Origin of the sequence: Synechococcus sp. CCY9201 (assembly GCF_034931105.1) — a bacterium.
Classification (GTDB): domain Bacteria; phylum Cyanobacteriota; class Cyanobacteriia; order PCC-6307; family Cyanobiaceae; genus CBW1002.
The window spans coordinates 1-43,995 of sequence record NZ_JAYGIC010000009.1 but is presented as its reverse complement, the minus strand read 5'-3'; the positions used below and the strand labels follow the sequence as shown (position 1 = coordinate 43,995).

The window sequence follows — 43,995 nt, the reverse complement described above, 5'->3', positions numbered from 1 at the left end:
ATCGGGGTGAGGTCCACCCAGAGGTGTTCCAGGGGGGGAGGGGGGGCAGGCATCGGCAGGCCGGCGGAACGATCAGGACTGGCGCCCCGCAGTCGGTGCAAAGCAGCGACCCAGGGCCCGCCAGGGTTTGGTGATGGCCCAGGAGCTGCTGCGCAGCAGGGCTTCCAGCCGTTGTTCGAGATTGTCAATCCTGGCCAGCAGGGCGCTGCGTTCACGGGCCCAGTGCTGTTGATTCGCTTCCCATTGCTGCTGCTGCCGGTCCAGCTGCTGGCGGCACACGCCGGCCTGGTGCCATTGCTCCTCGGTGAGACGACACAGCAACGCCGCCTCCTGCAGGGCCCAGTGGCTCTGGCGTGCCTGGAAGGCCTGATCGTGCTGGCAGAAGGGCGCAGCGAGCCGTCCTACCGCCCGGATGTCGTGCTGGTCGGGGGTCGTGCCGCGGGTGCTCTTCTCATCGTGGATGCCACTCACATCGCTGGCGTAGTAGGGCGTCTTGCCGAGCTGCTGCCAGAGATCGAGGCAGAGGGCGATGTCTTCGCCGCACACCCGGAAGCTCTCGCGCAGCCCCCCCACCGCCAGGAAATCGGATCGACGCAGCAACATCAGGGCGCCGGTGACCGCGGGGATCGGGCCTGATTCGAGCGCTTCCGGGCCCTCGGCGTCGATCAGGGGCCCCAGCTGGGGTCGCAGGCGGTTGTACGGCAGACCCTCCGGGGAGGAAAACAGCAGCCCGGCATGGCTGATCTGTCCGCCCGACTGGCGCAATCGACCGCCCAGCACCCCGACCTCCGGGTGCTGGCTGAGGAGATGGATGGCGCGATCGATACTGCCGGGATCAAGGATGAGATCATCGTTGAGTAGCAACAGCCACTCACCCTGCGCCTGCCGCGCCAGAGCGTTCATGTTGCTGGCGAAGTGATACGGCTGCCGCTGAGCGATCCGAAATCCCGGCAGAGCAGGCGAGGGGGGCTGGAGAGCGTTCTCAGCCTCAGCGCTGCCATTCCAGGAGCAGAGCACTTCATCACCCGGGTGCCAGAACGCCCGGGCGTCCTGGAGTGTGGCCAGCATGCGGTTGAGCAGCTCCGGTGTGCGGGAGATCACCAGGCAGGAAAGGCCACCGGCCCGGTGGAGGTCCGTGTCCACGGCGGCTGTGGACATCACGCCAGGGTCCATCCTTCCTCGGGCCCGGCGGCGAGACTCAGCTGCAACCAGGGATGACGCTGCTGCAGGTGGCGGCTCACCAGCCGCAGCCGCTGATGGGTGGCGGTGGCGAGCATCGATTCAGGGTGGCGGTGGTAGGTGGCCAGCCGCTGCGGAGCCAGCACGCCCTGGTAGCCGGCTTCCATCAACTTGCACCAGAAGTCGTAATCCTCCCATCCGCCCGGAATGTGGGCATAGCCCCCCACCGCGTCCCAGGCGCTGCGCCGCACCAGGGCCATGGCGTCCAACAGGTTGCGATCCAGGAAATGGCAGCGCTGCCAGCTGCGGCCGCTGATCAGGCTGGGCGCCGCCCCTGTGGAGTCGCTGCCCTGCAGCACGCCGTCCTGGAGCACCTCCACCAGGGGATGCACCACGGCGATGTCTGCCGGGCTCGCCTGAGCCAGGCGCAGGCAGGCGGCCACCGCCTCGGGGTGGAGCAGGTTGTCGGCATCCAGCACGAAGCACCAGGGAGCCTGGGCGAGCCTGAAGGCGGTGTTGCGTGCGGCCGCCAGACCGCCATTGCCGGTGTGCCGCACCAGCAGGGCACGCACGAAGCGTTGACCGTGCCGCTCCAACCAGGCCAGGCAGCGCTGCTCGCCACCGTCCTCGGAAGCATCGTCGACCACGATCAGCTCGAGGGGTCCATGGCTCTGGACGAGGACGCTTTCGAGGGCCGCGGTGATCCGGTCGGCGTAGTTGTGCAGGCTGATGCACACCGCCGCCGTGGGCGTCTGCACCATCCCGCCTGGCCCGGAGGCGTCGCCTTGCCAGGCCCACAGAAGCGTGTGGGCGGGCCTGGGGGTGTGCACCGGCGGTGGTGCTGGCGCCCCCTGGGCCCGCCAGCGCAGTTCCCCCTGCAGCTCCATCGCGCTGAGTGGCGCCACGAAGCCCTGGGGCGGCAGCCAGCCCGGTGCCGGGTCAGAGGGGGGCATCAGGGCCTGCCACCCCCGCAGCAGCCGCTCACTGCCTGGGGGCTCGAGCCGCACCAGCTGGATGCCGGCACGGTTGCAGGCATCCAGCCAGGCGGCCAGCAGCCTGGCCTGCTGCGGGGTCTCGATCGCCAGGTCGTCGAACTCCGGCCAGCCCCAGATCGGTGGCGCCAGGCTTCGTTCCCACTCTGCTCCCAGACTGCCGAAGGCGAGGATGGGCGCCAGTCCGGCCAGGGCCGCCGCGGGTGGCACTCCGAGCTGCCGCGCGGCTTCGGCCTCCGCCTCCTCCACCGCCAGCCAGCCGTTGGGGGCGACGCCGGGCTCGAGGGGTTGGGCATTGATCCCCAGGCGACGCAGCAGCGGCACCTGCTCGGCCCTGGCGAACACCCAGGGCAGCAGCGCCAGACCGAGCAGCTGCAGGCTGGCGGGGCCCGGCGGCAGGGGGCTCAGCACCAGGGCGATGACCGACTCAGCCGCTTCGGGCGGCGCCTGCTCATCGATCAACGAGAACCCCGGCGGCAGGGGTGCATGCTGCAACCAGGCATGGACCTGCCAATCGTGCAGGTGGGTGCCCAGTACCTGCAGGCGGCAGCGCTGTGGGAGCGGCGGTGGATCCGGAAGCAGGCCAGCGGGCAGGGTGAAGCTTCCGGGGGGGGCAGCGGCGATCGCGGCCAGATCGTCGGCGCTGAAGCCCTGCCGTTGCCAGTGACGGAGCCGCTCCACCGCCTGCTGGAGATCGTCACCCTCCAGGGCCAGAGCTGCTGCCCCCCACGGATGGAGCCCCTCCAGTCGGGCGGCGCGCCAGAGCGCCTGCCGCTGCAGTGTGCCGGCCAGCCAGCGCGGTTCGGCCACCGGGGAGGGCGGGATGCCGGCCGCCAGACCCACGGTGAGGAAATGGCGCAGCGGTGCTCCCCGAACGGTGAGGCCTCGGTTACGACAGGCCAGCCGATAGGCGTCCCCCTCGAAGGCGGGATGGGGGGAGCGCTGCTCCCGCCATCCCCGCCACCAGTAGTGGCAGAGGGGGTCGTGGTCCAGGCCCAGACCCGGCGCCTGGCGGCGATAGTGGGCCGGATCGAACCAGGGGCCCACCTCCGCCTGGGGCGCCAGGGAAGCGCGCCGATGGATCAGCTGGGAACGCAGGGAGCGGCCGGCCGGTGCGATCGGCGGAATCTGCTGGCGCCCCGGCGCCGCCAGCCAGCGAACCAGCCGCCTCTGCCGGCGTTCCCGATCGGGCGGCCCCGCAGCCAGCTCCTGCAGCGCACGGTGCAGCCGACGAAGGCGCGGGTGCAGGGCCTGGGGGAGCTCGGCGCGGGAACGGCGGCTGCGCCGATGACCTGGGCGGATGCAGTCCGCGGCAGCCTCGAGGGCCGCTGACATGGGGTCGGCTTCCAGGCAGAAGCGTCCCAGGGCCTGCAGCTGGCGGCGGCAGGCCGAAGGATCGAACCAGGCGCCATAGTCGACCACCAGCAGGGGAAGATCAGCGGCATCCAGCAGAAGCGCACGGTTGTGGCGCCACCAGAGGCGCTGGGCCCGCCAGGCGGTCATGCCGGCGGCCCGGCGATCGCGCTGGAGCAGCGACACCATCACCTCGGCGGGATCCCGCACGCTCAGCACCAGCTTCAGGGGCACCCCGCGCTGCGCGGCGACCTGGCGCCAGAGCGGCAGCAGCAGGCACGTGCGCGGATCCTTGATGGCCCAGGGCCCAAGCTGGCGCCGCTGCTCCTGCGCCAGAAGCCGGTCGAGGCTCTCGGCAGCGCTGCGTACGGCGGGAAAGTCGAGCCAGCCCTCGGGCCGATGCAGCACCCCCGCTTCCGACGGCCACCACTGGCCCATTGCGATCAGCAGCTGCTCCTGCAGAGCCGTGATGTCGGAACGTTCGTAGTAGCCCTCGGGGTTATGGGCATCGCCGGCGATCAGATCACCCGGCAGCGGCACCCCCAGTGCCGGCAGCAGCGAGCCCAGCAGCGAGGTGCCGCTGCGATGCATTCCCACCAGCAGGATCAGGGACGGGGACTCCGGCGGGCTCAATCCGGGGACGGTTGGACAGGGGGCTCACCGTAAAGGGAGCGTTCCCAGGCGCTCCAGCGGGGGTTCACCGCATGGATGCGGGCACGGTCTGCCGCGCTGAACCAGGGCTCAAAGGCTGGGTCCACCACAGGCTTGGCATTTTCCCGCGGTGGTGAGTGCAGCGCCGGCGTGCCCGGCGGCAGCAGGGGCAGCAGATGCTGATTGAAGTCGGCCGTGAAGTGCTCGAGCCGCAGGGCGCACATCTCGGACGTCAGGCCGAAGTACTGGAGCCACCAGTCTGCAGCCACCCAGGTGCCGCCAAGGCGGAGTGAATAGGAGAGCCCGCTGCGAACCGGCTCAAACGGGAGATCCGGCAGGTTCATGTGCCGCCGCTTGTGGTGCCAGTCGCTGATCAGCCAGGCGTCCAACCGCCGCGCCGTGATGAAGCGGCGCCGCTGCCCGGCCTTCCAGCGGCCAAGGCTTTCCCTGAGGGCAATGGAATCGTGCTTGGCGGGGGTGTCGTCGGCATCGACGGCGATCCCGGGGAGATTGAGCTCGCGGAACAGACGCGTCATGGTGGTGCCGCCGGTCTTGGGCAGATGAAGCCACAGGAACGTGTCGGCCACGATCATCGATACCCGCCTCTCGGTGGTGGATCAGCAGCGACATCCTGGCTGCCGCCGGCACGGCCCCCCATAGGATCCCGGCAACGTGGGGGAAACGAGCCGGTTGCGACTGCCCGATTTCGTTGGCCTCGGGGCGCAGAAGGGGGGCACCACCAGCCTGCACCGCCTGCTGGCCGATCATCCACAGGTGTGGTTGCCCGCCAGCAAAGAGCTGCACTACTTCACCCTGAACCACGCGCGGGGCCCGATTTGGTACGGGCAGCACTATGCGGCGGCTCGGAACGATCAGCGCTGCGGCGACATCACGCCGTATTACCTGTTCCATCCGGCTGCACCGCAGCGGTTGCATGATCTGATCCCCGGCGCCCGACTGGTGGTGCTGTTGCGGGACCCGGTGGAGAGGGCTCTTTCCGGGTTGTTCCATTCGATCCGCCTGGGGTTGGAGTCGCTGCCGCCCGAGCAGGCCCTGGCCGCTGAGTCTGGTCGCCTGGCCGGAGCGGATGAGCAATTGCGGGCGGGCCTGTCGCAGCACCATTCACACCAGGTGCACAGCTACCTGAGCCGCAGCTGCTACGGCCCCCAGCTGGAACGCTACGAGGTCTTGTTCGCTCCGGAGCAGCTCCTGCTGATCAAGGCGGAGGATCTCTTCGACCGGCCGGAGCTGGTGTGGCCACGGCTGCTGGGTTTCCTGGGCCTCGACCCATCCCCCTTGCCGGAGCGGCTGCCTCGGCACAATGCGGGCGGCGGCGAGGCCGGACAGGTGCCGCAGGAGCTGCGACGCCAGTTGCGGCGTCAGCTGGAGCCGACCTACGACCAGATGGCCCGGCGCTACGGCATAACCTGGCCATGACCGGCGCCATGGTGCAGCACCTTGATGCAGTTCCACCGATGACATCCAGCCTGCCGCCCAGCGGGGCTGAAGGGGTGGCCGAGCTGGGTCATCGCCGGTATGTCGGCGGGCTGTGGGAGGAGATCGGCCAGCTGCAGTTCGATTTCCTGCTGGCTCAGGGGCTGCAGCCGTCGCATGTGCTGCTCGATATCGCCTGTGGGGCGTTGCGGCTGGGCGTGAAGGTGATCCCCTACCTGGAGCCGGAGCACTACCTGGGCATGGAGAAGGAGGCTGCCCTGCTTCAGGCCGGACTGGAGCAGGAACTGACAGCGGCGGTGCGCCACCAGAAGCGGCCCCAGCTGCTGCAGGGTGCCGATTTCAGCTTTGAACGCTTCGGGCGACGGGTGGATCGGGCGATGGCCCAGTCGCTGTTCACCCATCTGCCGCCGGCCGCGATCGAGCAGTGCCTGCAACGCCTGCGGCCCTGCCTGCAGCCGGATGGGGTCTTCTACGCCACCTACTTCGAGGTGCTGCAGGAGCAGCGCAACCCCACCGAAGCCCACGACCACGGCTTCTTCGCTTACACGAAGCAGCAGATGGAGGGTTTTGGTGAGGCCCATGGCTACCGGGCCGAATACATCGGCGCCTGGAACCATCCCCGTGATCAGGTGATGGTGGCCTACCGCCCGGCGCCATGACAACGACGGGGCCGTCGCCCCTGCCCCAGAGCCCCACGCACCAGCTGGAGGCCTATCGCATCGCCATCTTCAAGGCCCACTGCAGCGTGGTGCTGGGCACCCACCTCGAGCCCTGGGCTCGCGCCCTGGCCAGCCAGCGGCAGCCGAGCGGTCCCCAGGATCCACACCTGCGGGCTGTGATCGTGGACGATCGCCCCACGCCGCTGTTGCGGATGACGGTGCTCAACACCTTGTTGATGGGGCGCCAACGCTGGGGAGTGACGCTCTACACGGCGCCCGCGTCTCTGGAGCGCAGTCGTGCGCTGTTCGCCGACCTGGCAGCGTGGGTGTCGGTGGTCGGGCTGCGGGTGGGAGAGGCCGACCACTTCGACTGGCTGGCCTACAACCGGCTGCTGAAGACGGCCGCGTTCTGGGCCCAGCTCCCCGCCCCGAAGCTGCTCCTGTTTCAGACCGACACGTTGCTGATCGAGCCACCTGATCCTGCCGTCTTTGCCTATGGCTATGTGGGATCCCCCTGGGCCAAGGGCCGCCATGTGAGCCAGGCTTTCCCCCGCTACGGCGCCGATCTGGAGCCTCTGCCGCCCGTCTGGCTGACCCGCCGCTTCTGCAACACGGTGCCTGAGGGGATGAGCAATGGCAACGGTGGCCTCTCGGTGCGGGATCGCCAGCTGATGGTGCGCATCTGCCAGGCCGAAGCAGCGGCATCGCCGCCGGAGGAGCCGGAGGACATCTTCTTCGCACGGCACCTGGCACGCCATGACCCCACTCCACCACCACCAACGGTGGTGGAGCGTTTCAGCTGTGAGACGGCCTATCACTCCAGTGCCGGCGCCCATGCCGCCTGGCGCTACCTGACGGCAGCGGAGGTGGCGGAGATGTATGAGCGCCACCTCAAACAGGTGCTGGCACTCACCTGCGCGCCGACATCCTGATCTGGCCGAAGAACATATTGAAAACCAGGCCTTAGTTGCACTCTCTATTGATAGTTTCGACAAACGCGGGCGAGGCTGACTCCAGCCGTGAAAGACACCGAAGTCATGGGAGAGCCAACCCCATGAAGCGTTCCATTCTTCACGACGGACCTGAAGGGAATACCTGTGGCATTGATTGGCGCCACGATCCGGCGCAGCAGTGGAAAGCCAGGGTATTGCGCCCATATTGGGCCTTGGTGCTGGCGATGATCTCCGCCGGCAGGACAACAACGCCATGGCTGAGTTTCTGCATGTGGTTGATCCAGCGGAAGCCATGCTGCTCCGCTGCCAGGCCATAGATCCCGGGGGCGATCGGATCGCGGTGCCAGCTGCCATCGGGCTCCAGGAAAGGGCGGCACTCGTAGTAGGCCAGGCAGGAGCGCAGGAAGGGGTGCCCGGCAACCGCGCCCAGCACCGCCGCCTGCAGGCCGATGCCGGGTGGCGGTCCCTGGTGGCGAACGCCTGCCCGCCGGTTGCCATCAGCATCCAGCCAGGCGGCGCCGTTCCCGGCGGCAAAAGCCAGGGGATTGAACTCCACCGCCGTGAACGCCTCGTAGCCCAGCAGGGGCTCCAGGGAACGCACGGCCAGCACATCCGCATCGAAATACACCCCCCCATGCTGACCAAGAAGCCAGAGCCGCAGCACATCGGAGGCAAAGGCCCACTGCTTCAGCGCGATCGCCTGCTGGGCGAAGAGGGGCAGGGCGCTCTGATCAAAATCGGCCAACGACCAGTGCCGGATCTGGAAGTCAGGCATCACCTGCTGCCACGACGCGATACAGCGGCGCATGAGCTCTGGCCTGGGCTCATCACTGAGCCAGAGGTAATGAAGGATTCGGGGAATCACCAGACCGGCCTGCTCAGGAGTCTGCCGATGGTATGGAGCTCCCGAGTGCCTGGTGGACCTGCGTGATCACACCGTCCCAGTCGCCGGGGCTGGGCTGACGGAACAGCCGGGCGCTGGGGTACCAGGGCGTATGCGTTCCCTCATTGCCCCACCACCAGAAGAACGATTGCGGAGCAGGCAACAGCATCCAGGTGGGCTTGCCGAGGGCGCAGGCCAGATGGGCCGTGGCGGTGCTGATCGTGATCACAAGATCGCAGCTGGCAATCCAGGCGGCCAGGGCTTCCAGATCGTGGAAGAAATCGGCGTCCGGACGGTGAATCCCCAGACGTTCAAGCCCCTCAGCCTCCCCTGGCTCCAGGGCCCCATGCTGGAGGCTGATCCACTGGGTGTCGGCCTGGCCGGCCAGTGGTTCAAGACTGGCCAGGGGGATGGACTTCGGTCCGGCATAGATCGATCCCACGCTGCGCCAGCAGAGCCCCACCCGGCTCGTGTGGGTGGGGTGGGGCAGGCAGGCGCGCACCTGGGCCAGGTCGCTCTCCGCCCCTGGCCGCAGGAATGGACTGCGGCGGCGCAGCCAGGAAGCCTGGTCGAAGCCGCTGTGCAGACCGAGGCTGCCAAGCGGCAGGGCGGCGGTGATGTCGAGGCCCGCCAGGGAGTCCCCCTGGCTGATCACAGGCACACCGGGGAAGCTCCGCTGAACCAGCCGTTGGAGGCGGGCTGAGACCTCCAGCACCAGAGGCTGCCCCTGGGCGATCAAATCGCGCACCAGGCTGAGGAAGAGGATTTCCTCGCCGATCCCCTGCTCCCGCCAGATCAGCAGGGAGCCTGCAAGGGGGTGCTGGTCCACCTGCCCCTGCCAGCGGGGCAGGTGCTGATGCCGCTGGTGGGAGATCATCTGGGGAGCCAGCCAGCGGGTCTCGTAGTCGCGCCAGGTCGATGGCGTCCAGTCGCCGGCGAACAGGTCGAGAACGGCCCGGTTGAAGCGCCAGATCTCACGCTCGGGGTCGTCCTCCGGCATCAGGTTCCGGCCCCGCTCCACGCTCTCCTTCGCGGCCACCAGATCGCCACGCGAACGCTGCAGCTCGCTGCGCAGCAGATGCGCCTTGGCCTGACTGGGATCACGCTGCATCACCGTGTCCAGCAGACCCTGGGCGGCGTCAAGATCGTCTTCGGCGAGGCGCACGCTGGTGAGCACCAGCAGGGAGGGGATGTGGCTGGGATCGACCGTCAGGGCCCGTTCCACCATGGCCAGGGCAGTGGTCCTGTTCTTGAGCTCCAACAGCAACAGGGCCAGGAGATGGAGGCTTTCCAGGTGGGCTGGATCGTGCTCCAGCCCCTGCTCCAACACCTCCCGGGCCTGGTCCAGGGCACCGCGATCACGCAGCAGATTGGCCAGATTGACGCGGACATTGCTGAAACCAGGCTGTTTGCGGATCGCCTCGCCGTAAAGCGCCATGGCCTCCTCGCGGCGTCCATCGGCCTTGAGCAGGGCACCCAGGTTGGAGAGCAGGGTGGGGTGGCGGTTCGTGGCCTGCAGGGCTGCCCTGTAGCCCGCTTCTGCGGCGGCGGTATCCCCACGGCGGTGGGCGGCGATCGCCGCATGCACCAACGCATCGACCGAGCGCGTGGGTCGCTGCCGGCCGGTGGCCCCGGGGGTGGGGCGGCCTCCGAATCCACCGGCTTTGGCCATGGCAGGAACTCCTGGGTAGCGAGGAAAGACAGGGCGGGGCCAAGCCCGATTCAGCCCACCGCGCGGCTGGCCACCAGCGACATGAGCGCCAGCTGGCGAGACAGGCACGGCTTGAGGCTGTAGTCGGCCAGAACGGTGGCACGGGCGGCGGCGCCGAGGCGCTCGGCCAGGGGACGATTGGCCAGCAGCTCGGCCACGCTGGCGGCGAGCTCGGCGGGAGAGAAGAAATCCACCAGCAGGCCGTTGTGTCCGTGGCGGATCACCTCCTGCACCGGTGCGGTCGCCGACCCCACCACGGCGGCAGCGCAGGACATCGCCTCGAGCAGGCTCCAGCTCAGCACGAAGGGATAGGTGAGATAGACATGGGCGGCACTCAGCTGCAGCAGTGGAATGAACTGCTTGTACGGCAGATGGCCGCTGAAATGCACCCGGCTCGGATCGAACTGGCCCTCGATCTCGGCGAGAAAGCGGTCTTTCCATTCCCCTTCCTGGCAGACGGCGCCATAGCTCACCCCCTCGGTACGGCCCACGATCACCAGCCGGGCCTCAGGCGCCAGCCGCTGCAGCTCCGGGATGGCCCGGATCATGGTGTGGCAGCCGCGATAGGGCTCAAGACACCGGTTCACAAAGGTCACGATCGGCTCGCCCTGACGCAGGGTGGTGCCGTCGGGAAGGGTCAGGGGCGGAGCATCGGCGCGGGGTCTCGCATGGTGGGTGTCGATGCCGTCGTGGATCACGCTCAACCTTGAGCGCCAGGCGGGTGGGAAGCTGCTGCGCTGGAAGGCGGTGGGTGTGACGCTCCAGTTGCTGATCTCGAGATTGAGCAACAGGTTGGCCGTTTTCATGCGGATGCGGGCGCAATCCTGCCAGCTGGGGATGCCCTGAAGTTCGGGATCAAAGTCATAGTCGAAACCATGGGCCTGGTAGAAGAATTCCTGATAGGTGAGGATCGGCGCTTCCGGCCAGAGATCCCGCAGAAAGAGCATTTCGCCCCAGCCGGGGTGACCGCAGATCAGATCCGGGCTGAAGCCCTGTTCGCGTAAACGATGGGCAGCGGTGGCGCAGGCCTCACCCCGGATGGTCTTGGTCTCCACATCCTGCACCCAGGGCTGCAGATCTGTAGCGCTGGCGCGCCGAATGCCATAGCGCACATGGGTGACACCGGCGGGGATCGGTTCGCTGGGCTCCTCGATCGCCAGGGCCACCAAGCGGTTCCCCCCCGCCTTGGCCAGTGCGCGCACGATGTGGCGGTACTGGCCGGGGAAGTTCTGATGAACGAAGAGGATGTTCAAGGGGCTGGAGGTGGCGGAACCTAAAATCGTGGTGCTCAGTGTGCCGCATGAACAGGATGGCCAGGCCTTGTGGCGTGCGTGTTGCCATCCCCCACTATTTCGACGATCGCGGGAGTCCGCACGGCTATGGATCGCGGGAAGGCATGCGGCTGGCCCGTTCCCTGGCCCTGGCCCGCTGCCTGGGCTCAGTGCTGGGGCTGGCAAGGGCCGAGCGGGAAGACGTGATCGACATCGCCGGTCGCGGGCTGCGTACCACGCCGGAGCCGCAGTATCCAGCCCAGCGCCTGGCTGGCGTTGCGATCGAATGCCATGTGTTCGTGACCGGCGATGCATGGCTTGAGGAGGTGCTGACCTGCTTCGCCGGCCGCCTTCGTGTGCACCACCTCGACCTGAAAGATCCGCGCGATCTGCCGGTGGCGGCGCGGCAGCACCTGCTGGAGCGCGATCCGGTGGCGGATCTGAGCCTGTATCTGGAGGACGATCTGGTGATCCAGGATCCTCTCTATATCGACAAGCTGCTCTGGTGTGCCCGGCTCACGGAGCAGCGGGTGGTGCTGATGCCGCACCGCTACGAGCTGCGGTCCAGGCTGGGCCTTGGCCGCCTGTTCGTCGATGGTCCGATCGATTGGGGGAGCCTGGAGGAGGCGCATCCGCTTCTTGCTGAGCGACGTCCCCAGGCAAACGTGGCCGAGGCCTGCTGGAGGGAGGGCGAGCGGGTGCACTTTGATCGTGCCAGCAACCCCCATTCCGGCAGCTTTGCCCTGAGCCGGCCTCAGCTGCTGCACCTGCGCAAGCAATCGGCTCTGCCCTGCAACGGCTTTGTGGGGCCTCTGGAAACGGTGGCTACCTATACGGTGCTGCAGCACTTTGAGGTGTGGAAACCAGCCTGGAGTTGCCGGCAGTTCCTGGCGATCGAACACGGCTATCCCAGCTTTCTGGGCTATGCGAGCCAGTTCCCCGACCTGGGAGAAATCGACTGAGCCAGCTGGCCACCAATCGGAGCGTAAGCGAATCACCAAGAGAAAACCCCTCCGAAGAGGGGCTGCTGCGGCTCCTGCTCAAGAATCTCCGCAACCGGCAGAGCCTCTGGACTCAGATGAAGTTGGCTTGGGAGAAGGTGGTCGTGAGATTCACATCAGTAAGAACGACTAGTTTGTCGGTAAATCCATCGGCACCCGGATCAAAGGGAGGGAGACCTTGAGTAACACCGATGAGAACATCGCTGCCGAATGGATTGAAAGTGAAGTTGCCCAGGTCGGCATTGCAAGAGCCGCGAATGGCATAATTCTGGCCTATAGATAGGTCGGTAGTGAGAACACCCCAGCCACCATCAAGCTCTTGAAGCGGAGTGGTTGCATCAAAGAGATTAGTGTTGTTGGCGATGACGTTCGTGCCAGCAGTTGCATCCCAGTCCGCAATGATATCAACAGCTGTATTGAGGAAATCGACGCCAATGGCGTAGATGGGTCCTCCACCTTGACCACCGGTGAGCACGTTCACGAATGAACCGTTGCCGATATCTTCGCCTCCGTAGCGGAACTGGTTGCTACCAGTGCCACCAGAGAGGATGTCACCATCTTCACCGCCAACGATGATGTCATTAAGGTCTCCTCCAAGGATGGTGTCACTACCAAGTCCACCGAAGAGGCTGTCGCACCATCGCCGCCAACGATATAATCACCGAAATTGTTTGATTCCATGTCAATATAATCTTTGCCTATTAGCATTAAAGACAAGAATCTGTTGTCACCAACGAAATAATCGTTGCCGGCTTCGCCAAAGAGCCGATCGCTACCAAAGCCACCGTAGATGACATCGTTGCCATTGCCACCGAAGATGAGAAGGCCCGTCTCGGAATCATCTGCAAAGATGGTGTCGTCTCCATCGCCACCTTCGACAACAGATCCGGCGAAGCTGCCGTCGACATTCAGATCAATGTAGTCGTTGCCAAGGTTGCCACCGATGACGGTGTTGGTGACATTACCGTCGCCATTGGAATCAACCGAGATGTAGTCATCTCCTTGCCCCCCCATAGATGGAGGAGCCATTGATGCTGACAAAGCCTTCAACGCTATCAATGATTAACGAATCACTGCCAAGGTTGCCGTTGACAAGGACGTTCTGAATGGAGCCAAGGAAAAGAGCATCATCACCTTGGCCGCCATTGATGGTGGAGGCGATCGCCGTGATGCCATATTGATTGTTGCCAATCACATCGTCACCCTGGTTGCCGCTGATCAGGCCAGCAGCCCAGAAGGAGTCAAAGTCAAGAGGCCCATCGACAATATTCTGGGTGATCAGATCATTGCCTTGGCCACCGCGGATGGTGGAAAGATTCTGGCTGCCCTGGACGGCAATGAAATCGTCGCCAGCTTCGCCATTGGCCTCAAAGCTGGTCGACTCATTGGGCAGGTCAAGGATGACGATCAAGTCAGCTCCCTCAGTTCCCTGGAAGGTGGTTGGGGCTGAAGCGGATCCAGGAAGGGTCGTGAAGGCCAGGCTGGTTTCTGGTTGAGCATTGAGATATTAAGTTTACCCTGCTTCTCTCGCAGTGGAACCTCTGGCTGCCTAAGTGCCGCTGTAGCACTTGAGGTCAGAGAATCCAGCCAAGAGCAGCCGGCAGTTCCTGGCAATCAAACACGGTGATCCCAGCGTTCTGGGCGATGCAAGCAAGCCACAAAAAAGCCCCTCCGAAGAGGGGCCCAAAAACGTTCCAGAGGCTTTGCAACCCGCAGAGGGGTTGGAATCAGACGAAGTTCGCCTGGGAGAAGGTAGTTGTGAACGCTACATTGGTGAGGACCACCAGATTAATGGTGGATCCGTCATCGCCAGCAAGGTTCGGAAGGTCATCTTGGGCCGTACCAATCAGAACATCGCTGCCACCAGAATTGAAGGTGAAGTTATCCAGGTCGGCATTGTAGGAGCCGCGGATGGCGTAATTTTGGTCAGCAATAAAGAGGTCAGAGTCGACACCCTGCCCATTGAAGCTGATCACAGCGCCAGCATTAAAGACGTTGAAGTTGTTGGCAATCACGTTGGTTCCGGCCGAAGCGTCCCAATCGGTGATGATGTCAACCGCATCGTTGCCGCTGAATTCAACGCCAATGGTATAAAGGTTGCCGCCAACCGAGACATTGACGAAAATACCGTCGTCAGTCTCGAACTCGTTGTAACGGAACTGGTTGCTGCCGGTGCCGCCGGAGAGGATGTCAGCGTCTTCGCCACCCACGAGGATGTCGTTCAGATCACCACCAGAAATGTAGTCACTTCCAATACCGCCGAAGAGACTGTCAGCGCCATCACCACCAACAAGGTAGTCGCTGCCGTCATTGCCGCGAATGTAGTCATTGCCGGCTTCGCCAAAGATTTGGTCGGAGCCATCACCGCCTTCGGCGGTATCATTGCCGGAGCCGCCGAAGATCAGCAGACCTGCATTCGATGTCCCGAAGGTGGTGTCGCCAGAGATGTAGTCATCTCCGTCGCCACCTTCAATCCTAGATCCCACGAAGGAGCCGTCAATGTCGACCAGGATGGTGTCGTTGCCGAGGTTACCACCAATAATGGTATTGTTGACATTTGTGGAAAAATCTCTGAACTCATCTTCGTCATCGACGAGGATCGTGTCATCACCTTGACCGCCGAAGATGGAGGAGCCATTGATGTTGACGAAGCCGAAGTTGCCGTCAACGGCGAGCAGATCGTCGCCGAGGTTGCCGTTGAGCAGGGTGCTCTGAACAGAGCCGATGAACAGTTGATCCTGGCCTTGGCCGCCGTTAATCGTGGAGGCGATGGCCGTGACGCCATATTGGTTGTTGCCAATCACGTCGTCGCCCTGGTTGCCACTGATCAGGCCAGCGGACCAGAAGGAGTCGAAGTCAATAGGACCATCGACAATGTTCTGGGTGATCAGATCATTGCCCTGGCCGCCACGGATGGTGGAAAGATTCTGACTGCCCTGGAAAGCAATGAAATCGTCGCCAGCTTCGCCATTGGCTTCAAAGCTGGTCGACTCATTGGGCAGATCGAGGATCACGATCGAATCAACGCCTTCCGTACCTTGGAAGGTGGTTGGGGCCGATGCGGATCCGGGAAGGGTTGTAAAAGCCAATGCGAGGCAAAAGGATACAATCGCTTTTATCCTACACCTGGATTGTGGATTCAGCCAGTTTTCCTCTTGGCTTCAAGATCTGTAAATCCTGACCGACCGATGCAAGACAGAGAAGCCTTGCGACTGCGTGGGGCTCGGTGCAGCGGCTCGAGGCCAATGAGGCCAACCAAGAATCTGAGAATCATAAAAGCCCCTCCGAAGAGGGGCATGTCACGTTCCACAAGTCCTGCAACCCGAAGGTTGTCAGGAATCAGACGAAGTTGGCCTGGGAGAAGGTGGTGGTGAGGCTCACATCGGTGAGCACCACCGCCCTGGTAACGGAGCCATCTTCACCCGGGATAACGGGTTGCGCTTCGCTAACCCCAATCAGCACGTCGCTGCCATTTGAACTGAATGTGAATGTAAACAGATCCTGATTGAACGAGCCGCGAATGGCAAAGTTTTGACCTGCTGTGAAATCAGCAGCTGCGACACCAAAGCCACCATCAAGGGATTCAAGGGGAGTTGTGGCGTCAAACAGATTGGCGTTGTTGGCAATGATGTTGGTGCCCGCCGATGCATCCCAATCAGTGATGATGTCGATGCCGCCAGACATCGGATCGAGATTGACTCCAAGGGCGTAAATGCCGCCGCCACCGGACAGGACATTCACTAACCAACCATCAGCAGTATCGAACGAGTTGTAACGGAACCGGTTGCTGCCAGTGCCGCCGGAAAGGATGTCACCACCTGCACCGCCGACGATGATGTCGTTCAGGTCGCCACCCAGGATGGTGTCAGTCCCGAAGCTACCTTCGAGGGTGTCCGCACCATTGCCGCCAACAATGTAATCATTTCCGTCATCTCCAAAGATACGATCGTTGCCCTCTTCGCCGAAAAGCTCATCGCTACCAAGGCCGCCAGAAATAGCATCATTGCCATTGCCACCAAAGATGGGGAGACCAGTATCGGAATCACCAGCTCTAATCCTATCGTCGCCATCACCGCCTTCGATCACGGATCCGGCGAAGGAGCCGTCGATGTCTACTAGAATGTAGTCGTTACCGAGATTGCCGCCAATGTTGGTATTGTTGACATTCGCGTCAAAGCCGAAGTAGTCGCTATCGACGAAGATGCTGTCATCACCTTGGCCGCCCCAAATGGAAGAGCCATTGATATTGACAAAGCCGAAGTTGCCATCAACGGTCAACAGGTCGTCGCCCATGTTGCCGTTGAGCAGGGTGCTCTGAACAGAGCCGATGAACAATTGATCCTGGCCTTGGCCGCCATTGATCGTGGAGGCGATGGCAGTAACGCCATATTGATTGTTGCCAATCACATCATCGCCTTGGTTGCCGCTGATCAAGCCCGCAGACCAGAAGGAGGAGAAATCCTGCGGGCCATCAACAATGTTCTGGGTGATCAGATCATTGCCCTGGCCACCGCGAATGGTGGAAAGATTCTGGCTGCCCTGGACGGCAACGAAATCGTCACCAGCTTCGCCATTGGCCTCAAAGCTGGTCGACTCATTGGGCAGGTCAAGGATGACGATCGAATCAGCTCCCTCAGTTCCCTGGAAGGTTGTTGCGGCCGAGTCTGAGCCAGGAAGAGTCGAAAAAGCCATCGCAATAAATTGGCGCTGAATATGTTGGTTATTCTACACTTTTGCGACAGTCTTGTCCACCTCAAGGGTGCTGCTGCTGCCCGCGACTCAGAGAAAGCACGCATGGCCATAGCGACCCAGCACCTGGCACAAGAAAAAAGCCCCTCCGAAGAGGGGCCCAAAAACGTTCCAGAAGCTTTGCAACCCGCAGAGGGGTTGGAATCAGACGAAGTTCGCCTGGGAGAAGGTAGTTGTGAACGCTACATTGGTGAGGACCACCAGATTTTCGGTGTATCCTTCAGTGCCAGGATCGAACGGACCGTCCGTTTGGGGCGTACCAATCAGAACATCACTACCACCAGAATTGAAGGTGAAGTTATCCAGGTCGGCATTGTAGGAGCCGCGGATGGCGTAGTTTTGGTTCGCAGTAAAGAGGTCAGAGTCGACACCCTGCCCACCGAAGGTGATCACAGCGCCAGCATTAAAGACGTTGACGTTGTTGGCAATCACGTTGGTTCCAGCCGAAGCATCCCAATCGGTGATGATGTCAACCCTCGTGTCATGGAGCTCAACTCCAATGGTATAGATGTTGCCGCCAACCGAGACATTGACGAAACTACCATCGGCAGTGTCGTCGGAGTTGTAGCGGAACTGGTTGCTGCCGGTGCCGCCGGAGAGGATGTCAGCGTCTTCGCCACCCACGAGGATGTCGTTCAGATCACCACCAGAAATGTAGTCACTTCCAATACCGCCGAAGAGACTGTCAGCGCCATCACCACCAACAAGGTAGTCGCTGCCGTCATTGCCGCGAATGTAGTCATTGCCGGCTTCGCCAAAGATTTGGTCGGAGCCATCACCGCCTTCGGCGGTATCATTGCCGGAGCCGCCGAAGATCAGCAGACCTGCATTCGATGTCCCGAAGGTGGTGTCGCCAGAGATGTAGTCATCTCCGTCGCCACCTTCAATCCTAGATCCCACGAAGGAGCCGTCAATGTCGACCAGGATGGTGTCGTTGCCGAGGTTACCACCAATAATGGTATTGTTGACATTTGTGGAAAAATCTCTGAACTCATCTTCGTCATCGACGAGGATCGTGTCATCACCTTGACCGCCGAAGATGGAGGAGCCATTGATGTTGACGAAGCCGAAGTTGCCGTCAACGGCGAGCAGATCGTCGCCGAGGTTGCCGTTGAGCAGGGTGCTCTGAACAGAGCCGATGAACAGTTGATCCTGGCCTTGGCCGCCGTTAATCGTGGAGGCGATGGCCGTGACGCCATATTGGTTGTTGCCAATCACGTCGTCGCCCTGGTTGCCACTGATCAGGCCAGCGGACCAGAAGGAGTCGAAGTCAATAGGACCATCGACAATGTTCTGGGTGATCAGATCATTGCCCTGGCCGCCACGGATGGTGGAAAGATTCTGACTGCCCTGGAAGGCAATGAAATCGTCGCCAGCTTCGCCATTGGCTTCAAAGCTGGTCGATTCATTGGGCAGATCGAGGATCACGATCGAATCAACGCCTTCCGTACCTTGGAAGGTGGTTGGGGCCGATGCGGATCCGGGAAGGGTTGTAAAAGCCACAGTGGTCTTTTGAGTTGCAGGAACGCTGATGAACTGTACGCTTAAAAGCCCATCCTTGACAGTTTATCAGTGCGAGGATCGGCCGGCAATCTGGCTGTCACAGCGCCGGGTTTAGTGGAGGATCGCTGTCGTAGCCAGTGATCTGCCCCCCTGGCGCTGGGTGGAGCAGGGCTTCGACGCTTGTGTCCACTGTGCGCGGTTTCACACATTACAGGAAAGTCTCACTTGGCGCAACGGGCGGGCTCTGATCAGTGTTTCAGATGCGCCGGATGCTGTTGGCCTTGTCGCGGAAGGTGCCGAGCAGGAGCTCCAGGTAGGAAACCTTACGGAGTTTGATGTTCGCTTCCACCGACATCCCCACCTGCAGGGGCAGATCTTTGCCATCGCGCGCCTTCAGCCCCTGACTGGCGAGGCTGATTTTGGCTGGATAGCGATAGCTGGACGCCGCTTCACCGGATTTGTTCGGATCCGGGGGCAGGGCATCGGAACCGATCTGGCGCACCTCGCCCTTGAGAGAGCCGAAATCAGAGGCTGGGTAGGAGTCGACGCTGATCTCCACGGGCATTCCCACTTTCACAAAGCCAATGTCGCGGCTGCTGATCTCAGCACGAACCTCCAGATCTTTCTGCGGCACCACCGTGAGGATCGGCTCTGTGCCTTGGGCGGCAAAGCCAATCGATTTAGGCTTGAGGTTGAACACCACCCCATCGACAGGGGAACGAATCTCCTGGTAGCGGAGCGTGGTGCTGGCCTCGACCAGATCGCTGCGGAGTTGTTCAAGGGCGGCACGCAACTGCTGCGTTTGCTGATCGAGCACCGCCTGCTGCCGCAGACGTTCGATGCGATTCTGCATCAGCCGGCCGTGGGTCTCCTTGACCTTGTTCTGCTGCTGTAAAAACTGCAGCTCGGCAGAGGCACCCTCACGAGCCAGCTGCTCAAAGCGATTCATGATTTCCGTATCGAGCCTCAGATTATTGCTGAGCATGTCGGCTTCGGCTGCATTGAGCTCGAGGTAGCGCTGCAGCTCCTTCTGCTTCAGATTTAATTCTCTCTGCTTGAGGTTGATAGCCTCCTGCAAGGAATTCACCTTCTGGCGGCTGGTTTTCTGGTCGAGTTGAATCAAAACCTGGCCCGCTTTCACCGCTTGGCCCTCTTTCACCAGAATATCGGCGGCGACTCCGCCCAGAGGCATCTGGATCTCCCGCACGGCACCGATCGGCTCAAGACTGCCCGGTGCGATCACCACCTCATCGGTGCGGGCCAGGGCCAGCCATCCCACAGCAAACACGGTTGTGCTCACCAGACTCAGGCTGACGGCGTGCATCCAGCGTCGTGATTGACGCAGGGCTGCAGCGTTGGCGGGTTGCTCAGGTGCCGACAGGTGCCCAGAGTTGGTGTTGCCTTTGCGTTGATCGAGATGGATCATCAACCTGCCTCCTGCTGACGATAAAGCGCGTAGTAGCGGCCCCGCAATGCCATCAACTCATCGTGGGTGCCCGTCTCCACGATCGCGCCCTGATGCATCATCACAATCAGATCGGCACGACGGATCGTTGAGAGACGGTGCGTGATGAAGAACACCGTGCAATCGTGCAGGGCTTCGACCAGGTTGTCGCACACCCTGCGCTCGGTGTCGTAATCCAGGGCACTGGTGGCTTCATCCATCACCAGCAATTTCGGGCGGCTCAGCAGGGTGCGTGCGATGGCGATGCGCTGGCGTTGGCCTCCGCTCAGACCAGCGCCCCGCTCTCCGACCGGGGAGCTGTAACCACTGGGGAGGTCCATGATGAACTCGTGGGCGCAGGCCAGCTGGGCGGCTTGAACCAGGGCATCGCTCTCGGCATCGGGCTGCGTCAAAGCGATATTTTCAGCGACCGTTCCAGAGAACAAGAGGGGATCCTGCGGCACAATGCCAATCTGACGGCGAAGCGAATAGAGTTCTACCTTGTCGATGTCGTAATTGTCGATCAGAATACGGCCTTCATCTGCGTTATAAAGACGAGGCAACAACTTCATCAACGTACTCTTGCCGCTGCCGCTCTGACCCACAATGCCCACAAAGGTTCCGCTTGGGATTGTCAGATCAATATTCTTCAGGACCGGAGGCTGATCGGCGCGAAAGCGGAAGCTCACGTTCTCAAAGACCACATTGCCGCAGATCGGAGGCAGCGGGATCTTGGCCTGGTCGGCTTCATCCGATTCCTGGGGCGTGTCAATCACATCAGCCAATCGCTCGAATGAGACTCGAAGTTCCTGAACGGTCTGCCAGATACTGGAAAGCCGCAGAATCGGCTGCGTCACATAGCTGCTCAGAATTCGGAAAGCGATCAGCTGGCCCAGGGTGAGATCTCCACTCAGAACCAGGGTGGCTCCCATCCAGAGCACCAGAAGCTGTGAAATCTTCTGCAGGACCTGGCTCGTCTGGCTGAGGGCCGTGCCCGTAATGGTTTTTTCAAAACTGTGGGCAATGTACTGATCATAAAATTCTTGCCACTTCCAGCGGCTCACCATCTCGACATTCTGGGCTTTCACCGTCTGAACGCCGGTCAGCACTTCCACAAGATGGCTCTGGGTTTTGGCGTTGGACTCTGCAGACTTGCGATATTGCCTGCGAAACAGTGGTGCTCCCAGGACAGTCAGGCCAATCTGGATCGGCAGCACCGACAAGGCCACCAATGTAAGAACCCAGCTGTAGAGCACCATCACAGCGATGTAGATCACCGAAAACGCCGCATCCAGCACGGTGGTGAGGGCCTGGCCGGTCAGAAAATTGCGAATTTTCTCAAGCTCTGCAACACGCGAGCTCAGTTCACCCACAGGCCTGCGATCGAAGTAGTTCAGCGGCAGACGCAGGAGATGGTCGATGATCTCAGCACCCAGGCGCTGGTCGATGCGATTGGTCGTCTCGGTGAAGAGGAAGGTGCGCAGGCTGGTCAGGACCCCCTCGAGCAACGACACCACCAAAAGGGCAATGCCAAGGACCTGCAGGGTGTCAAGACTGCGTTGCCGGATCACCTTGTCGATGATCACCTGAATCAACAGCGGGTTGGCCAGGGTGAACAGCTGCACCACAAAGCTGGCCGCCAGAACCTGCAACAGCACACCCCGGTAGCGCTTCAGTGCCGGCCAGAACCAGGATGGGCCGAACTTCTGCTCCGGGGTGGCGTTGGTTCGATCCACCACCAGCAGAGCGATACCGTCGGGAAACTCCTGCTCCAGCTGCTCGGGTCGCAACTCCACCAGCCCTCTGCTGGGGGATGCCAGGGTCATGCCCCGCGCATGGCTGCGGCGGACCAGGGCAAAGCCTTCTTTCCAGCTGACCAGAGCGGGGGTCTGCAGGCGGGTGCCCTGGCTGGCTGGCACCCTCGTACCCATCACATGAAGGCCCAGGTTGGAGGCCAGCTGGCCGCAGAGCTGCAGATTCGGCTGTTGCCCCCGCCGCAGGGCATCCTGCATCACCTTGTCGATAGCATCGCGCCGGAAGGCCAGCTTCATGTCGAAGGCCAGCATCTGCAGGCAGGCCACCGCCTCCTGGGCTGCGCCGTTGGCGCGGATCAGCTTGCCCCGGGGTTTGCCTGCGAAGCTGAGCTCGCTGACCTGGGGGGATTCCGGTGCCACCTCCGCCGCGATCGGAACGGCCTGGCCAGGGGTTGGCTCGGGTGCCGCCAAGGGGGGCTGATCGGGCTGCCGCAGCAGGGTGTCCAGCAATCCCTGCGGCAGGCTGAGCAGGCGCAGACCGAAGGGTCCGGCGGCGTTGGGAAGGGCGGCACCCTCTTCGAGACGGCTGGAGAGGGGGGGGCCGCCATCAGCACAGAGGCTGGCCAGAAAAATCTCGCGGCCTTCGGCCCGCAGAGCCTGAATGGCCGGGATCGTGAGGGGAACACTCCGGGCCTCGGCGATGGCCTGGGCCAGAACATCGCGCACCGAGCTGCCGTTCAGAGCCTGACGATGGCTGTGACTGTCGAGCAGCGCCGCCACCTCCGCCCGCCAGACCGTTTCGAGGCACCATTGGCGAAAGCTGGGTTCGGTGCGGTGCAGTTCCAGGATGTGCTGATCGTCCAGACAGGCGGCCAGCAGCTCCGTGGCGGCACTCACCGATTCACAGGGCTCACCCCGCAGCAGCGACACCACACCAACCAGGTCTCCGGGGCCCAGGCGTGAGAGGGTAGTCATCCTTCCCTGCTCACGGCCCAGCAGGCGGGCCTGACCCTGGAGAATCACCATCACCTTGGCGGGTAGAATCCCGCCATCGGTGAGGCCCTGCCCAACGCGGAAACGCACCAGCTTGGCGTGCTCAGCAAGCAGACGCTGGCCCGAGGAGCTCAGATTCTGGAAGGCCGCATGACGCTGCAGACTTGAGGCTGGGGTGAGGGTCATACGGTAGGGACCGGAGAGGCCGCCGTGAGATTAGTGAGTCTAAGGTTGGTCTCAGAGTCGATCCATTGTTCGAACAGCTCCCGCGCCATGCGATCCGCCATGGCATCGTCGAACCTGGCCGGCCGGTAGCTCTCCAGGCGGAGGATCAACCACCACTTCTCGAGACGAAAGGGCTCGTGCAGGATCCCCTTCGAAGTGGTGCGCAGGCGCTCGGCCAGAGCCGGATGCGCCTGGGTGAGAGGGACAGGGCCGACCAAGCCTCTGGCTGCCTTTTCGGGACCCTCGGAGTGGGTCGCGGCAAGGTCGGCGAAGCTGGCTTCTTCGTCGGCGATCCTGAGGTAGAGCTCACGGGCCAGATAGGGATCTCCGACCCGGATGAGGCTGTACACCACCTGATCGAGCTGGTTCTTGCGCTCAAGAAAGTGGGACTCGGCCTTGGGAAGAAAATGCTCTCTGACGTAGTGAGAGATCCTCGGTGGCAGGGTCATCTGCCAGGCAAGGGCCTCATCAGAGAGTCCGTTCTGCCTCTGGAATGCCTGTTCCAGGTCAGGGCTGCTGATTCCGTGGCGCTGGTTGAAACGCTGGCGGGATTGCTCCAGCTCCCCATCTTCGAGCTGGACGGTGCCAATGGTCTCCTCAACCACTTCGCAGCGCACCAATTTCCGCAGCAGATTGTGCCGCTGCAGAAAAGCCAACGTATCCGGCGGAAGGGACAGGATCCTATCACTCATTCCTCAGATCTTAAGCGGCGACTCCCACCAGGCGGCCTCCCCCCCCCGACCACTCGTGGCACCGCCTACGGGGTTCGGTCGGGCGTTTGACCGCGCGCCCCCCGGTAGTGCATGATTGGCCCATCGGGAACGCGCCGATCATGTTGGTGTGTGGCTCAAGCCACAGCCAACCTGCGGATGTAGCTCAGTGGTAGAGCATCTCCTTGCCAAGGAGAGGGTCGAGAGTTCGAATCTCTTCATCCGCTTACTGGTCATTCCGTTTACCTGTTGATCTGCTTGATCATCAGTTTTTGTTGTTCATTGGCCTCGAAACCCAGCTTTTCATAGAAACCCTGGCTGTTGGTGGTCATCAGATACGTGCGTTCGATGCCCGCCAAGCCGGGGGCCTGGATCAGTTCCTCCACGATGCGGCGCCCCAGCCCCAGGCCCTGTTGCTCCTCCGCCACCATCACATCCCAGAGCACGGCCCTGTAGGCCCCATCGCTGGTGGCCCGTCCGAATCCCACCAGACGGCTGCCTGACCAGGCACTGACCACGGCCTGGCTGCCCTGGAGCATGCGGCGCAGCCTCTGGCGATCGCGGCCGCAGGCCCAGAAACTGTGGGTATCGAACAGCCGCTGGAGCTGGCCAATCGCATCGCGGGGTTGCAGGTTGGGACCCAGTCCCCAGCGCAGTCCCGGCGCGCCCGGACGATGGCGGATCAGACGAATCAAGGGTTCACCGGTTCGTTGGAGCGATCGGGTCCTTGGACCGATCGGGAAGCGAGCCGTCCGATCTTCGCCCCACGCTTCTGCTGCAGACTTTCCGACGACCCGCTTGGCCACGCATCAATTTGCCACGCATCGACGAGATCACGCTGTTTCATCCTCCTGGCCGCTTTCCACGCCGCAAGAACCCCTTCGGCAAGGACATCGCCAATGCAGGCCTCTTCGGTGCGCTGGTGCGGCATGGTGCCTACCGCCGGGTCAACGTGCTCAACCAGCTCGGCATCCCCGCAGACCAGATCGCCGCCGATCTCTTCCCTGATCAGGAGGTTCCGCTGACGCTGGAGAGCGGAAGCCTCCTCTCCACCACATTGCCGGCTCGCAGCGGCGTGGTGCTCCGCGGCCAGCCCTACCTGTCCGAGCTGGCCTGGCTGCGCCGCGCCCACGGGCTGGATGGGGACTACAGCCTGGTGGGCCTGATCCATACCATTGCCCCGCCCGCAATCCGGGAAATGATCGGGGCGGCCGCTCTGGCTCCCGTGCACGACTGGGATGCGCTGGTCTGCACCTCGCCGGCGGTGCAGGAGGCCATCACCGCCATGTTCGAGGCCTGGACCGGCCATCTGCACGATCGCTTTGGCGGCCTCCGATCACCTCGGCCCCGTCTCCCGCTGATTCCACTCGGGGTGGACGTGGAGACCATCGCCGATCAGGCGTCAGCCCCGGCGGCCCGCTCGGAGCTGCGCAGCCGCTGCGGCCTCGACGATGACGCGGTGCTGGTGCTGTGGGTGGGGCGTCTGTCGTTCTTCGAGAAGGCCTTCCCCCAGGCGATGTTCCAGGCGGTGCAGGAGGCGGCCGTCAAGACCGGCCGGCGCCTTGATTTCGCCCTGGTGGGCTGGTATCCCAACGGTGACGACGACCGGCGGCGATACCACGAGGCGGCTGCCGCCCTGGCGCCTGATGTGCAGATCCACGACCTGGACGGCAACGATCCAGCCGTCGTGGCCCAGGCCTGGGCTGCCGCAGACATCTTCCTCTCCTTGGTGGACAACGTTCAGGAGACCTTCGGGCTGGCGCCTGTGGAGGCCATGGCCGCCGGCCTGCCCGTGGTGGTGAGCGACTGGGACGGCTACCGCTACACCGTGCGCCATGAATCGGAGGGATTCCTGATCCCCACCCTGGGCATGACCGGCTCCGGGCCGGGTGAACTGCTCGCCCATCTCCACAGCTTTTCGCAGGAGACCTATCAGACCTACGTGGGGGCTGTGGCTCAGCACACCGCCGTCCACGTGGGAGAGGCCGCCGCCGCGCTGACCCGTCTGATCGACTCGCCCGAGCTGCGGCGCAGCATGGGCGCCGCCGGGCAGAAGCGTGCCAGGGAGATGTTCTCCTGGCCCGTGGTGGTGAGCCAGTACAACGATCTCTTCGCTGACCTGGCCGACCGGCGCCACCAGGCCCCGCCGCTGCCCCTGCCCCATCCCCATCGGCTGCATCCGCTGCGGGGTGATCCCTTCGCCGACTTCGCCGGCTTCGCCAGCCAGGTGCTCGAGCCGACCCGGCGGCTTCGCTTCCGGCAGGGGATGGGTGCCCATTCCCTGAACAGGATCAGAGGCGTCGAGCTGGATCGGTTTTTTCCCGGCCTGCGAGCCTCCCCCCGGGAGACCCAGCAGATGCTGGAGCTGCTGGCCCGGGCCGAACCGACCATCGGTCTGGACGCCGCAACGATCGAGGCGGCCTTCGCCCCCAACCGCCGGCCGTTCGTGCGCGCCTCCCTGGTGTGGCTCGCCAAGCTCGGCATCCTCGACTGGTTGCCGGTGCAGGCGGACGCAGAGGCGGGCTCTCCAGCCCCGGAGCACCCAGGTAGGGTGCCAAAAGCTCGGTAGGTTCCGGTCCATGCTCAAGCTGCTGCTGGGTGATCCCAATGCCCGCAAGCTGAAGCGCTACCAGCCGATCGTTTCCGATATCAACCTGCTCGAGGAGGAGGTCGCTCCCCTCAGCGACGATGAGCTGCGGGGCCTCACGGCCGAGTTCCGCCAGAAGCTGGAGAACGCCCGCAGCGGCGGCGGCAACCTCGAGGCGGTTCAGAGCCGGGAGCGCAAACTCCTCGACGAGCTTCTGCCCCAGGCCTTCGCGGTGGTACGCGAGGCGGGCAAGCGGGTGCTCGGCATGCGCCACTTCGATGTGCAGCTGATCGGCGGCATGGTGCTGCACAACGGCCAGATCGCCGAGATGAAGACCGGCGAAGGCAAGACCCTGGTGGCCACACTGCCCGCCTACCTCAATGCCCTCACCGGCCGTGGCGTGCACGTGGTGACGGTGAACGACTACCTCGCCCGCCGCGATGCCGAGTGGATGGGGCAGATCCACCGCTTCCTCGGGCTTTCGGTGGGGCTGATCCAGCAGGAGATGGTGCCCACCGAGCGCCGCCGCAACTACGGCTGCGACATCACCTACGCCACCAACAGCGAGCTGGGCTTCGACTACCTGCGCGACAACATGGCCAGCGACATCGCCGAGGTCGTGCAGCGCGAGTTCCACTACTGCGTGATCGACGAGGTCGACTCGATCCTGATCGACGAAGCCCGCACACCGCTGATCATCTCCGGCCAGGTGGAACGGCCCCAGGAGAAGTACCAGAAGGCGGCCGAGGTGGCGGCACGGCTGGTGCGGGCCGCCGAACTCGGCAAAGACGGCATCGATCCAGAGGGGGATTACGAAGTCGACGAAAAACAACGCAGCTGCACCCTCACCGATGAGGGATTCGCCAAGGCCGAGGAGATGCTCGGGGTGAGCGACCTGTTTGACCCGGCCGACCCCTGGGCGCACTACATCAACAACGCCATCAAGGCCAAAGAGCTGTTCATCAAGGATGTGAACTACATCGTGCGCGGCGAGGATGCCGTGATCGTCGATGAGTTCACCGGTCGGGTGATGCCCGGGCGCCGCTGGAGTGACGGCCAGCACCAGGCGATCGAAGCCAAGGAAGGCCTGCCGATTCAGCCGGAAACCCAGACCCTCGCCTCGATCACCTACCAGAACTTCTTCCTTCTCTATCCGCGCCTGGCCGGCATGACCGGCACCGCCAAGACCGAGGAGGTGGAATTCGAGAAAACCTACAAGCTGGAAGTGGCGATCGTGCCGACCAACCGGCCGCGATCGCGGGCCGACTGGACCGATCAGGTGTACAAGAACGAAGCGGCCAAGTGGCGGGCCGTGGCCCTGGAAACAGCTGAGATCCACAAAGCCGGCCGCCCCGTGCTGGTGGGCACCACCAGCGTGGAGAAATCCGAGCTGCTCAGTACCCTGCTGGCCGAGCAGCGCATCCCCCACAACCTGCTCAACGCCAAGCCGGAGAACGTGGAGCGGGAGGCCGAAATCGTGGCCCAGGCCGGTCGGGCCGGCGCCGTGACCATCGCCACCAACATGGCCGGCCGGGGCACGGACATCATCCTCGGCGGCAACAGCGACTACATGGCACGCCTCAAATTACGCGAGGTGCTGCTCCCTCGACTGGTTCGTCCCGAGGACGGGCACCGGCCGCCGATTCCACTGCAACGCTCCGCCGAAGGCGGTGGTGGCTTCGCCGGCTCGGGCAAGGCCGGCGGCACCCCGGCGGATCCGTTCCAGGCGCCCACCGAGGCCCGCGCCATGGGCAGCCTCTACCCCTGCGAACTCAGCCCCGAAACCGAGCTTGCCCTCTCCAGCCTGGTGAAGGAGCTGGTGTCCGCCTGGGGCGACCGCGCTCTCTCCGTGCTGGAGCTGGAAGACCGCATTGCCCAGGCGGCCGAAAAAGCCCCGACAGACGATCCTCAGATCCAGTTGCTGCGTGAGCGCATCGCCCAGGTCAAGGACGAATACGAGCAGGTGACCAAGCTGGAAGAACAGCAGGTTCGGGAAGCCGGTGGCCTGCATGTGATCGGCACGGAGCGCCATGAATCCAGGCGGGTCGATAATCAACTGCGCGGCCGGGCCGGCCGCCAGGGCGACCCCGGCAGCACGCGCTTCTTCCTCTCGCTGGAAGACAATCTCCTGCGCATCTTCGGGGGCGATCGTGTGGCCGGCCTGATGAATGCCTTCCGGGTGGAGGAGGACATGCCGATCGAATCGGGCATGCTGACCCGCTCCCTGGAAGGGGCTCAGAAAAAGGTCGAAACCTACTACTACGACATCCGCAAGCAGGTCTTCGAATACGACGAGGTGATGAACAATCAGAGGAAAGCTGTTTATACCGAGCGCTACCGCGTTCTTGAGGGGCGTGAACTGAAGCGCCAGGTGATCGGCTACGGCGAGCGTACGATCGATGACATCGTGGAAGCCTATGTGAATCCCGATCTTCCACCGGAGGAATGGGATTTGGGTCGCCTGGTGGACAAGGTGAAGGAATTCATCTACCTGCTCGAAGATCTGCAGCCCACGGATGTGCAGGGCCTTTCAATGGAGGAGTTGAAGTCTTTCCTGCAGGAACAGATGCGCAACGCCTATGACCTGAAGGAAGGCCAGATTGAGCAACAACGTCCCGGCCTGATGCGCGAAGCCGAGCGGTTCTTCATCCTTCAGCAGATCGACACGCTTTGGCGGGAGCATCTGCAGGCCATGGATGCCCTGAGGGAATCCGTGGGTCTGCGCGGCTACGGACAAAAAGATCCCCTGATTGAATACAAGAATGAGGGCTATGACATGTTCCTGGAGATGATGACCCAGATGCGGCGGAACGTCATCTACTCCATGTTCATGTTCCAGCCTCGTATGGAGGCGACAGCAGCTTCGGTGACAGCCTGAGTTCGGGCGGATCGCGCTGGAGCCGGCAGGCGCCGATCACCGTGGTGGCACCGGCTTCGACCACCCGTAAGGCGCGATAATCCACAACCCGGTGCACGAAGCTCTTGCCCTGGCCGTGCAGAGTGAAAATGCCCCCCCCTGCGAAATACAGCCCTGGCCAGAGCCCGCCCTGAAAAGTGAAACGCAGGCTCCAGGCACTGCCGGCAGACCAGGCGAGGCCGGGCTGGGTCATGGCCGCCGTCTGGTGCTCGGGGAAGACCTGACCACTGATCCGCTGGCCCGTATGGCTGGCCAGGTGACAGGCGAAGCTCAGCCCCTGCAGGTCCGTGTCGGCGTGATAGCTGAAGCAGAGGGCAAAGCCTTCACCGAAGGGCAGCACGTTGGCGCGCTGCCCCTCCAGGGTTTCGATCCAGGCGTCGATGATCCTGGCGCCGTGGCTGGGGTAGATCTCGCTGCTCTGGGGCAGCAGGCTGGGATCGAACCAGGCATGCAGGGGTCCGGGTGGAGCCGCGGGCTCGAGGGCCTCGGCCGTTGCTGCAGGACTGCCGGGGAAGCCGCTCGCTGACTGACGCTGCAGCCCCGGCCCCAGCACTGCATCCCATTCCGCGTCGCCGGCGGTAATCAGTCGCTGGTAGAGCACCGTCACCCGGGCCGGCTCCTCCAGGAGACGGGCACGGCCCTTGTGCAACAGCAGAGCCCTGTCGCAGTGCTGCACGATCTGGGGGCAGCTGTGGGTCACCAGCAGCACCGCTGTGCCGTTCTCCTTGAGGCGTTCGAGGTGGGCATAGCACTTTTTCTGGAACAGCTCATCGCCCACTGCCAGGGCCTCGTCCACCACCAGGACATCGGGATCCACGTGGGCCTGCACCGCGAAGGCCAGCCGCACCGCCATGCCGCTGGAGTAGGTCTTCACAGGCTGATCGATGAAGGATCCGATATCTGCGAAGGCCAGGATCCGATCCAGCCGTTGCTCTGTCTCGGCCCGGCTCAGCCCCAGCACCGAGGCATTGAGATACACATTCTCCAGACCGCTGAATTCCGGGTTGAAGCCACTGCCGAGCTCCAGCAACGCCCCCAGCCGGCCGCGCACCCGCACCCTGCCACTGGTGGGGGTGAGGGTGCCGCAGAGAAGTTGCAGCAAGGTGCTTTTGCCGGAGCCGTTGCGGCCCACCACCCCCAGCGTCTGGCCGCGGGCCAGGCGGAAGCTCACCTCCTGCAGAGCCCAGAACGGCTGGTACAGCCGGCGCCTGTCCCCCCAGAAGGCCTGCAGCAGCCGATCACGTGGGTGATTGTAGATGTGGTAACACTTGCTGATACCTTCGACCAGGACGGCGTCGGTGGTCGATTCCGACGGCCGCGTCATCGGCACCTCTGCATCGTGGGTCTGCGGGCTGGAGGTCATGGGAGTCAGAGCACATCGGCGAAGCCGCGCCGCGCCTTCTGGAAGAGACGGAAACTGATTTCGCAGGCCAGCAGGCCCAGCGCCACGCCCAGCACCACGTAGCTGGCGGACGGGGGCCGTCCCTGGATGGCCACGTTGCGGGTCTGCTCGATCACCACAACGAGCGGGTTGAGGCGGAGCAGGGGCTGCCAGCGCAGCGGCAGGGCGCTGAGGGGATAGAACACTGCGCTGAGGAACATCAGCATGCTCACCACGGTGCCCAGCACCTGACCCAGGTCGCGCACGTAGACCCCCAGCGCCGAAAGCAGCCAGCTCAGGGCCAGGCAACCGCTCACCAGGGGCAACCAGATCAGGGGAAGCCACAGCAGGGTTGGAGGAATCGATCCCTGGGCCAGCAGCTCGAACAGGGCCAGCACCACCAGGCTGGTGAGCGCATGGAAGCAGGCCGTGGCCACGCTCACGGCGGCCAGGATCTCAAGGGGAAAGATCACTTTGGTGACCAGATTGGCATTCTCGAGGATCAGCCCGGGCGCCTTGGTCGCGCTTTCCGAGAAGAGGTTGAACACGATCAGCCCGGCAAACAGATTGATCGCGAAACCGAGCGAGCCGGCCTCCTCCAGATCTCCCCAGCGCGCCTGGAACACCTCGGAAAACACGAAGGTGTACACCGCCAGCATCAGCAGTGGCGTGAGAAAACTCCAGCCCCAGCCCAGCAGCGACCCGCGGTAGCGACCCTGCACCTCACGAACGGTGAGGCTCCAGGTGAGTTCCCGCTGCCGCCAGAGGGCGCGCCAGAAGCGCGGGGTGATCCGTCGGTGCCAGCCGGCCTGCATCGCGGCAGGTTACGTGCTGCCGTTCACGGCGACTCGTCGCCAAGAAACTCCAGGATCTCCCGGTCCTTGAGACTCTGGGACAAGCCGCTGCAGGGTTCCCGCAGCGGCCGGCCGGCCGCCACCTCCTGCAGACAGGCCTGCATGCGCGTGAGTTCATTTTCAAGGGTATCGATCCGGTCCATCAGGTTGCGGATCACCCGGGCTTCGGTGTCCGGCAGGGCCGAGTGGGCCAGGGGGTCGATGCGCACGCCGGATTGATGCACCACCCGGCCGGGGATGCCCACAACGGTGCAGTTGGGTTCAACGCTGCGCAGCACCACAGACCCGGCGCCGATGCGGGTGTTGGCCCCCACCGTGATCGCCCCGAGCACCTTGGCGCCGGCCCCTACCACCACATTGTTCTCCAGGGTGGGATGGCGCTTGCCGTGCTCCTTGCCGGTGCCCCCCAGGGTCACCCCCTGATAGAGCAGGCAGTTGTGGCCCACCACGCTGGTTTCGCCGATCACCACGCCCATGCCGTGGTCAATGAAGACGCCCCGGCCGATCCGGGCACCGGGGTGGATCTCCACCCCGGTGAGCAGACGTGAGAGCTGGCTGAACAACCGAGGCAGCAGCGGGACCCCCGCGCCCCAGAGCCGGTGGCTGAGGCGGTGCAGCACCAGGGCGTGGAAGCCGGGGTAGCAGAGCAGGATCTCCAGGGTGCCGCGGGCGGCAGGGTCCCGTTCCTTGATGATCGCCAGATCGGCCCGGATGGCATTCAGCATGGGGAGATCATGCTGCGGCAGCGATCATGCTGCGGCAGACAGCAGGCCGATCTCCTTGCGCAGCTGGTCGATCGTGGCCGCCCCCAGGTAGCTCTGGGCACAGTGCACCACGGGCAGGCGCATCAGCTGGGCCCGATTCTGGCGCAGGGTCTGCTCCACCAGCGGCAGGCTGGGCCGGTCGCAGAGCACATGGCTGGCGGCGCGCAGCAGGGCCAGCAGGCGGCTGCCGGTGTCGGGATTGGCGGTCATCACCAGCAGTTCATTGCCGCGCATGCTGTGCAGGATCACCTCGGCGGCCCTGAGGATCCCCGGGCTGATGCTCACCAGGCCCACGCAGCTGCCGGCCCGCAGCTCCTTGAGCAGGTTGAGTTCGTGGCGGAAGTCGTTGAGGTCCACCGGCACGGCCCGCACGCCATGGCGCTTGGCGATCTCCTCCACCGGTTGCAGGAAATAGCGGCTGGTCACCACCGTGCCGTTGTTGGAGCTCTCCAGCACCGATTCCAGCTCCTCCATCGGCACCACCTCCACCGGCACCTCCAGATTGGGGGCCAGTTCCTCGGCGATCAGATGGGAAGCGCCGATGTCTTCCCGGGGGGTGCTCACCAGCACCCGGGCGCCACAGCGCAGCCGCCAGTCGATCTCGCGGGTGAACAGATCGCGGGCCTGCTGCAGGGTGCAGCCGGCATTGAGCAGTCCATCCACGCTCTGTCGCACCTCCCGGTCGATGTCCGGCAGGACCTTCTGACGCGGACCGGGGGGTAGACGGATCTCGCGGGGGTTCTGCTGGTCGCGCACATAGATGCCGGAGCCGGCCATGGCCTCCACCACGCCATCGTTCTCGAGCTGGCGGTAGACCTTGCTGATCGTGTTGCGGTGCAGGCCCGTCTGCATCGCCAGCTGACGCGTACTCGGCAAGCGGTGGCCGGGTGGGTAATGGCGGGCTGCGATCGCGAAACAGATCTGGTTGTAGAGCTGGGTCGACGCCGGGATATCACTTTCCTGTTGAATGTGGAATCGCACGCCGGAGGGGACAGACCTTTCGCCGGCCACCCTAAGGATCAAACCCCCCGGTGACAATTGCCCCGTTGGCATACGGTCATGTGCCGGTCTGGTCCGTTTTTGCAACCGGGGCGACCGCACAATGGCGGCTGAGCGATCCGCCGCCATGACATCCGATGCCGCCGCTGCTCAGACCTCTGTGGCTCCGGCCGCTGCCGACTGGGTGACGATCCCGGTCGCCGCCTCAGCTGACGTCGCTGCTACCGAGCTGCGTTGCTGGTGGGAACCGGCCCGCGGCGGGTTCTGCCGGGGTGGTGTGCTGGTGCTGCCGGAGGTGTTTGGCGTGAATGGCTGGGTGCGCGGCATGGCCGGGCGCCTGGCGGCCGAGGGCTATGCCGCCCTGGCGATGCCCCTGTTCTCGCGCACGGCGCCGGAACTGGATCTCCCCTACGACGCCGCCAGCCTGGCGGAGGGGAGGCACCACAAGGACCAGACCACCACCGCACAGATCCTTGCTGATGCAGCGGCGGCCGCCGCCTGGCTGACTGGGCAGCTGGAGGCCATGGGCCTCGAGCTGGAGGCCATGGGCCTCGGCGAGGGCTCCAGCGGGGGCCTCAGTGAGTCTGAGGGGCGGTCCGTGGGCCTGGGCTGCCTGGGCTTCTGCTTCGGCGGCCATGCCGCCCTGCTGAGCGCAACGTTGCCGGCCATCGCCGCCACAGCGGATTTCTATGGTGCCGGCGTGGCCAGCGGCCGCCCCGGTGGTGGTCCCCCCAGCCTCAGGGAGGTGGACCGGATTCCTGGCCGGTTGCTCTGCGTCTGTGGGCGCCAGGATCCCCTGATCCCACAGGCCGATGCGGCAGCGATCCGCTCAGCCCTGGAGGCGGCCAACCGGATCAGGGCTGATGGCCCCCCTGAAGCCCGGCACCGCTATCTGGAGGTGGAGGCCGGCCACGGTTTCCTGTGCAATGTCCGCGACGACTACAACTCCGCAGCGGCAGCCCTCGGCTGGGCTGCCCTGCTGGAGTTTTTCGCCGAAACCCTCTGAGTCAGGGGCCCTCGGCCCGAACGCCACCAGCTGGTCTTGCAGACGGCCGTGCTTCAGCCGGCGGTGGCTTGCACCCTGGATTCAATCACCCTGGTTTCCGTCTTTTCGGGCTTGCTGATCTCCGCCTTCGGCCTGGGGCTGGCGCTGCCTCCGCCACCGCCGGACTTGGCGACGGCCTGCTTACGTGGCGTCAGGAACATGATCATGTTGCGGCCTTCCCGCTTGGGAGACTGCTGGATCTCGGCCATCTCCTCCAGGTCTTTGGCCATCCGGAACAGCAACTGCTCCGCCAGGGCGGTGTGCTGGATCTCGCGGCCGCGGAAGATCACCGTGCACTTGACCTTGTCGCCGGACTTGAGAAAGCGCAGGGCCTGGCCGATCCGCACCTGGTAGTCGTGCGAATCGATCTTGTAGCGCATCTTGACCTCCTTGACTTCGGTCTGATGCGATTTCTTCTTGGCTTCCTTGGCCTTTTTTTCCTGCTCGAACTTGAACTTGCCGTAATCCATGATCCGGCAGACCGGAGGATCGGCCTTCTCGCTCACCAGCACCAGATCCAGTTCCCGATCGACGGCAACGGCCAGGGCAGCCTCCCGCGTGATCACCCCCAGCTGACTGCCATCGGCATCGACCACCCTGAGGTTGGGGTAATTGATCCGGTCGTTGATGTTGGGCAGCTCCCGGACGGGAGCACGGCGGTCAAAACGGGGACGGGGAGGCATTCAGAGGGGCGAAGGTTTGCTGGCTTGGACACCTGAGGGTCTGCCCAGGGTCTGCAGAGCTTCACCCTAGAACGGCCGCGATCTCTTGTCTGGCCTGTTGCGGGAGATCACCAACCTGATCCGCTTGCCCCAGCCAGTGGGGCTGGTGCTGGCGCCGGAACCAGGTGCGCTGCCGCTTGGCGAACTGACGGGTGCGTTGCTCGGTGAGGGCGCGGGCCTCCGCCTCGTTCAACCGGCCCTGCAGCAGGCTGCGCGCCTCGCCATAGCCGATCGTGTCCAGCAGGGGCAGGGTGCTGCCGTAGCGCACGATCAGCCGTTCGGTTTCGGCCACCAGGCCGGCGTCATAGAGCTGGCCGGTGCGGCGGGCGATGCGCTGGTGCAGGTCGGCTGGATTGAGGCCCAGTTCCAGCACGCGCCACGGGGGTGGGTTGCGGCTCTGCTGGCTGGAGAGGGGTTGGCCGCTGGCGTAGAGCACCTCGAGGGCGCGCTGGGTGCGGACCGCATCGGCCGGGGCGATGCGGGCGGCCGCCTCGGGATCGGCCTGGCTCAGAAGCTGGTGGCAGGTGGGCTGGCCCAGGGCGCTGAGCTGGGCCCTCAGCTCGGGCTGGGGCGGCACCCGCGGCGGCTCCAATCCCTGGGTGAGGGCCTGGAGATAGAGGCCGCTGCCCCCCACCAGCAGGGCCGCGCCGCGGCGGGCGTGCTCCCGGGCGATTGCTTCTGAGGCCAGGATGCGGAACTCCTGGAGGTTGATCGGCTGGTCGGGGCGCCGCAGATCCAGCAGCTCATGGCGCACCCGGCGTCGCTGCTCCGGCGTGGGCTTGGCGGTGCCCAGGTCCATCTCGGCATAGAGCTGGCGCGAATCCACCGACAGCACGGCCAGATCGAAGTGTTCGGCCAGCTCGATCCCCAGATCCGTCTTGCCGCTGGCGGTGGGGCCGAGCAGCACGATCACCAGGGGGCGAGGGTCCCCGGCGGTGGCGGCGCCGACGGGCGCGAGGGGCACGGCGGAAGGGGGAGCAATCGCAGCCAGTCTGCATCCCCCGTTCAAATGGAGCCGCAGAAGCGGCTGAGAGCCCCTGCAGGAAGCCAGTGATAGATTGCCCGCCGCGGCAAGGCCTGAGCAGGGCTTCCGCCCCTCTCTGCCCCGGGATCTCGCCGTCCTGTGCCGACTCCCTGGGGACACCCAACCGCATGAGCGACGCCACCAAAGTCCAGGCCGCCTACGGCGCCGAGCAGATCCAGGTGCTGGAAGGGCTGGAGCCGGTGCGCAAGCGGCCCGGCATGTACATCGGCTCCACCGGTCCGCGGGGCCTGCACCACCTTGTCTACGAGGTGGTGGACAACTCAGTCGACGAGGCCCTGGCCGGGCACTGCACCGAGATTCTGGTGGTGCTGCATGAGGATGGCTCCTGTGCGGTGACCGACAACGGCCGCGGCATCCCCACCGATATCCATCCCCGCACCGGCAAGAGTGCCCTGGAAACGGTGCTCACCGTGCTCCACGCCGGCGGCAAGTTCGGCTCCGGCGGTTACAAGGTGTCCGGCGGCCTGCACGGCGTGGGCGTGTCGGTGGTGAACGCCCTGAGTGAATGGGTGGAAGTGACCGTGTACCGCCAGAACCAGGTGCACCGCCAGCGCTTCGAGCGCGGCAACCCGATCGGTTCGCTCCGTTCCGAGCCCGGCGAGGAAGGCCGTACCGGCACCTCGGTGCGTTTTCTGCCCGATCTGGAGATCTTCTCCACCGGCATCGTCTTCGACTACGCCACCCTGTCGGCGCGGCTGCGGGAGCTGGCCTATCTCAACGGAGGCGTGCGCATCGTCTTCCGAGACGAGCGAACCACGGCCCGGGGCGCGGACGATGCCGCCCATGAGGAAATTTATTTCTATGAAGGCGGCATCAAGGAGTATGTCGCCTACATGAATGCCGGCAAGGATCCGCTCCATCCCGACATCATTTACGTCAACTCTGAAAAGGAAGGCGTTCAGGTCGAAGCGGCCCTGCAGTGGTGTGTGGATGCCTATTCCGACAGCATCCTCGGCTTCGCCAACAACATCCGCACCGTCGATGGTGGCACCCATATCGAGGGCCTCAAGACGGTGCTGACCCGCACCCTCAACACCTTTGCCAAGAAGCGCGGCAAACGCAAGGATGCCGACGCCAACCTCGCCGGCGAGAACATCCGCGAGGGTCTCACGGCCGTGTTATCCGTGAAGGTGCCTGACCCCGAATTCGAGGGCCAGACCAAGACCAAACTCGGCAACACCGAGGTGCGCGGCATTGTCGACTCGCTGGTGGGCGAGTCGCTGAGCCAATACCTGGAATTTCATCCCGCCGTGATCGACCTGATCCTGGAGAAGGCGATCCAGGCCTTCAATGCCGCCGAGGCGGCCCGGCGGGCCCGCGAGCTGGTGCGGCGCAAGAGTGTGCTCGAGAGTTCCACCCTGCCCGGCAAGCTGGCCGATTGCTCCACCCGCGATCCGAGCGAATCGGAGATCTACATCGTCGAGGGGGATTCCGCCGGTGGCTCGGCCAAGCAGGGCCGCGACCGCCGCTTCCAGGCGATCCTGCCGCTGCGGGGCAAGATCCTCAATATCGAGAAGACCGACGACGCCAAGATCTACAAAAACACTGAGATCCAGGCCCTGATCACGGCCCTTGGCCTCGGCATCAAAGGCGAAGATTTCGATGAAAAGAATCTGCGCTACCACCGGATCGTGATCATGACCGACGCCGACGTGGACGGCGCCCACATCCGCACCTTGCTGCTGACCTTCTTCTACCGCTATCAGAAGGCTCTGGTGGAGGGCGGTTACATCTACATCGCCTGTCCGCCGCTCTACAAGGTGGAACGCGGCAAGAAGCATTCCTACTGTTACAACGAGGCCGATCTCAAGAAGACCGTTGATGGTTTCGGAGAGAAGGCCAATTTCACCATCCAGCGCTTCAAGGGCCTCGGCGAAATGATGCCCAAGCAGCTCTGGGAAACCACCATGGATCCCACCACCCGCACGATGAAGCGGGTGGAGATCGAAGATGCCCTCGAAGCCGACCGCATCTTCACCATCCTGATGGGCGACAAGGTGGCTCCCCGCCGCGAATTCATCGAAACCCACAGCGCCGAGCTGGATCTCGCCCAGCTCGATATCTGATGGTCACTGACATCATCAACCCTCCGGCTGCTTCAGGTTGGCGCTGGTCCGTCTTGCTGGGCTTCGCCCTGATTGCTCCGGTGGGTCTGCCAGCCGGAGGTGCGGAGCGCAGTGTGCCCGCCGTGCGAAGACGCCAGCTGGATGAGCCTCTGTTGTCGTCTGGGGTGCTCGCGCTCCGCATTGCCCCTGAGCGCAGCGCGCCGGCTCTGGCAACGGTGGCCGTGGGTGAACCCTTGCACGTGCTGCGGATCTGGTCGGGCTTCGGTGGTCGGCGATGGTTGCGCGTCAGGAGCGGATCGGCCTGCGGCTGGTTGGCAGATCTGGGTTGCGGTGAACGAGCCTGAGCCGCCTGCTGATGCGAGACGCCCTGCTGGTGGCCCTGGGGGCAGTGCCAGGCGCCTGGCTGCGTTTCCGGCTGGTCAACCATTTCCAGCCCCTGGTGCCGCGACGTCACTGGGGCACCTTCGGGGTCAACGTGGTGGCCTGCTTCGTGCTGGGTCTGCTCAGTGCTCTGGAGGCGCGCTGCGGGCCGGCGGCGCCAAGGCTGGCTCTGCTGCTGACCGTGGGCTTTCTGGGAAGCCTGAGCACCTTTTCCAGCTTCTGCGTTGAACTGCTGCAGGCGCTGCAATCCGGCCAGGAGCAGCAGGGGTGGCTGCTGGCGGCCGCCTCGCTGCTGGCCGGCCTGGCAGCGGTGGGCCTGGGGCTGGTGATCGGTGGCTGATCCCGACCTGCTGCGTCGGCGCCGCCTGCGCTTCGCCCTGAGGGAGCTGGCGCTGGTGGGGCTGGGGGCGGTGCCCGGAGCCTGGTTGCGCTGGCAGGCGGGGCTGCAGCTGGGCCCCTGGCTGGGGGGGACGGCCTGGACCAACGCTCTGGTCAACCTGGTGGGCTCCTTTCTGCTGGGCCTGCTGAGCGGACCGATCCCGCGGCGCACCACTCTGCTGCTGGCTCTGGGGGTGGGCTTCTGCGGCGCCCTCACCACCTTCAGCAGCTGGATGCTCGACCTGGTGCGGCTGCTGCAGACGGCCCAGCCCAGGCTCGCCCTGCTGCTGCTGCTCGGGAGCCTGGCCGGCGGCGTGGCGGCCGCCGCTCTGGGACTGGCCACCAGCCGCCGCCTCTGGCGCGCCTGAATCAGGCCGCCAGGGCCGCCTCGATCGCGGCGGTGAGTTCAGCGGCATCGGGCTCCACGTTGCTCTTGAAGCGGGCCAGCACTGTGCCGTCCTTGCCAATCAGGAACTTCTCGAAGTTCCAGGCCACATCACCGGCAGGTTCGGCCTGGGTGAGGGTGGCATAGGGCTCTGTCTTGGCGCCGGTGGCATGCACCTTGTCGAACAGCTCGAAGCTGGCGCCATAGGTGGTGGAGCAGAACTGCTGGATCTCCGGCAGGCTGCCGGGTTCCTGAGCGCCGAAATCGTTGCAGGGGAAGCCCAGGACGGCAAACCCCTGAGCCCCGTACTGCTCCTGCAGGGCCTGAAGACCGGCGTACTGGCGCGTGAAGCCACAGCGGCTGGCCACGTTAACAATCAGCAGCACCTGACCATGGCGAGCGCCAAGATCGAGTTCTGAGCCGTTGGCAGTTCTGACTTTCACCCCACTGATGTTGATACTCACGCTTGTTGATTCCGTCAGGCTAAGCAAGACTATCCCAGGACAGCGCAGACTGACGCAATAAGACAACCCAAAGCAAAGGCTGGCCTGCCCCACCAAAGACTGTTCTGTCCCATGAAGGTTCAAAACTAGGGGCTACTCGGCGGGCCGTACAAACCGCCGAGGAGTTCGTAATCATCCTGCAGAAAATCTGTGAGCCGACGCACCGCAAGGCTACTGATGCTCTGCTTGCGCAACTTTAGCCCATCGGTTCTCAGTCGCGGGAATTCCAGCACCAAACCAGCCCTTGCATTAATCCATTCAATGGCCGAATCTAGCTCCTCAAATCTGAAAACCTTGTCATAGTAACTCAGGTCATCTCCCAGGCAAAACCGCTGACCTCTGATGTGGTGAGCTATTGCTGGAATGCCTTGATAGGCATTCAAGTTTTCAATAGATGCTCAAGGCCCGGCTCCAAGGAAGTCTCGGCAATTCACAATGCTGAGCATTCTCCGGATTGCGCCAGCGCGGATCAAATACTTTATTGGCATAGGCAGAGAGAAAGCGTGAGATCGGATCACGCACCACAGTCATTCTTTTCAAACCCTTCAACTCGGCTACGGGCTCAAAACAGGTTGGCTTACCACAGATCATGTAGAGCTCAAACCTGAGGCCATGCATCACCATGGGCTCATAGAACCTGCCATTGTCGATGCGGAAGAGGTGCTGGCGCATGGAAGAGCCTGCATTCTTGGAAGCGGGATGATAGATAACTTTGGAATTGGCGCACAGGACATACCCCATCCTATTCGACTGGCTATTGCGATGATTTCCAGCCGGATAGCGCATCTTTTACTACCAGATCTGTCTTGACTCATTCTTCAGCGATGAAGCCATTGTGGCCCTACCGCCCGTGCACTCAACCTGCAGTCCGCTGGGATTCAGTACACAGCGCAGCTTCGGGAACCGGCATCTCGCAGATAGACTTTGCTGACGCTGAGGTTGGCACTGGCTTGTCATCGCTGGTTCGCCCCTTATCAAGAGGTGTGGCGACGATGCCTTCTGGGTGCTTGCAGCAACTGGAGTGTTTGCAACAACCTGTCAGAGCTGGAAAGCTTCCAGGCTGAATCGGAAGACATCTGCACAGGCCGGATTCAGCGGGGCGCTTTGCATGGAGGGTCGTTGTTATGCTGAGTCGCCGTACAAGCCTCTTATAAATCTTGAAAATCCTATGTGTCTGGGAAATGGGTGGCGGACTGGGCCATCTCACACGGCTGAAACCATTTGTTCAATCGGCGCTGGAGGCAGGGCATGAGGTCAGCCTTGTCGTCAAAGAGCTGGCCAATATTCGGGCTGTCTATGAAACGATGCCTCACCACGTGTTCCAGGCGCCATACGAGACAACGCCGGGGTGTGCCATCACGCCGATTTCATGGCCAGAGATGCTGATGGTGCGGTATGGCAGATCCAAAAAACTAAGCTGCTTTCTTGAGGCATGGTATTCCATTCTTGATTTGGTCAATCCCGATCTTGTCATCTACGATGCCTCTCCAACAGCGCTCCTTGCGAGCCTGGAATACTCCTGCATGAAGTGGACCGTGGGAGGGCCGTTCTTCATGCCCAGGACAGATATGCCATTCGTGGGCATCATGCCAAATGCCAGTGGGACTCCAGACGTTAAAAAGCGCCTACACGATTCTGAAAGGACATTTTTGGATGTTGTCAATCAGGCGCTGATTCAGACCGGGAGATCAGCAATCGCCAATGTCAAAGATATCATCGAGCAAATGGACAAGCAGCTTCTGACTACGATTCCAGAGCTTGATTATTTTGGAGCCAGATCCATAGGAGACTATGTTGGCATGCCGCCATCTGATGTTCCCGGCATTGCGCTGCCTCCCTGGCCTGCAGCGGCAAGGCTCAAAGTCTTTGCGTACCTGAAGATTTTTCCTGGTTGGGAGACATTTCTTGAGGATATGGAAGCGATCGGCCTGCCTGCGCTGATTTATACACGTGATGCCAGCAATGCCCTGAAGGGCAAACTCAAGCGCCATATTTTTCTTGAAAGCCCAGCATCGATGGATGAAGTTTGCAGCCAAGCAGATCTCGTCGTGCATATGGCTGGCAGCCAGACTGTTGCACGATGCCTCCATGCAGGCGTTCCGCAGCTCATGATAGGAACGGGGCTTGAGCAGATCTTCACGGCAAAAGCCGCTGAAAAGATTGGCGCTGGCCTTGTACTCAAACCATCAAAATCTGGCTACGGAGAACAACTCGAAGCTGCTATTGCCTTGGCGAAGAAGGGTCGGATCAAGTTTCCCAAAGAGCGCAGAGAAATGCTGGACGGAGCTTACTTCAACTCTCACGTCAGAGCTTTCATGCAAGAACTTTCCCTTTAGCGGCCCCTATCTTCTCGCTGCAGCCGTAGAAAGACGATGCATCTCCATTCGATTTTCAGGTCTTGCTGTGGATGCTTTGACATCTAAGCTCAATCTGTCGTGGCCCATGCCCCCTTTACCAGATGCGTGAGGTCAACGGGGCACCAACTGCCATCGGTCCTTCCACCCCTCTGGCTGGTGCTGGGGGTACGACCAACGGCACCCCACTGGCTGATGTGGTGTCGCAGCAGCTGCTGCGCCTGCTGGAGGCCGGCAATTACGACGCCGTGAAGTTGCTGCTGCAGCCGGTGCAGGAGGTGGATGCGGCTGAGGCGATCGGCCTGCTGCCTCAGACCCTGCAGGCCCTGGCCTTTCGCCTGCTCCCCAAGGATGAAGCGATTGAGGTGTACGAGTACCTCGATCCGAGCGTGCAGCAGAGCCTGCTGGAGCGCCTGCGCTCCAGTGAGGTGCTGGAGCTGGTGGAGGAGATGTCGCCCGATGATCGGGTGCGGCTCTTCGACGAACTGCCGGCCAAGGTGGTGCGCCGCCTGCTGGTGGAGCTGAGTCCGGCTGAACGGCGTGTCACCGCGCAGCTGCTGGGCTACGAACCTGAGACGGCCGGTCGTCTGATGACGACCGAGTTCATCGATCTCAAGGAATTCCACAGTGCCGCCCAGGCGCTCAACATCGTGCGTCGCCGGGCCCGCGACACCGAGACCGTCTACAGCCTCTACGTGACCGACGCCTCCCGGCACCTCACGGGGATCCTCTCGCTGCGGGATCTGGTGACGGCCGATCCCGAGGACCGCATCGGTGATGTGATGACCCGCGACGTGGTGAGCGTGTCCACCGAAACCGACCAGGAGGAGGTGGCCCGGGCGATCCAGCGCTACGACTTTCTGGCGGTGCCGGTGGTGGACCGCGAACAGAGGCTGGTGGGGATCGTCACGGTCGACGATGTGATCGACGTGATCCAGCAGGAGGCCACCCGGGACCTCTACGCCGCCGGCGCCGTGCAGGCCGGCGATGAGGACGACTACTTCCAGAGCAACCTGTTCACGGTGGCCCGCCGGCGCGTGGTGTGGTTGTCAGTGCTGGTGGTGGCCAATGGCTTCACCTCCGAAGTGATCGCCATGCAGGAGAAGGTGCTCAGCCAGGTGGTTGTCCTGGCGGCCTTCATCCCCCTGCTGATCGGCACCGGCGGCAACGTGGGGGCCCAGAGCTCCACCGTGGTGATCCGCGGCCTCAGTACCCAGCGCATCCAGGCTCTGGGTCCCTGGCGCACGATTGTCCGTGAAGGCGTGGCCGGTGCCCTGCTCGGCCTGCTGATGCTGCTGGTGGTGGTGCCCTGGGCCTGGTGGCGGGGGGAGGGGCCGCTGGTGGGGCTCTCCGTGGGAATCAGCCTGCTGGCGATCACCACCCTGGCCGCGACGGCGGGTGCGGCCCTGCCGCTGCTGTTCGATCGGCTGAAGCTGGATCCGGCCCTGATGTCAGCCCCTTTCATCACCACCGCAACCGACGTGGCCGGGGTGTTCATCTACCTGCAGACCGCCTCCTGGCTGCTGAGCTGGATGGGCCAGGGCTGAGCTGGCTGCTGCCCCGATCCAGCCGGAGCCCCCGTTGCGGCGAATTCTGAGAGGAGTTCACAGTTCTTCAGGTTATGCTGACAGGAACGTGAAGTTCTGTGCCGTGTCCGTAGCCCTCTCGCTCGAAAATGCCCCGACTTCCAGGGTGGTGCCTCTGTCCGGCAGTCGTCCCTCCTCTCGCCCCGCTCCGGTCGATGGCGATCTGGTGCGCTCTTACCTGCGTGACATCGGTCGGGTGCCACTGCTCACCCACGAGCAGGAGATCACCTTCGGCCGCCAGGTGCAGGAGCTGATGGCGCTTGAGGAGCTCGAAACCGATCTGGAGGGCAACCTCGGCAGCAAGCCCAGCCAGTTGCAGCTCGCCGAGGCGGCGGGTCTGGATCCGGCCGTCCTGAAGCGGCGGCTGCACAACGGCCGCCGCGCCAAGGAGCGGATGGTGGCCGCCAACCTGCGCCTGGTGGTGAGTGTGGCGAAGAAGTACACCAAGCGGAACATGGAACTGCTGGATCTGATCCAGGAGGGCACGATCGGCCTGGTGCGGGGCGTGGAGAAATTCGATCCCACCCGCGGCTACAAGTTCT

38 protein-coding genes and 1 tRNA gene are annotated in these 43,995 nt (G+C 63.5%); 15 read left to right on the top strand and 24 right to left on the bottom strand.

Annotated features, from left to right (window positions below):
- Nucleotides 1–72 precede the first annotated feature (72 nt).
- From VB716_RS00875 to VB716_RS00865, 3 genes are read right to left on the bottom strand one after another with little or no spacing between them, the layout of a single operon-like run.
- Entirely contained in the window at nt 73–1,158 is a 1,086-nt protein-coding gene (locus tag VB716_RS00875; protein WP_322757821.1) for a glycosyltransferase, read from the bottom strand.
- Nucleotides 1,158–4,157: a glycosyltransferase gene (locus VB716_RS00870; protein WP_323269482.1), complete on the bottom strand. Its 3,000-nt coding sequence runs from the start codon at nt 4,155–4,157 to the stop codon at nt 1,158–1,160. Before VB716_RS00870 ends, VB716_RS00875 begins: the two co-directional genes overlap by 1 nt.
- Nucleotides 4,154–4,768 carry a hypothetical protein gene (locus VB716_RS00865; protein ID WP_197157544.1) on the bottom strand — a complete coding sequence of 205 codons (615 nt, stop codon included), beginning with the start codon at nt 4,766–4,768 and terminating at the stop codon, nt 4,154–4,156. The genes VB716_RS00870 and VB716_RS00865 overlap by 4 nt, the downstream gene beginning before the upstream one ends.
- A gap of 79 nt (nt 4,769–4,847) precedes the next feature.
- On the opposite strand from VB716_RS00865, the gene VB716_RS00860 reads away from it, so the two are divergent.
- The 3 genes from VB716_RS00860 to VB716_RS00850 are packed head-to-tail and all read left to right on the top strand — an operon-like array spanning nt 4,848 to nt 7,221.
- Nucleotides 4,848–5,612, top strand: coding sequence for a sulfotransferase (locus tag VB716_RS00860; RefSeq protein WP_323269481.1), 765 nt, complete (start codon nt 4,848–4,850; stop codon nt 5,610–5,612).
- Nucleotides 5,609–6,289, top strand: coding sequence for a class I SAM-dependent methyltransferase (locus VB716_RS00855; protein ID WP_323269479.1), 681 nt, complete (start codon nt 5,609–5,611; stop codon nt 6,287–6,289). Before VB716_RS00860 ends, VB716_RS00855 begins: the two co-directional genes overlap by 4 nt.
- Nucleotides 6,286–7,221 carry a DUF5672 family protein gene (locus VB716_RS00850; RefSeq protein ID WP_323269478.1) on the top strand — a complete coding sequence of 312 codons (936 nt, stop codon included), beginning with the start codon at nt 6,286–6,288 and terminating at the stop codon, nt 7,219–7,221. The genes VB716_RS00855 and VB716_RS00850 overlap by 4 nt, the downstream gene beginning before the upstream one ends.
- A gap of 139 nt (nt 7,222–7,360) precedes the next feature.
- Here VB716_RS00850 and VB716_RS00845 read toward each other — a convergent pair whose 3' ends face one another.
- Genes VB716_RS00845 through VB716_RS00835 form a run of 3 tightly spaced genes read right to left on the bottom strand, consistent with a single transcriptional unit; the run spans nt 7,361 to nt 11,089 of the window.
- Complete coding sequence (locus VB716_RS00845; protein ID WP_323269476.1) at nt 7,361–8,107, bottom strand: glycosyltransferase family 32 protein; 747 nt, start codon at nt 8,105–8,107, stop codon at nt 7,361–7,363.
- Between the two features lie 13 nt (nt 8,108–8,120).
- Nucleotides 8,121–9,797: a tetratricopeptide repeat protein gene (locus VB716_RS00840; protein ID WP_322757828.1), complete on the bottom strand. Its 1,677-nt coding sequence runs from the start codon at nt 9,795–9,797 to the stop codon at nt 8,121–8,123.
- Between the two features lie 50 nt (nt 9,798–9,847).
- The gene (locus tag VB716_RS00835; RefSeq protein WP_197157555.1) at nt 9,848–11,089 is read right to left on the bottom strand and encodes a glycosyltransferase family 4 protein; all 1,242 of its coding nucleotides are present in this window, start codon (nt 11,087–11,089) and stop codon (nt 9,848–9,850) included.
- A gap of 74 nt (nt 11,090–11,163) precedes the next feature.
- On the opposite strand from VB716_RS00835, the gene VB716_RS00830 reads away from it, so the two are divergent.
- Nucleotides 11,164–12,069, top strand: coding sequence for a hypothetical protein (locus VB716_RS00830; protein WP_323269474.1), 906 nt, complete (start codon nt 11,164–11,166; stop codon nt 12,067–12,069).
- Nucleotides 12,070–12,181: 112 nt separating this feature from the next.
- Here the strand turns inward: VB716_RS00830 and VB716_RS00825 are convergent, their stop codons facing one another.
- The 9 genes from VB716_RS00825 to VB716_RS00785 all read right to left on the bottom strand — a co-directional run bounded on the left by VB716_RS00825 (nt 12,182) and on the right by VB716_RS00785 (nt 23,468).
- Nucleotides 12,182–12,589 carry a hypothetical protein gene (locus VB716_RS00825; protein WP_323269473.1) on the bottom strand — a complete coding sequence of 136 codons (408 nt, stop codon included), beginning with the start codon at nt 12,587–12,589 and terminating at the stop codon, nt 12,182–12,184.
- On the bottom strand, nt 12,586–13,137 hold the full coding sequence (locus VB716_RS00820; RefSeq protein ID WP_323269472.1) for a hypothetical protein: 552 nt from the start codon (nt 13,135–13,137) through the stop codon (nt 12,586–12,588). The genes VB716_RS00825 and VB716_RS00820 overlap by 4 nt, the downstream gene beginning before the upstream one ends.
- Complete coding sequence (locus VB716_RS00815; RefSeq protein WP_323269471.1) at nt 13,103–13,519, bottom strand: hypothetical protein; 417 nt, start codon at nt 13,517–13,519, stop codon at nt 13,103–13,105. Before VB716_RS00815 ends, VB716_RS00820 begins: the two co-directional genes overlap by 35 nt.
- Nucleotides 13,520–13,835: 316 nt before the next feature.
- On the bottom strand, nt 13,836–15,122 hold the full coding sequence (locus VB716_RS00810) for a calcium-binding protein (protein WP_323269470.1): 1,287 nt from the start codon (nt 15,120–15,122) through the stop codon (nt 13,836–13,838).
- Nucleotides 15,123–15,447: 325 nt separating this feature from the next.
- On the bottom strand, nt 15,448–16,800 hold the full coding sequence (locus tag VB716_RS00805; protein WP_323269469.1) for a calcium-binding protein: 1,353 nt from the start codon (nt 16,798–16,800) through the stop codon (nt 15,448–15,450).
- A 201-nt stretch (nt 16,801–17,001) separates the two neighbouring features.
- Nucleotides 17,002–18,285 (bottom strand): calcium-binding protein, encoded by a 1,284-nt coding sequence (locus VB716_RS00800; protein ID WP_323269468.1) that lies wholly within the window; start codon nt 18,283–18,285, stop codon nt 17,002–17,004.
- A gap of 331 nt (nt 18,286–18,616) precedes the next feature.
- A complete protein-coding gene (locus VB716_RS00795; protein ID WP_323269467.1) occupies nt 18,617–19,786 on the bottom strand; it encodes an HlyD family secretion protein in 1,170 nt (389 codons plus the stop codon).
- On the bottom strand, nt 19,786–22,737 hold the full coding sequence (locus VB716_RS00790; RefSeq protein ID WP_322757833.1) for a peptidase domain-containing ABC transporter: 2,952 nt from the start codon (nt 22,735–22,737) through the stop codon (nt 19,786–19,788). Before VB716_RS00790 ends, VB716_RS00795 begins: the two co-directional genes overlap by 1 nt.
- The gene (locus VB716_RS00785; protein ID WP_323269466.1) at nt 22,734–23,468 is read right to left on the bottom strand and encodes a peptidylprolyl isomerase; all 735 of its coding nucleotides are present in this window, start codon (nt 23,466–23,468) and stop codon (nt 22,734–22,736) included. The genes VB716_RS00790 and VB716_RS00785 overlap by 4 nt, the downstream gene beginning before the upstream one ends.
- A gap of 173 nt (nt 23,469–23,641) precedes the next feature.
- Between VB716_RS00785 and VB716_RS00780 the strand changes: the two genes are divergently transcribed.
- A tRNA-Gly gene (locus VB716_RS00780) sits at nt 23,642–23,713 on the top strand.
- A 15-nt stretch (nt 23,714–23,728) separates the two neighbouring features.
- On the opposite strand, the gene VB716_RS00775 is transcribed toward VB716_RS00780, so the two are convergent.
- Nucleotides 23,729–24,181, bottom strand: coding sequence for a GNAT family N-acetyltransferase (locus VB716_RS00775; protein WP_197157569.1), 453 nt, complete (start codon nt 24,179–24,181; stop codon nt 23,729–23,731).
- Between the two features lie 119 nt (nt 24,182–24,300).
- Here VB716_RS00775 and VB716_RS00770 point away from each other — a divergent pair, with 119 nt between their 5' ends.
- Nucleotides 24,301–26,055 (top strand): glycosyltransferase family 4 protein, encoded by a 1,755-nt coding sequence (locus VB716_RS00770; protein WP_323269465.1) that lies wholly within the window; start codon nt 24,301–24,303, stop codon nt 26,053–26,055.
- Nucleotides 26,056–26,065: 10 nt separating this feature from the next.
- Nucleotides 26,066–28,951, top strand: a complete 2,886-nt coding sequence (gene secA, locus VB716_RS00765; protein WP_323269464.1) for a preprotein translocase subunit SecA — start codon at nt 26,066–26,068, stop codon at nt 28,949–28,951.
- Here the strand turns inward: secA and VB716_RS00760 are convergent.
- The 4 genes from VB716_RS00760 to VB716_RS00745 are packed head-to-tail and all read right to left on the bottom strand — an operon-like array spanning nt 28,902 to nt 32,970.
- Nucleotides 28,902–30,353, bottom strand: coding sequence for an ABC transporter ATP-binding protein (locus VB716_RS00760; protein ID WP_323248202.1), 1,452 nt, complete (start codon nt 30,351–30,353; stop codon nt 28,902–28,904). The genes secA and VB716_RS00760 overlap by 50 nt on opposite strands.
- 5 nt (nt 30,354–30,358) lie before the next feature.
- Nucleotides 30,359–31,186, bottom strand: coding sequence for an ABC transporter permease (locus tag VB716_RS00755; protein ID WP_197157577.1), 828 nt, complete (start codon nt 31,184–31,186; stop codon nt 30,359–30,361).
- Between the two features lie 23 nt (nt 31,187–31,209).
- The gene (gene cysE / locus VB716_RS00750; protein WP_323269463.1) at nt 31,210–31,950 is read right to left on the bottom strand and encodes a serine O-acetyltransferase; all 741 of its coding nucleotides are present in this window, start codon (nt 31,948–31,950) and stop codon (nt 31,210–31,212) included.
- A 24-nt stretch (nt 31,951–31,974) separates the two neighbouring features.
- Nucleotides 31,975–32,970 carry a GntR family transcriptional regulator gene (locus tag VB716_RS00745; protein WP_197157580.1) on the bottom strand — a complete coding sequence of 332 codons (996 nt, stop codon included), beginning with the start codon at nt 32,968–32,970 and terminating at the stop codon, nt 31,975–31,977.
- A gap of 145 nt (nt 32,971–33,115) precedes the next feature.
- Between VB716_RS00745 and VB716_RS00740 the strand changes: the two genes are divergently transcribed.
- Nucleotides 33,116–33,994 (top strand): dienelactone hydrolase family protein, encoded by an 879-nt coding sequence (locus VB716_RS00740; protein ID WP_323269462.1) that lies wholly within the window; start codon nt 33,116–33,118, stop codon nt 33,992–33,994.
- Nucleotides 33,995–34,047: 53 nt separating this feature from the next.
- On the opposite strand, the gene infC is transcribed toward VB716_RS00740, so the two are convergent.
- Both infC and miaA read right to left on the bottom strand, forming a co-directional pair.
- Nucleotides 34,048–34,716, bottom strand: a complete 669-nt coding sequence (gene infC / locus VB716_RS00735) for a translation initiation factor IF-3 (protein ID WP_322757840.1) — start codon at nt 34,714–34,716, stop codon at nt 34,048–34,050.
- A gap of 61 nt (nt 34,717–34,777) precedes the next feature.
- The gene (miaA, locus tag VB716_RS00730; RefSeq protein ID WP_323269461.1) at nt 34,778–35,719 is read right to left on the bottom strand and encodes a tRNA (adenosine(37)-N6)-dimethylallyltransferase MiaA; all 942 of its coding nucleotides are present in this window, start codon (nt 35,717–35,719) and stop codon (nt 34,778–34,780) included.
- A gap of 188 nt (nt 35,720–35,907) precedes the next feature.
- Between miaA and gyrB the strand changes: the two genes are divergently transcribed.
- The 4 genes from gyrB to VB716_RS00710 are packed head-to-tail and all read left to right on the top strand — an operon-like array spanning nt 35,908 to nt 38,993.
- A complete protein-coding gene (gene gyrB / locus VB716_RS00725; protein ID WP_197157584.1) occupies nt 35,908–37,866 on the top strand; it encodes a DNA topoisomerase (ATP-hydrolyzing) subunit B in 1,959 nt (652 codons plus the stop codon).
- A complete protein-coding gene (locus tag VB716_RS00720) occupies nt 37,866–38,210 on the top strand; it encodes an SH3 domain-containing protein (RefSeq protein ID WP_322757841.1) in 345 nt (114 codons plus the stop codon). The genes gyrB and VB716_RS00720 overlap by 1 nt, the downstream gene beginning before the upstream one ends.
- A gap of 11 nt (nt 38,211–38,221) precedes the next feature.
- The gene (locus tag VB716_RS00715; RefSeq protein WP_197171468.1) at nt 38,222–38,587 is read left to right on the top strand and encodes a fluoride efflux transporter FluC; all 366 of its coding nucleotides are present in this window, start codon (nt 38,222–38,224) and stop codon (nt 38,585–38,587) included.
- Nucleotides 38,580–38,993 (top strand): FluC/FEX family fluoride channel, encoded by a 414-nt coding sequence (locus VB716_RS00710; RefSeq protein ID WP_231605446.1) that lies wholly within the window; start codon nt 38,580–38,582, stop codon nt 38,991–38,993. The genes VB716_RS00715 and VB716_RS00710 overlap by 8 nt, the downstream gene beginning before the upstream one ends.
- A 1-nt stretch (nt 38,994) precedes the next feature.
- On the opposite strand, the gene VB716_RS00705 is transcribed toward VB716_RS00710, so the two are convergent.
- Both VB716_RS00705 and VB716_RS00700 read right to left on the bottom strand, forming a co-directional pair.
- Nucleotides 38,995–39,474, bottom strand: coding sequence for a glutathione peroxidase (locus VB716_RS00705; protein ID WP_322757842.1), 480 nt, complete (start codon nt 39,472–39,474; stop codon nt 38,995–38,997).
- Between the two features lie 426 nt (nt 39,475–39,900).
- Nucleotides 39,901–40,299, bottom strand: coding sequence for a sulfotransferase family 2 domain-containing protein (locus tag VB716_RS00700; RefSeq protein WP_323269460.1), 399 nt, complete (start codon nt 40,297–40,299; stop codon nt 39,901–39,903).
- Nucleotides 40,300–40,694: 395 nt separating this feature from the next.
- Here VB716_RS00700 and VB716_RS00695 point away from each other — a divergent pair, with 395 nt between their 5' ends.
- The 3 genes from VB716_RS00695 to VB716_RS00685 form a co-directional block, all read left to right on the top strand.
- Nucleotides 40,695–41,849 (top strand): glycosyltransferase, encoded by a 1,155-nt coding sequence (locus tag VB716_RS00695; RefSeq protein ID WP_323269459.1) that lies wholly within the window; start codon nt 40,695–40,697, stop codon nt 41,847–41,849.
- A 122-nt stretch (nt 41,850–41,971) separates the two neighbouring features.
- Complete coding sequence (mgtE, locus tag VB716_RS00690; RefSeq protein ID WP_231598149.1) at nt 41,972–43,414, top strand: magnesium transporter; 1,443 nt, start codon at nt 41,972–41,974, stop codon at nt 43,412–43,414.
- Between the two features lie 154 nt (nt 43,415–43,568).
- Nucleotides 43,569–43,995: sigma factor (locus tag VB716_RS00685; protein ID WP_416238065.1), on the top strand; the 427-nt coding region annotated here is incomplete at its 3' end.

Bases quoted from the DNA above. Each gene is read 5' to 3' on its own strand.
- VB716_RS00755 (WP_197157577.1), bottom strand. From the start codon at position 31,186: ATGCAGGCCGGCTGGCACCGACGGATCACCCCGCGCTTCTGGCGCGCC.
- VB716_RS00865 (WP_197157544.1), bottom strand. From the start codon at position 4,768: ATGATCGTGGCCGACACGTTCCTGTGGCTTCATCTGCCCAAGACCGGC.
- VB716_RS00740 (WP_323269462.1), top strand. From the start codon at position 33,116: ATGACATCCGATGCCGCCGCTGCTCAGACCTCTGTGGCTCCGGCCGCT.
- VB716_RS00715 (WP_197171468.1), top strand. From the start codon at position 38,222: ATGCGAGACGCCCTGCTGGTGGCCCTGGGGGCAGTGCCAGGCGCCTGG.
- VB716_RS00840 (WP_322757828.1), bottom strand. From the start codon at position 9,797: ATGGCCAAAGCCGGTGGATTCGGAGGCCGCCCCACCCCCGGGGCCACC.
- VB716_RS00875 (WP_322757821.1), bottom strand. From the start codon at position 1,158: ATGTCCACAGCCGCCGTGGACACGGACCTCCACCGGGCCGGTGGCCTT.
- VB716_RS00785 (WP_323269466.1), bottom strand. From the start codon at position 23,468: ATGAGTGATAGGATCCTGTCCCTTCCGCCGGATACGTTGGCTTTTCTG.
- mgtE (WP_231598149.1), top strand. From the start codon at position 41,972: ATGCGTGAGGTCAACGGGGCACCAACTGCCATCGGTCCTTCCACCCCT.
- cysE (WP_323269463.1), bottom strand. From the start codon at position 31,950: ATGCTGAATGCCATCCGGGCCGATCTGGCGATCATCAAGGAACGGGAC.
- VB716_RS00850 (WP_323269478.1), top strand. From the start codon at position 6,286: ATGACAACGACGGGGCCGTCGCCCCTGCCCCAGAGCCCCACGCACCAG.
- VB716_RS00790 (WP_322757833.1), bottom strand. From the start codon at position 22,737: ATGACCCTCACCCCAGCCTCAAGTCTGCAGCGTCATGCGGCCTTCCAG.
- VB716_RS00695 (WP_323269459.1), top strand. From the start codon at position 40,695: ATGGGTGGCGGACTGGGCCATCTCACACGGCTGAAACCATTTGTTCAA.
- infC (WP_322757840.1), bottom strand. From the start codon at position 34,716: ATGCCTCCCCGTCCCCGTTTTGACCGCCGTGCTCCCGTCCGGGAGCTG.
- VB716_RS00720 (WP_322757841.1), top strand. From the start codon at position 37,866: ATGGTCACTGACATCATCAACCCTCCGGCTGCTTCAGGTTGGCGCTGG.
- VB716_RS00795 (WP_323269467.1), bottom strand. From the start codon at position 19,786: ATGATCCATCTCGATCAACGCAAAGGCAACACCAACTCTGGGCACCTG.
- gyrB (WP_197157584.1), top strand. From the start codon at position 35,908: ATGAGCGACGCCACCAAAGTCCAGGCCGCCTACGGCGCCGAGCAGATC.
- VB716_RS00760 (WP_323248202.1), bottom strand. From the start codon at position 30,353: ATGACCTCCAGCCCGCAGACCCACGATGCAGAGGTGCCGATGACGCGG.
- VB716_RS00820 (WP_323269472.1), bottom strand. From the start codon at position 13,137: ATGGCTCCTCCATCTATGGGGGGGCAAGGAGATGACTACATCTCGGTT.
- secA (WP_323269464.1), top strand. From the start codon at position 26,066: ATGCTCAAGCTGCTGCTGGGTGATCCCAATGCCCGCAAGCTGAAGCGC.
- VB716_RS00855 (WP_323269479.1), top strand. From the start codon at position 5,609: ATGACCGGCGCCATGGTGCAGCACCTTGATGCAGTTCCACCGATGACA.
- VB716_RS00700 (WP_323269460.1), bottom strand. From the start codon at position 40,299: ATGCGCTATCCGGCTGGAAATCATCGCAATAGCCAGTCGAATAGGATG.
- VB716_RS00805 (WP_323269469.1), bottom strand. From the start codon at position 16,800: ATGGCTTTTTCGACTCTTCCTGGCTCAGACTCGGCCGCAACAACCTTC.